Here is a 56615-nt window from a genome sequence, read left to right on the forward strand (position 1 = left end):
GAGGCGGAGCCGACGAAGCAATCCAGGGCCGCATCGCCGCCCTGGATTGCTTCGCGTCGCTCGCAATGACGGGCGCTGAGCAAAACCAGCGTATTTGTGGCTCTGGATCCCGGTCGGGCTTTCAGCCCGCCGGGAATGACAGGCGCCGATGCGAGCTGTTCAAACGAAACAATATTACTTCTTCATCTTCGAGCAGAAGCGCTGCGCCAGCGCCAGCAGCTTGCGGTCGGTTCCGCGCCTGCCGACGAAAGAAAGCGCCACCGGCGCGTCAGTGGTGGGCAATGGCAGGCTGATCTGCGGCAGGCCGAAATAGCTCGCGATGAGGAAGAGCCGCATCATCTGGTAGCGCTTGGCGTCGAGCTGCTCTTCGCTTTCGGTGAGCAGCGGCGAACGGAAGGGCGTCGTCGGCATGACGAGAAAGCCCTTGTCGCCGAAGAGCGCCTCGATGCGCTTCTTCGCCTCCTCGCGAAAGGCCAACGCCGCATTTTTCTGTTCGAGCGTGACTTTGGATGCGATGGCGAAGCGCTCCTCGACGCCTTTGCTGAATGTCGGATGATGAGCCGTCACCCATGCGCCATGAGAGGCCCAGGCCTCATGCGCCTGCAGATTGCGGAAATGCGCGAGAGCCGTCTTGAAGAAATCCTCCTCCAGCCGGCCTTCGCGCCAGGGTCCGCTTTTCAACATATCGACGGCTGGCGCCGCGGCGGCGGCCAGTTCGGTTTCGACGCCATGAAAAGCGTCGCCGAGAAACACCGCCTCTTCCAAGGCGCCTTGATCCGTATCTTCAGGCAGCAGCACATTGCCGACTTCCACCATTCGAGCGAGGTCGCGCGCAAACCAGCCGATAACGTCGAGCGAGGGCGCCAGCGGCACGACGCCCGCCATGGGAATCGCGCCATGCGAGGGGCGAAAACCGAAGACGCCGCAGAAGGCCGCGGGCGCGCGGCAGGAGCCGGCCGTATCCGTGCCGATGGCGAAATTAACGAGAGCGGCCGCCACCGCGACGGCGGAGCCGGACGAGGAGCCGCCCGGATGCCTGTCCGGCGCCGCGGGGTTTATCGGCGTGCCGAAATGCGGATTGGCGCCGAGCAGGCTATAGGCCATCTCGTCCATATGGGTCTTGCCCACGAGACATGCGCCGGCGGCGAGCAGTCTGTCGACCACCGCGGCGTTGGCCAGCGCGGGCGCATGAGTGGTCGCCCATTGCGGATGGCCATTGGTCGACACCTGGCCTTTGACGTCGATGTTTTCCTTGACGACGAAGGTTGCGCCGGACAGGGGACCAGCCCCCCCTGCGCCTTCGTTGAGGACGACCGATAACGCCCCGACATCGACTTTCATCCGGCGCCCTTTCCCGCTGAACCTTGGTTTCGCGTCATTCCGGTCGAAAGCGGGTCTTTGGACGTGACGCCTAGAAAGGAACGGCGCCGGCGAGAATCTTCTCGTAAAGCGCCAAATCCAAGGCGGCATATATAGATCGCTCGGAAGACGCGAAAAAGACAGGCGCGCCGATCTTGCGCGGATCGAACCCCTCGGCGGCAAGCGCGCGTTTGCGGTGCTTGAACGTCTCCGTGACCTGCAATTCATGCGACAGGCGCAGGAAGAGCGGACGCGCATAAACGGGCAGTTGCGCCGACAGATGCGCATAGAGGCCCGCTATATCGAAGCTCTCGTTCGCCACGATCGCCGCCATGCCGGCGCGCCCGTCGCGGCCGGGGACTTCCACGCCATAAACGGTGACGTCGATGACGCCAGGGTAGGCGGCGAGCGCCTGTGCGACCTCTGCGGTCGCAACATTCTCGCCTTTCCAGCGGAAAGTATCGCCGACGCGGTCGACGAAATAGAAGAAGCCACGCGCGTCGCGGCGCATGAGATCGCCGCTGCGCATCCACGCGTCTCCGGGCGCGAAGACGTCGCGCAGGATTTTCTTTTCGGAAGCGGCGCGATCGAGATAGCCCTCGAAATCATTGGCGATGCGCGCAATGGCTTCGCCGGGCTCGTCAGGTTTGCAGGCGACGCAGAAGCCTTCCGCATTGCGCAGCGGAGCGTCCGTCTCGGCGTCATATCGCACGAGCTGGATCGTCCGGCTCGCGGCGAGAAAGGAGGGGATACGGCCGATGGCGCCCGGTTCCCCTTCGACATTGTAGAGCGAGAAATTACTTTCCGTCGCCGCATAGAATTCGAGAATGCGCGGAATGGCGAAGCGCTTCTGGAACACCGGCCAGACTTCCGGCCGCAGCCCATTGCCGACGGCGAGACGCAGCCGATGTTGCGTCTCCGCTTCACAGGGCGCCGCATGGGCGAGGTAGCGGCAAAGCTCGCCGATATATTGGAAGAGCGTGCAGCCATGTTCGACGACGTCGGTGAAAAAGGCGCTGGCCGAGAAACGCTCGCGCAGCACGACGGAGCCGCCGCCCAGCAGCGTGGCCCAGATGGCGACGACGCCGCCGACCGAGTGATAGAGCGGCAGGCAAACATACATTCTGTCGTCGGGCGTCACATCGAGCAGGCCGCAAAACCACAATGCCCAATTCATGATGCGGCGATGCGAGACGATCGCCGCCTTCGGCAGGCCGGTGGTGCCGGAGGTGTAGATGTAGAGCGCAGGATCGGAAAGCGTGGGCCGCGCGGCCGCGTCGAGATCAAGGGGCGCGTTCGATTGCGCGGCGAGCGCGCTTTCGAGCGAGTCGTCGCAACGGACAAGCTCGGCTTCGTCGCCAACCGCTTCTGCGCATTTCGGGTAATTTGCAACCGAAGCCAGGATCAGGCGCGGCGAAGCGATCCGGATGCAATGCGCCAATGCGGTCCCTGCAAGATGATGATTGATGAGCGCGACCACGACGCCGATGCGCGTCAGTCCGAGCCAGATGGCGACGTAATCGGGCCGGCTCTCCATGACGAGCGCGACGGCGTCGCCCTTGCGCAGCCCGCGCGCCTGCGCCCAGCGGGCGTAGCGGCGCGAGCGCTCGGACAATTCGCGAAAGCTGAACCCGCCGCCGTCGAATAGGATCGCCGGCGCGTCGCCGCGCGTCTGCGCAATTTCTTCGAAAGCGACTGCGAGCGTGCGGCCGGGATCGCGCTCGATCGATGCGGATAGTTTCAGCGCCCGCAGCCAATCCTTGCTCACCGAGCGGGCCCCGCCTTCGGAGCGTTCGCTTCTGGAAGGCCCTCGCTCCGCACTATGCGCCGTCATCTCTCGTCGTCGCCTGGAAGAATGGTTAATGCGCGGCCGTCGCGCCGTCTTTCGTGAACCTATCGGAAATTCCCTGCCAAATCTCTACAAATGCGGATGAACCTTGTTAAGCCTACCAGCCGCTTTTCATCGCTGCGCCCGCAAAAACCGCATAAATCTTTAGGCGTTTTCCCTGCAAAGACGGCTCAGCTTCGCCCTTTCAACGATGCGGGCGGGCGCGCTGCAGGAGGCAGATCCAATGCGGAACGAAACGATAGCGGTGCATGGCGGCTATGACGGCGATCCGACGACACGCGCCGTCGCCGTGCCGATCTATCAGACCGTCGCCTATGAGTTCGACAGCGCCGATCATGCGGCGGCGCTCTTCGATCTCGAAGAGGAAGGTTTCCGCTACAGCCGCATCGCCAATCCAACGGTCGCCGTGCTGGAGAAACGCGTCGCGCAGCTCGAGGGCGGGATCGGCGCCTTGGCGGTGTCGACGGGGCAGGCGGCGCTCTATTACGCCTTCGCGAATGTGGCCGATAGCGGCGGCAATATTGTCGCTGCCCCCACACTTTACGGCACGACGCATACGCTGCTTCAGCATGTGATGGCGCGCCAGGGCGTGAAGGTCCGCTTTGCCGCCAGCGACTCCGCGAGCGACATGGCGGCGGCGATCGACGCCGACACAAAAGCGGTCTTCTGTGAAAGCGTCGGCAATCCTGCCGGCAATATCTGCGACCTGGCGGCGATTGCAGAGGCCGCGCACGCCCATGGCGTTCCACTCATCGTCGATAATACGGTGGCGACGCCGATCCTGTGGCGGCCCATCGAGCATGGCGCCGACATCGTCGTTCACTCCATGACGAAATTCATGGGCGGCCATGGCGCAACAATGGGCGGGATTATCGTCGACAGCGGCCGTTTTCCCTGGCGCAAATACCCCGAGCGGTTCCCGACCTTCAACGAGCCGGACGTCTCCTATCATGGCCTCGTCTATGTCGACCGCTTCGGCGATAGCGCCTTTATCGCGCGCGCGCGCAGCGTCTATCAGCGCACGACAGGGGCGGTTCTGGCGCCGCTGAACGCTTTCCTTCTGCTGCAGGGGGTGGAAACCGTCGCGCTGCGCGTCGAGCGCCATGTCGAGAACGCACAAAAAGTCGCGGCGTTTTTGCGTGACGATCCGCGCGTCGCCTGGGTGAATTACGCGGGGCTCCCGGACAGCCCCTATTATCCGCTCGCGCAGAAGTATTTGGGCGGCCGCGCCCCATCGCTCCTCACTTTCGGCGTGAAGGGCGGGCTCGAGGCCGGCAAGCGCGTCTATGACTCGCTGAGCATCATCAAACGGCTGGTGAATATTGGCGACGCCAAGTCGCTCGCCTGCCATCCGGCCTCGACGACGCATCGTCAGATGACCCCTGCCGAGCAGGAAAAGGCGGGGGTCTTGCCGGAGATGCTGCGCATCAGCGTTGGCATCGAGCACGCCGACGACATCATCGAGGATCTCGACAACGCGCTCGCCGCGGCGAATGGCGCCTTCGCCGAGGCGGCGGAATGACGCTGCATGCTTTACGCGCGCGCGACGTCCTGGAAATCGCGTTCGTGAACAATATGCCCGACCAGGCGCTCGCGGCGACGCGGGCGCAATTCGAGCGCCTCGTGCGCGCGGGCGCCGAGGGACGCGAGATTCGCTGGCGCTGCTATACGCTGCCGGGCCTGGAGCGCAGCGAAACGGCGCGCCGCTATTTGGCGCGCGATCACGAAGGCATTGAGGCGTTGTATCGGCGCGGCGCCGATGCGCTGATCGTCTCGGGCAGCGAGCCCCGCGCCGCCCGCCTCGATCACGAACCTTATTGGCCGCAGCTCCAGACGCTCGCCGATTGGGCGCGCACGCACACTTTTTCGACTCTCTGGTCCTGCCTCGCGGCGCATGCCGCGACGCTTCATCTTGCCGGGATCGAACGCCGACGCATGCCTAAGAAGATCAGCGGCGTCTATACCTTTCGGCGTCTCGGCGAGGATTGGACCGGCGAAAGAGCGGGCAGCTCGATTTTAACGCCGCATTCACGTTACAACGCGCTCGACGCCGAAGCGCTAGCGCGGCGTTGTTTTAAGATTGGCGCATGGTCGCCGGACGTCGGCGTCGATATGTTCTGGCGTGAAGAGCCGAGCCTTTTCGTCTTCCTTCAGGGGCATCCGGAATATGAAGCCGAGACGTTGTTGAAGGAATACCGCCGCGATGTGCTGCGCTATCTTTCAGGCGAACGCGTCGACTATCCGGATCAGCCCGAGAATTATTTCAGCGCCGAGATGTCGCAGAGGCTGAGCCAGTTAGGTAGCCGCGTGCTCGAAAAGACGGAGCGCCATGCGGAACAGGCTCTGGCGGAAACTCTTTCCCCAGAGAAATGCGCTCGGCCCTGGGCCGATGATGCGGCGCGACTTTATCGCGCCTGGATCAGGAATGTTTCGGACAGGATCGACGCCTTGCGCCACAGCGCCTGACGGCGAGGCGGCGCTTTGGAAGAGCGCCGCCCTCGGTTTCAATGCGCGAGATCGCGCACCAAGGCGTCGATATTCTGTATTGTCCGGAAATTTGCTGGAACGAGTTTCGAGCTCGGAATCGTCAAGTCGAACTCCGCCTCGATCGACAGCATCAAATTCACCATCTCCATCGAGGTCATGCCGAGCTCCTCCAAATCCTGCTGGGGGGGAATTTGGTGGGCGTTCTTTATGAATTGGGCGACGACGGCGTTGATGCGATCGATGGATTGAATCGTTGAGACGTCCACGCTGCAACCTCCAGAGCACAGAGCTTTATCGAACTGACAATCAGTGTTCTAGCCGCGATCTATAAAAAGAAGCTGCGGCGGATTGCTAAAATCCAATTCATTAAGGCTGACGTCGACAATTTGCGCGACAAAACTGAATATTCAGAACTGGAATCTAGCCTCGGCTCGATCAGGCGAGGATAGGTTGACGAGGCGAAGATGTTGGCTGCTGAAATTTCAAAGCCGCAAGTGAGAGCGCAAGAGGACTTTTCTGCGCGGATCGCTTCGGCCGTCGCCGTTGCTGCGAAATTCGCCGAGGCGATCGATGAAACGGCCCGCTTCCCGAAAGAGGCGTTCGACGAGCTGAAAGCGCAGCGTCTGCTCGGGATATTGCTGCCGGAAGGGTGTGGCGGAGAGGACCGCAATGTGGCGGACGCCGCGCAGCTTTGTTATGCGCTTGGCCGCGTCTGTTCCTCGACGGCGATGATTTATGCGATGCACGCCGCCAATGTCGCATGCGTTATGAACCATGCCGGGCGCAGCGAAAGGTTCCAGTCCTATCTGCGTCGCATCGGCGAAGAGCAGATGCTGCTTGCGTCGTCGACGACCGAAGGAAAGAACGGCGCCAATGTGCGCTCAAGCGCGTCGGCGATCGTTGCTCTCGATGACGGAATTTCGCTCGATCGAGACGCCTCGGTCGTCTCCTATGGGGCGGCGGCCGACGCCATCGTGACGACCGCACGGCGTTCGCCGGAGTCACTCCCCAGCGATCAGGTGCTCGCGCTCTTTTTCAAGGAAGACTACACGCTCGAGCGCACGTCCAAATGGGACGTCATGGGCATGCGTGGCACGTGCAGCGAAGGTTTTCATCTCATTGCGAAGGGCGAAGCCGAGCAGGTTCTCGCGGAGCCCTACGACAAAATTCATCGCCGCTCGATGGTGCCGGTGACCCATCTGCTTTGGGCGGCCTGCTGGGCGGGCGTCGCGGCTGGCGCGGTGGAGCGCGCGCAGAATTTCACGCGTAAAATCTCCCGCGCTCAGAAGGGCGCTCTTCCGCCTGGCGCGCCATTTGCGACGCAGGCGTCACTGTCGCTGATGCAGCTCGTCAACCTCGTCGACTCGGCCACCGCGGATTACCTCGGCAGGGTGGGAAATCCTGAGTCGCTCGACGAGATGTCCTTCCAGACATCGCTCAACCTGCTGAAGGTCAGCGCCTCGGAAATGGCGATCACGACGGTAATGCATGCATTCAACGCCTGCGGGATTGCTGGCTATCGCAACGACAGCGAATTCAGCGTCTCGCGCCCGCTAAGGGATATTCTCTCTTCCTCCGTCATGATCAACAACAACCGCATTCTTTCGAACGTAGCGACGTCCTGCCTCATCGGCGGCGTGCCGGACACGATCGTGAAGCCGCGATAACAGCATGGGGATGAACGCGCAATGAGCGGGATGGCGTGCACAGATAGGGAGGCTCGCAGCGATGAGACGATCCTCGATCATCTCTTTCGCCCCATGGGCGTTGACGGCGTTTACGCGCGCACGCGGCGTTATGAAGACGTCGTCGATGCGCTTCAATGGCTGATTACAAGACATCGCCCCCAAGAAGCGTCCGTCTTCCGTTTTCCGCCGGTGATGAGCCTGAGGCAGCTCGAGAAGCAGGGATACCTCAACAGTTTCCCTCAACTGCTCGGCTGCGTTTGCGCCCTGCACGGATCGGAGGCGGACGTCGCCGCTGCGGTGGACAGAGCCAAGCAAGGCGAAGACTGGACACGCGGCGCCACCTCGGCCGGTCTCGTGTTGAGCCCGGCGGCCTGTTATCCGGTCTATCCGATTGCCGCGGAAAATGGCCCGGTTCCCGAAGATGGCCTGACGTTCGACGTTGCGGCAGACTGCTTCCGGCACGAGCCCTCGAAAGATTTGGACCGATTGCAATCATTCCGGATGCGCGAGTTCGTTCGTATAGGCGCGCCGGTGCAGATTGCCGTCTTCCGTGAGCAGTGGATGAAAACCGCGCAGACGATCGCCGAGTCGCTGCAACTGCCCTTTGCCTTCGATCGCGCCAGCGATCCGTTCTTTGGCCGCGTCGGCGTGTTGATGGCGGCAAATCAAATCGAGCATGCGTTGAAGTTCGAGCTTCTGATTCCCGTGCGCGCGCAGGGCGCGCCGACCGCTTGCATGAGCTTCAACTATCATCGCGAGCATTTCGGCAAGACATGGGGGCTTGTGGATCAGAAGGGCGAAATGGCGCATTCGGGTTGCGTGGCCTTCGGTATCGACCGGCTGGCGCTCGCGCTCTTTGCGACGCACGGCCTTTACGTCGAGGATTGGCCGCGCGACGTCCGCGACGTTTTGCGTTTGGATTGACTGACGGGGAGGAAATCGCAATGAGCGGCGATGAAAAAATAATTTTCTACGATGGCAAGAATGTCGAGATGCAGCCGTGCCCAATCAATCCGGCTTGGGTGATCGAGGGCGCTCCGGTTGCGCGGAATTTCATCTTGTCACGCAGCCTCGACAATTCGGCCACGACGCTTCTGTGGGATTGCACGAAGGGCGTGTTCAATTGGCATTACGACATCGACGAGACAGTTTATGTCCTGGAGGGATCGGTCGTCGTGCGCGAGGATAATGGCGTGGAACATCATCTCGGGCCGGGCGACCACGTCCTGTTCCGCGCTGGCTCCCATGCGGTTTGGACCGTCGAGAAATACGTTCGCAAAGTGGCCTTCTGTCGCACGCCCCTGCCTACGTCGGTGATGTTCCTGGTGCGAGTGATGCGCAAGCTGGCGCGCATGCTGAAGCTCGCGCCTGCATCGGACGCGCCGGCGATGTTCAGTGGCGCGTAAAGAGAGAGGTTCGGCCATGGCTTCTCCTGTTCCACTGCGTCCGGTCTCGCAGACTTGGACGTTCTTTCAGGGCGAATGGCGCGACGGCAACGCGCCGATTTTGGGCCCGAGAACGCATGGGGCCTGGCTTGGCTCGATGGTGTTCGACGGGGCGCGCGCCTTCGAGGGCGTGACGCCCGATCTCGACCTACATCTCGCGCGCGTCAATAATTCCGCGCGTGAGATGCTACTGGAGCCTTTGCTGAGCGTCGAGGAATGGCGCACGCTTGTCGCAGAGGGCTTGAGAAAATTTGCGCTCGACGCGCAGCTCTATATTCGGCCGATGTATTGGGCCGAGGACGGCTTGGGTGGCGGCGTTCGCTTCGAGCCCTCTTCCACCAATTGGTGCCTCACGATCTATGAGGCGCCCATGCCGGCGCCCAAGGGCGGCGCGGTGACTCTGTCGCCTTTCCGCCGGCCCTCGGCGGAAACTGCGCCGGTTGGGGCGAAGGCGAGTTGCCATTACGCCAATGGCGCGCGCGCGTTGATCGAGGCGGCCAAGCGCGGCTTCGACAATTGCCTCATGCGCGACATGCTCGGCAATATTGCGGAATTCGCCAATTCCAACGCCTTTCTCGCCAAGGATGGCGCTGTTTTCACGCCGTCGGCGAATGGGACGTTTTTGAACGGCGTCACGCGCCAACGCGTCATCGGCTTGCTGCGCGCAGATGGCGTGGAGGTGATCGAGACAACGCTCACCTATGACGACTTTCTTTGCGCTGACGAGATTTTCTCGACAGGCAACTTCCAGAAAGTCGCGCCGATGTCGCGCATCGACGATCGGCAATTGGAGGCAGGCCCAATGTATAAGCGCGCGCGTGCGCTTTATTGGGACTTCGCGCATTCTAAGCCGCAGCTTCGAGTGGCATCGTGAACTGAAGGCGCCAGTTTTCGGCGCCTTCAGTTTGCTGGCAAACCTCCGAGGCGGCCTCGTCCTTCGAGACGAAGGCCCGATCGGGAATTCAGAGCCACAAGAGCGCTGGTTTTGCCCAAAGCCCGTCATTGCGAGCGAAGCGAAGCAATCCAGGGCAGTGATGCGGCCCTGGATTGCTTCGTCGGCTCCGCCTCCTCGCAATGACGGCGGGGATTCCCTGTGTGTCCAAACGGCGCGAGCGTCGGGGATGGCGAGCGGATCTCGTATAAGTCTTTTGGCGAAGTTGAAGAAGCCGCTCATGCTGAGGAGCCTGCGCAGCAGGCGTCTCGAAGCACGAGGGGCGTCAGCCACTTTGTCAGCAGTTCTCTTACGCGCCCGCCAGCGCTTCGGAGCGTATCGCAGAGAGATTTACGCTCGGCGTAACGCGATCCGGGTCCATCATCACATGGATGATAGAGGGAAGTCGTGACGCGCGTGCCGCGTCGAAAGCTTCCGGGAAGTCCTTTGTGCGTTCGACGCGCGCGCCGTAACCGCCGAAGGCGCGGGCATAGGCGGCGAAGTCCGGATTGCGCAGATCCGTGCCGATGACCCGCGCGGGGTAGCTGCGCTCCTGATGCATGCGGATCGTGCCATAGGAGGCGTTGTCGCAAATGACGACGATGATCGGCAGCTCATATTGCACGGCTGTCGCGAATTCCTGGCCATTCATCAGAAAATCGCCGTCCCCATTGATAGAGACGACGAGCCGCTCGGGATAGAGCCGTTTGATGGCGACGGCGGCTGGCACGCCATAGCCCATCGTGGCCGATGTCGGCGCAAAGTGTGAGCCATAGCGGCGGAAACGGAAATAGCGGTGAATCCAGGATGCGTAATTTCCTGCGCCATTGCAGATGACGGCGTCGTCGGGAAGATGGTCCGAAAGCCAGATCATCATTTGAGCCAGATCGACGTCCGCGGAGGGCGTAAAGCTTCGTGAGAAATCGAGATAATCCTGATGGGCGACGCGCGTGTCGTCACGCCAGGGGCGGTGCGCCGGCGGAATTTGTTTTGCCAGCATCTCGACGAAAGGCTTGGGCGACGCGTGAATGGCGAGCGTGGGCGCATAGACGCGGCCGAATTCCTCGGCCTGCGGATAAACATGCACGAAGCGCGTCTGCGGCTGCGGGATGTCGAAGAGCTTATAGCCCTGAGAGGGGATTTCCCCCAACCGCCCGCCGATGAGAACGAAGAGATCGCTCGTTTTGGCGCGCGCGACGAGCTTCGGATTGGCGGCAAGGCCGAGGTCGCCGGCATAACAGTCATGCAGCGGATCGAAGAGCGGCAACCGTCGATAGCTCGTTGCGACAGGCATGTCGAACGCGCGCGCCCAATCCATCATGCGACGCGACGTCGTCTCGTCCCAACGCGTTCCGCCAAGGACGAACAAGGGACGCTTCGCTTCGGCGATCATTGTGGCGAGGGCGTCGATGTCGTCTGGCCCCGGCGATGTCTCCACGACGGCGGCGGCGGGGCAGGGGCGCGGCAGGACGCGCTCGTCGAGCATGTCTTTCGGCAAAGCGAGGGCGACGGGCCCCGGCCGCCCGCCAAGCGCGACATGAAATGCCCGCGAGACATATTCCGCCATGCGGGCGCCATCGTCGATCTCGGCCGTCCATTTTGTCTGTCCGCCGAACATCGCGCGGTAATCGACTTCCTGAAACGCGCCGCGGTCACGATGCGATCGCTCGATCTGGCCGATGAACAAGATCATGGGCGTCGAGTCGTGCTGCGCGATATGAACGCCGGCAAAGGCGTTTGCGGCGCCCGGGCCGCGTGTCACGAAGCAAATGCCGGGGCGCCCGGTGGCCTTGCCATAGGCGTCCGCCATCATCGCCGCGCCGGCCTCGTTGCGGCAGACGGTGAGTTTGACGTTGCGCTCGTAGCAGGCGTCGAGCACGGCGAGATAGCTTTCGCCCGGCACGCAGAAAATATGGTCGACGCCATTGATGATAAGCTGATCGACCAAAGCTTGCGCTGCGGTGATGTCGGCAAGTGTTTTCATGCGAGGCTCATGGTCCGAACAAGACGCTTTCGCTGAAGGCGAGGTCGCCCAGTCGCGGACGCTCGGGGCCCTTGAAATATTTGGGTCCGCGATCGTGGAGATAGATCCCGAAGAGCCCCGGGATTTTCTCTGTGGCGTCGAGAAGCACAGTGGGATGGCCGCGGCGCAGCAGCTCGCGGCCCAAGGGGCCCGCAAAGCGTTGGAAATCGGCAAGGCTGCGACAATAGATCATCTGCTGCGTGGGCACGAGCCCCTTCAGCACGCGGCGCGGCAGAAACACGAAGGGATGGGCCTCGCGCTTTTCATGCACAATCAGCGACAGGCAGCCGCGCTCCGCGTGGGCCGCGAGGAGCGCGCATTCCTGCGTTGAGAGAGAGCCGCCATAGTCGCGATCCGCGTCGAAGATTTTCACGCGGGCGTTGGCGGTCCAAGGGGCGAGGGCGGGGATGGCGAGCATTTGGCCGTTACAATAACGGCGAAATCCCTGAGCTTCGATCACGCGCCACGTATGCGGCGCCGGCGAAGTGTTGATATAGGTGACGTCCTTGAGCCGCACCGCCGCGGCGATGAGCAGCGAGGCGTAGCCTCGATAGGATTCTTCGACATACCAGCTCGAGATGTTGCAACGAATCTTCTCCGCGCCCACGCGCGTGAAGATCATCAGGATCACGCCGACCGGCGCGCCGTCGTGCTCCAGCAGATAACCCATACGGGGATAGCCTTCGGGCGCGTCGCGGTGCGCGAGCGTTTCGAGCGCGTGACTCCAATAGTCGGCGGTGCGCTCGGGAAATCCCTTGGCCAGCAATCGAACGAGCGCTGGCGCGTCGGCCTCTGCGATCATTCTGCATCGAATGCGCGGCGTCGCCGGCTCGGTCATCTGCGCTTAACCTTCGTCATGGATCTTGGCCACGTGTGCAGGGAATTGCTTAGGGAAGCACGATAGGAAGTTCTTCTTAGCCGGAGATGAAAAGGGCGCGTTTCGATGAGCATAAGGTTAACAGTGCTTTCCGTCGTGGAAAATGTGGCTGCGGAGCAGGAAAAAACACTCACGCCGCTCGCGAATGATACGGTCCTCGCCAACTCCGGTTTGGATTCTCTGTGCTTCGCTATCATCGTCGCGCGTCTCGAAGACACGCTCGGGGTCGATCCCTTCACGGCCTCGGAAGAGGTCTATTTTCCCGTAACCTTCGGCGATTTTGTCGCGCTCTATGAAAATGCCGCCGCCGCTTGATCTGCGCGGGCTCGCGGGCGACGCTGTTTCGGGCGGCGCCGCCGGCCTGCATGCGCCGAAGAGGCAGGCGCTTTGGCGCGACGCGGTTCAAGGGACGATCTTGGGCGGTCGTCGCGCTTCGCTTGCCGGCAAGTCGGTCTTGATCGGCGTATCGTCGCAGTTCGACGCGGCGCTCGCCATGCTGGAGCTCGATGGGCTTGTCGCGCGCATGGTGATTACGCCGCCGGATTTTACGAGCGAGCGTCTCGCCTCGGCGATCGCGCAGGCGCAAGTCGAGGCGGTCATTTGCGACGACGACGTTAAGGATTTCGGCGTCGACGTTACGCGCGTTCGCGTTTCGGCGCTCGCGCCCGAGACGGAGCCGCGCCCCGCTGCGATCGAAACGGAATGGGTTCTTCCCACCTCCGGCACGACCGGGGCGCCGAAGCTTGTCGCGCATCGTCTCGCGGGGTTGCTTGGCGCGGTTCGCCCGCGCGCGGCAGGTGAGGCGGCGCCGGTTTGGGCGACTTTCTACGACATCCGGCGCTATGGTGGGATGCAGATCTTCCTGCGCGCGGCGGCGAGCGGCGCGACGCTGCTGCTGACCGAGGCGAATGAGCCGCTCGTCGATCATGTAACGCGCATGGCCGAAGCCGGCGTCACGCACCTCTCCGGCACGCCGTCGCATTGGCGCCGTCTGCTGATGAGTCCCGAAGCTGCACGGATCGCGCCCCAATATGTGCGCCTTTCCGGCGAGATCGCAGACCGCGCCGTTCTCGCCAATTTGGCTGCCTTCTATCCGAAAGCGAAGATCGTTCACGCCTATGCATCCACGGAAGCGGGAGTCGGCTTCGAGGTGACCGACGGGAGGGAAGGGTTTCCCGCCGCTTATCTCAATGGCGTAGGCGACGTCGAGATGCGCGTCGTCGATGGGTCGTTGCGCTTGCGCTCGCGCCGCACGGCGGATCGCTATGTCGGTCGCGATGATCTTAAGCTGGCGGACGCGGATGGATTTATCGATACGGATGATCTTGTCGAAAGAGCCGGCGACCGCTTCTTCTTCAAGGGCAGGCGCGCCGGGACCATCAATGTCGGCGGCTTGAAAGTTCACCCGGAGGAGGTCGAGCAGATCATCAATCTGCATGACGCCGTGCGCATGTCGTTGGTGAAGGCGCGGCGCAATCCGATCACGGGGGATCTCATCGTGGCGGAAGTGATGCTCAAGGAACACGACGTCTCTGCGGAGCAAAAGCGCGCGGTGAAGGATGAAATTCTTGCCGCATGCCGCGGGCGGCTCGAAAGGCACAAGGTTCCGGTTTCGATCGACTTCGTGTCGTCGCTCGCCATGTCGGCCGGGGGCAAGCTGCTGCGGGGAAAAGCATGAGGCGCAATGTCATCGTCACAGGCGGCAGTCGCGGTCTGGGCCTCGCGATCTCGCGACGCCTCGTCGCCGACGGCTTTCGCGTCATCGCTGTCGCGCGCAAGCCGAGCGACGCGCTCGATGAGGAGATCGCCCGCGCCTCGGGCGCGCTTGCCTTCGCTGCGCTCGATCTTTCGCAGATCGACGCGATCGCTGATTTCGTGCTGCGGCTCAAAAAGGAATTCGGCGCGCCTTATGGGCTCGTCAACAATGCCGGGCTCGGCACGGAGGGGCTGCTCGCCACCATGCACAATTCGCAGATCGATCAGCTCACGCGCGTGAATGTGACTGCGCCGATCGTCCTGACCAAATATGTCGTGCGCAATATGATGTCGGCGGGCCAGGGCGGCCGCATCGTGAATATGTCGTCGATTATCGCCTCGACCGGATATAATGCGCTTTCCGTCTATGGCGCGACGAAAGCGGCGCTCATCGGTTTCACCAAGTCTCTGTCGCGCGAAGTCGGCCGGATGGGCGTCACCGTCAATGCGGTGGCGCCGGGTTTTATCGAGACAGAGATGACGGCTTCGCTCGGCGACGAGGATCGCGCCAAAATCGCTGCGCGCGCGGCGTTGCGGAGGTTGGCGGCGCCGGAGGATGTCGCGAACGCGGTTTCTTATCTCCTCGACGACAAGGCGTGCAATATTACCGGGACGGTGATGACAGTGGACGCCGGGGCGACGGCGTGACGTAATGCGTGCTTGCCGTCATTGCGAGGAGCTGCGCGACGATGCAATCCAGCGCAGCTATAGCGGCTCTGGATTGCTTCGCTTCGCTCGCAATGACGGTAGGCTCTGAATTCCCGGTCGCGCTGTCAGACGCCGGGAATGGCATGCCCCAATGCGAGCTGTTTCAATGGAAGTGTTAACGATCTGTTAACCATCCCGTTGCAACCTGGTTCAGTCAGCCGCTTCGATTGCTTTGAGCAGTTCCGGATACGCTGTCTTTCTTGGCGACGGCCCGCGACCTCGGATGTAAAGGCGCGGGCCGTTCCTTTTCATCATTCTGTCGGCGTCGAGGGCTCTGCGCACAGACGCAGAACCTCGAGCCTGATCCGATCTCCGTGGCACGGGCGCTGCGGTCGCGTGGGCGGCTCCGCACACCAGCAGCGCAGGGCAATTTTTTCGCCTCTGCGTAGCCGATCGGCGATCTTTTCGATTTCGCGCGTCTTCGGGCCGCGCTCGGCGAGATCGCGATCGAGATCGCGCTCATAGGCGGCAATGACGCGCAGCCGCTCCTGCATGTCCCGATGGTCGCGCAGAATGTGCGGATTGCCGAGAACCGGATTGCTGCGATCCACGTCGACGATTGCTTCGTCCGGCGCCGCCTGGAGCCCGCCCTTGCGTTTCGAGACAATGCGGATACGGGCCGCATAGTCTGTCGGAAGCGCGTTGGATTTGAAGAGATCGTCCAAAGATGCATTCTCCTGCGCCGCAAAAGGCTGATCGGCTCCTGCGAATTTGAGGCTACGTATTTTACGCAACTTGATAGGCCGGGGCGCGCAGGTCACCTTGATCGATCATCTCTCGCCGAAGAGCGCGCCATGATCGACTTGCTCTATATCGCCAGGCTGGACTTTCTCATCAAGATACGCGGCGCGCAGGACATTGGCGGCGCGAGGCCGCGTGCGCGTTTCGTGCCCTTGGACAATAGAGACTCGGCGAAAACCCAGGCCGCACAACGGCGCTCACGGCAACAAAAGAAGGCGGCGTCGTTCCAAGACACATTCTGAGCGGCGGCAAATTGCTCCGCTAACGGCCGTGCCCAAAACGGCTCAACTTTGGTGTGGCCCCAGCATTTGATACAGGGCGGCTTCGATTCGTCGCCAGTTTTTCGCCTGCTCAGCCTCGCCGCTTTGCTCCAAAGCGGCCGCCTTTTGCGCGGCCTCGGCGACGGCTTTGTCGCCATGCGCATCGAACAGCCGCCGGGCATAGTCCTGGATGTCGAGTTCTTCCATTTCGACGGCTCCGCTTGGGTGGATCGACGCCAAAGTCGCGTCGACGCCCTATTGCAACGAACTTGAGCGGAATCTGTTCCGTCTGCCGGAAAAGCAGACGCGCGGCGTAGACGGCGGGCTGACAGCTCGACCGGGAATCCGCAAGAGCGCTGGTTCAGAGCCCGTCATTGCGAGCGAAGCGAAGCAATCCAGGCAGGCGATGCGGCCCTGGATTTCTTCGTCGGCTCCGCCTCCTCGCAATGACGGCGGTGGTTTCCTGCGTGTCCAAACGGCGCGAGCGTCGGGGATGGCGCCGAACCTCTCGTATCATGAGAAGGATCGGCCAGGCGGTGTGGCTGCGCCATGTCGGGAACCGCCCCGGATTATCTTCCAACGTGAAAAAGGCCCCAAAGGGGCCATTTCTGATGCTTCTATTTTGCGGGATTTAAACTGGTCGGAGTGAGAGGATTCGAACCTCCGACCCCCTCGTCCCGAACGAGGTGCGCTACCAGGCTGCGCTACACTCCGATCCAACGGCCGCGTCGGCCGCTTTCGAGGGGCCTTATAGCCATAGTAGGCCGGCCCCGCAACTGGTTTCGCCGTTTAATTTGTCGCTTATCCACCGTGGCGGCGGCGCAGCGTCACGAAGGAGAAATCCGCCTCGTCCTTTTCGCCGCGCGGCGGCGTCTCGCGGGCGATTTCCTCCCATTCCAGCGGCGAAAGCTCCGGGAAATGGGCGTCTCCCGGAATGTCGAGCGCGACTTCAGTGAGCTCGATCATTTGCGTCTCGCCGAGCAGCGCCCGATAGATTTCCGCGCCGCCGGCGACAATAATTTCCGGCGCCGCCATTTCGGCGGCGAGGCGCCGGGCGATGGCGCGCGATTCGGTCAGGCTCGTCGCGACATGGGCGCCGGGCGCGGCATAGCCGGGGCTTCGCGTGACGACGACGCTCTCGCGGCCGGGCAAAGGGCGGCCGATCGATTCCCAGGTGCGCCGACCCATGATCATGGGCCGGCCCCAGGTACGCGCCTTATAGCGCTTGAGATCGCTGGAGAGACGCCAGGGCAGGCCATTGCCGACCCCGATGACGCCGTTCTGGGCCCGGGCGACGACGGCGACGAGTTTGGGGGTCATGCTGCGGCGGCGCCTACTCTCTCGATGTCTGCGACGAGGGCGTATTCGATGAGCATCCGATCGAGGATCACCGTCTCGATCTCGACAGGCAGCTCAGCAAAGCGCCGGGCATAGGCGATGATCCGCGAGGCCTCCGGATGCGTCGCCGGAACGGGGTCAACTCGCACTTTGCCTCCGAAATCGGGAATCCTGCCAGCTCGGCGAAGATCGAAGACCTTGAGCACGACTTCTCGGCTTTTTCGGCTTGTCACGATCCGAATGACCCAATCGACATCGTCCTCATCGGAAACGACCTTGATCAGGTAGACGCCCTCAACTCCGATGCCTTCCGCCCTAAGCGCTTCCGCGATCCTGCGGAGCCCCTCGGCGCCCCCTATGGTTGTGACCGGATCCATGCGAAAATCCCTTCCGTCGGGTCGCTTATGGCCTCGAGTAGCGCTCGAGCCTCTGTCTCTTCAATTCTCCTATAACGCGCCGACTCATTCCAGCCCATTACAGTGTTCCAGTTGGCCACGAACTGAGAAGAACGTCTGGACCGCTCCTGCAAAGCTGGCTTGAGCTGCGCCAAGCTCAAAAGGTCCTCGAGGTCGTGGGTGTAGATATTCTTTACCAAGTTCTTGTCCGGGATTTCGTTCGCCCTGAACTGACCGGCGATAACGGCTTTGAGCGCGAGCTCGATTGCATATCCGGAAAGGTAGAAAGCGCCGGACCACCTCTGAACGCCCAATAGCGCCAGCGCTTCTCGCAACCGTTCCTCGGCGAGCGCTTCCAGCTCCTCGAGCCGCATGTTCACCTCAAATAGCCAGAGTGAAAAACAATCAAACCGCAATGGGCGCGGCGATGGCCGGCCAAGGGTCGTAGCCTTCGACCGCAATGTCTTCATAGCGGAAATCGAGCAGCGAGGCTGCTTCAGGGTTCAGCTCGAGGCGAGGCAGGGGCCGCGGCGCGCGCGAGAGCTGGAGGCGGGCCTGCTCGATATGGTTCAGATAGAGATGCGCATCGCCGAGGCTATGGATGAAATCGCCGGCGACGCAGCCCGTGGCCTGCGCCACCATGTGGGTCAGCAGCGCATAGCTCGCAATATTGAAGGGCACGCCGAGGAACACGTCCCCCGAGCGCTGATAGAGCTGGCAGGACAGGCGCTTTCGTCCGTCCACCTCCGCCACATGGAATTGGAAAAGGCAGTGGCAGGGCGCGAGCGCCATTTTGTCGATCTCGGCCGGGTTCCAGGCCGTGACGACGAGGCGGCGCGAGAAGGGGTTTCGCTTTATTTCCTCTATCAGCCAGCCGATCTGGTCGATCGTTTCCCCGCCGGGCGCGGGCCAGGCGCGCCACTGCGCGCCATAGACGGGCCCGAGATCGCCGTTCTCGTTGGCCCATTCGTCCCAGATGGTGACGCCGTTTTCCTTGAGGTAGCCGATGTTGGTCTCGCCCTTGAGGAACCAGAGCAGCTCGTGGATCACGGATTTCAGATGCACCCGCTTGGTGGTGACGAGCGGGAAGCCCTCCGAGAGATCGAAGCGCATTTGATGGCCGAAGATGGAGAGCGTGCCTGTCCCCGTGCGGTCCTCCTTACGGACGCCCTCGCGCAGGATTTTGTCGAGAAGGTCGAGATATTGGCGCATGGGGTTCTCGTTGGGGGCGGATTTCCGCGGGAAAAAGGCGCCGCCGCCCTCATCCGACCCTCGCTTACGCGAGGGCCACCTTCTCCCGCAAGTGCGGGAGAAGGAGAGAGCCCCTTGGTTGCCGATTAGCGAGAAATTTTGCCGCAGCGACTCCTTCTCCCGCTTGCGGGAGAAGGAGTCGCCGAAGGCGGTCGGATGAGGGCGGTCTCCCAATTCCCGCAACCCTGCCTTTGCAGCCCCGTCATCCTCTCCCTATATTCTCTCCCCGAGGGGAGCGACGCTCCCCAATAAGAGGGAAAACTCATATGCTGCGGTTTCTTGCGCAAAAGCGCGGATCGCTGATTTCATTGGCTCTCGCGGCGCTGTTGGCGCTCGCGCCGGCAATCGCCGAGGCGCGCATGGGCGGCGGCGGGAGCTTCGGCTCGCGCGGCTCCAGGACCTGGTCGGCGCCGCCGTCGACCCGCACGGCCCCCGGAACGGCTTCGCCATTCGAGCGCAGCGAGACGGCGCGTCCAAGCTTTAATCCGAGCCAGCCGGGCTTCAATCGGCCTGCCTTCGGCGGCTCTTCCTTTGGCCGCGGCCTGCTCGGCGGTCTCGCCGGCGGCTTGCTCGGCGCGGGGCTTTTCGGGCTGCTGACCGGCAACGGCTTCTTCGGCGGCATCGGCGGCTTCATGTCGATCATCGGCTTCCTGCTGCAGATCGCGCTGGTCGTTTTCCTGGCCCGCATGGCCTTTGTCTGGTGGCAGAGGCGCAATGCGCCGGCCGGCGTCGGTCCCCAGGGCTCGACCTTCGGCTTTACAGGCGGCGCGCCCTTCGGCGGGCGTCCGACGGGCGGCTTCGGGGCCGGGCCCATGGGCTTCGGCGGCGAGGCACCGCAGCGTCCGCGCGCGACGCCGATCCAGATCGCGGCCGGTGACTTCAACGCCTTCGAGCGCCTGCTCGGCCAGTCGCAGGCCGCCTATAGCCGCGAGGACGTCAGCGCGCTGGGTCAGGTGGCCACGCCGGAAATGGTCCGCCATTTCGACGAGGAGCTGGAGACGAACCGCCGCAAGGGCGTCGTCAACCGGGTAACCGACATCAAGCTTCTGCAGGGCGACCTTTCGGAAGCCTGGCGCGAGGGCTCGGATGAATATGCGAGCGTCGCCATGCGGTTCTCGCTGAACGACGTCCTGGAGGACCGCGCCACCGGCAAGCCGGCGCCCGGCTCCGCTGGCCCGACTGAGGCGACAGAGGTTTGGACCTTCCGCCGCCCGGCGGGCGCGGGCCCGGACGCTTGGAAGCTTTCGGCGATCCAGCAGGCGGCGTAACGCGAAGCCTGCTATTGAGAGGCGCTCCCTCCGTGAGGAGGGGGCGCCTTTTTTGTGATCTGAGATCGGGCGAGTAGCGAACAAGCGGCTTGAGCCACTGAAATACCTCCCCTTTACGGGGAGGTCGGCGGCCGGAAGGCCGCCGGGTGGGGCTCTCGCCGCTACGACTCGGGTTGGGGCGGACCCCACCCGACCCCGCTTGCGCGGGGCCACCCTCCCCGTAAAGGGGAGGGATGCGCTCGCGCCCAGCATTCGCCAGATTGCCTTGGTTCGAGCCAAAGTTGACACGCCCACAGGACGCTCTCCCCATCGACGCCGTGCTGCCCGACATTCGGGCGGCGCTCTCGGCCTCTCCCAATCTCGTGATCGTCGCGCCGCCCGGCGCCGGCAAGACGACGCGCGTACCGCTCGCGTTGCTCGACGCGCCATGGGCGAAAGGCGGCAAGCTCATCTTGCTGGAGCCGCGCCGACTCGCCGCCCGCGCCGCCGCTAGCCGCATGGCCGCGACGCTTGGCGAGCAGATCGGCGAGACGGTGGGTCTGCGCATGCGGCTCGAGTCCAGGGTCTCGGCCAGGACCCGGATCGAGGTCGTCACCGAGGGCGTCTTCGCGCGCATGATCCTCGACGATCCGGCGCTCGATGGCGTCGCGGGCGTGCTCTTCGACGAATATCACGAGCGTTCGCTCGACGCCGATCTTGGCCTCGCTCTTGCGCTCGACGCCCAATCGGGGCTGCGCGACGATCTGAGACTCATCGCCATGTCGGCGACGCTCGACGGCGCGCGCGTCTCGGCCTTGATGGGCGACGCGCCGACGCTCGTCTCCGAGGGCCGCGCCTTCGACGTCGAGACCCGCTATCTTGGCCGCGACCCGAATGAGCGCATCGAGGGCGCCGTCGCCCGCGCCGTGCTGCGCGCCCTGCGGGAGGAGAAGGGCTCGGTCCTGGCCTTTTTGCCGGGGCAGGGCGAGATCATGCGGACCGCCTCCCGCCTTGCAGAGGCGCGGTTGGAGGGCGTCGATATTGCGCCGCTCTATGGCGCGCTCGATCGCGGCGAGCAGGACCGCGCTATTTCGCCCGCGCCACAGGGGCGCCGCAAGGTGGTGCTCGCGACTTCCATCGCCGAGACGTCGCTGACCATCGAAGGCGTGCGCGTCGTCGTCGATAGCGGCCTGTCGCGCGTGCAGCTTTATGAGCCGGATTTGGGCCTCTCGCGCCTCGAGACGGTGCGCGCCGCGCGCGCCAGCGTCGACCAGCGGCGCGGTCGCGCCGGGCGCACGGAGCCGGGCGTTTGTTACCGGCTTTGGGACGAGCCGCAGACGGCGTCGCTCCCCGCTTTCGCGGCGCCGGAGATATTGGCGGCTGATCTGTCGAGCCTCGCGCTCGATCTCGCCGCCTGGGGCGTCGCCGATCCCGGCCAGCTCGCCTGGCTCGATCCGCCGCCGGCGCCGGCCTGGAAGGAGGCCGTGGCGCTGGACCAGGAACTCGGGGCGCTTGATGGCGACGGGCGGCTTACCGAAGAGGGCAGGGCGTTGCGCGCCCTTCCCCTGCCACCTCGTCTCGCCCGCATGGTGCTGGAGGCCGCGCGCTGTGGGGAAGCGGCGCGAGCGGCGGAGCTCGCGATGTTGGTGTCCGAGCGCGGATTGGGGGGGAATGACGCGGATCTGTCGCATCGGCTGGACCGGCTGCAGTCGGATGGGTCGAAGCGGGCGAAGGATGCGAGGAGGCTGGCGGCGAATTGGGCGAGGATGGCGAAGGCTGCGTTGCCCCCTCCCCAACCCTCCCCCGCTAAAGCGGGAGAGGGGGCGCTCGCGATCAGCGCTCCGGATGAAGGCCGCGCTCTGCTCCCTCTCCCGCGCAGCGGGGGAGGGCTGGGGAGGGGGCTCTCCGACGGCGCCCTCATCGCGCTCGCTTATCCCGACCGCATCGCCAAATCGCGCGGGGCCAATGGCGACTTCCTCATGGCCAATGGCCGCGCCGCGAGCCTGCCCGTGGAGGACCCGCTGTCGCGCGCCCCCTTTCTCGCCGTCGCGGAGCTGACCGGCCGCGCGGCGCAGGCGCGTATTCTGGCGGCTTGCGCCCTCGATGCGGAGGAAGTGGAGAGCATCGCCGGCATGCGCATCGAGGCGCGCGACGAAACGGTTTTCGATCCCGCGACCGCCAGCCTGCGGCGCCGTCGCTTCCGCCGCCTCGGCGCGATCCGCCTGAGCGAGCAGAACCTCTCCGTCGAAGCCGATGAGGAGGGCGCGCGGGCGCTGGCGCGGGGGATCGCCGCGCTCGGCGTCTCGCTTCTGCCCTGGACTAAGGGCCAGACGCAGCTTCGCGACCGCGTGGCTTTTCTGCGCCGGGCGGAGGGCGAGGAGTGGCCCGATCTCTCCGACGCAGCGCTGGCCGAAAGCGTCGATGCGTGGCTTGCGCCTTACATCGTCGGCCGCACCAAGCTCGGCGACATCGCGCCGGGCGATCTCGACGCGGCGCTCGCGCATCTCTTGCCCTATGATCTCATGCGCCGCCTCGACGCGGAGGCGCCCACGCATTTCGAAACGCCGGCCGGTTCCCGCCATGCGCTCGATTACGCCGCGCCCAACGGGCCGCTGCTCTCCGTGCGGGTGCAGGAGCTTTATGGCCTTTCGCAGCATCCGGCGCTGGCGCGCGGCCGGGTTCCGCTGACGTTGGAGCTGCTCTCGCCGGCGCATCGGCCGATCCAGACCACCCGCGACCTGCCGAGCTTCTGGTCGGGCTCCTGGAACGACGTCAAAAAAGAGATGAAGGGCCGTTATCCGCGCCACCTCTGGCCGGACGAGCCGGCCAAAGCCTTGCCGACCACGCGAGCGAAGCCGCGAGGGTGAGTTAACCGCTTTTCCGAGTAGGGCTTAAGACCCCCGCAAACTTTTCCCGCGAGGATCACGCAGGGCTCGCATGCCAGGAAGCGTCATGCTCGGAAAGCAAATCTCATTTGCGGTGATGGCCGTGGTCGTCAGCGTGATCGCCGCGAAAGCGCTTATGCGCCTTGCGCCGCATCCCGACGCCGCGCCGCAGAGCGCGCAGCTTCGCCCCGTCGCGCAGCCGGCAGCGCCCGTGCGCGCGGCGCTTCCTGCGCGCATGGGGGAGATGCGCATTCCCGCCGATCAGAGGGGACAATTCTCGACCGACGCCGAAATCAACGGCGCCCGTATCTCGGGCATGCTGGTCGATACGGGCGCGACGCTCGTGGCGCTCTCCTATGAGGACGCCTCGGCCGCCGGTCTCTTTCCGGCGCCGGCGGATTACAAGTATCAGGTCAACACCGCGAATGGCGTCGCCCATGTCGCGCGCGCGACCCTCAACGACGTGCGGATCGGCAATATCGTCGTTCACAATGTGGAGGCGGTGGTCGGCGAGCGCGGCGCGCTGTCGGGGAGCCTGTTGGGCATGGCTTTCCTCTCGAAGCTGTCGCGCTTCTCGGTGGAATCGGGAGCCCTCGTGCTGAAACAATAGGATAGCTTGCGTGGTTTAGCGGATGAGGCAAATTTGGCCGGCGCGCCGGGACGGTGTAAAGGGAGCCCGTCGTTTAGCTCGCAAGGACCGCCCATGCTGCCCAAGCCCGTTTCAATATTGACTCCCAATACTTTCGAATATGAACAAAAGCCGCTCGTGAAGCCGACCGGCTTTCGCGAATATGACGCGCGTTGGCTCTTTGGGCCGGAACTCAATCTGATGGGCGTGCAGGCGCTCGGCATGGGTCTGGGCACGCTGGTCCACGAAATGGGCGTCGCGCCGGACATTGTCACCGGCCATGATTATCGCGCCTATTCTTCCTCCATCAAGCTCGCTCTGGTCGCCGGCCTCATGGCCTCGGGCGTGCGCGTGCGCGACATCGGCCTCGCCTTGTCGCCCATGGCCTATTTCGCGCAATTCGAGCTCGACGCCCCCGCCGTCGCCATGGTTACGGCGTCGCATAACGACAATGGCTGGACCGGCGTGAAGATGGGCGCGCAGCGGCCCGTGACTTTCGGGCCCGATGAGATGAGCCGCCTGAAAGAGATCGTGCTGTCTGGCAAATACCGCCAGGCCGGCGGCGGCGCGTATCACTTCATCGAGAATTTCGGCGCGCGCTATCTCGACGATCTGACCCGCCGCCCGGCCTTTGGGCGCAAGATGAAGGTCGTCGCGGCTTGCGGAAACGGCACGGCCGGCGCCTTCGCGCCGCAGATGCTCGAGCGTCTCGGCTGCGAGGTGATCCCGCTCGACGTCGAGCCCGACTATAATTTCCCGCGTTACAATCCCAATCCCGAAGATCTGGAGATGCTGCACGCCATCGCGCATAAGGTGCGCGAGACGGGCGCCGACGTCGGGCTGGGCTTCGACGGCGACGGCGACCGCTGCGGCGTCGTCGACAACAATGGCGAGGAGATTTTCGCCGATAAGATCGGCGTGATGCTCGCGCGCGATCTCTCCAAGGTCTATCCGGGCGCGAAATTCGTTGTGGACGTGAAGTCGACGGGTCTCTTCGCAACCGACCCCGAGCTGGTCTCCCGCGGCGTTCATACGGATTATTGGAAGACCGGCCACTCTTATATCAAGCGCCGCGTGAACGATCTCAACGCGCTCGCCGGTTTCGAGAAGTCGGGTCACTTCTTCTTCAACGCGCCGATCGGGCGCGGCTATGACGACGGCCTGCTGACGGCGGTGCATGTTCTGGAAATGCTCGATCGCAATCCCCAGAAGAGCATGGCCGATCTCTACAATGATCTGCCGAAGACCTGGGGCTCGCCGACCATGTCGCCGCATTGCGACGACGAAAAGAAATATGAGGTCGTGAAGAAGGTGATCGCGCGCATCGAGGGCATGAAAACGCGCGGCGAAACACTCATCGGTCAGCCGATCCGCGACGTCGTGACGGTCAATGGCGTGCGCGTGACCGTCGCTGACGGCACTTGGGGGCTGGTGCGCGCCTCGTCGAACAAGCCCGAGCTGGTCGTCGTCGTCGAGAGCCCGGTGTCAGAAGCGCGCCTGCGCGAGATGTTCGGCGCGGTGGACGCGATCCTGCGCGAAAATCCTGAAGTCGGCGCCTATAATCAGACGATCTGATGAACGCATAGGAAATCACCGCCGTTATTGCGAGGAGGCGGAGCCGACGAAGCAATCCAGGGGCGCATCGCCGCCCTGGATTGCTTCGCTTGCTCGCAATGACGGGCGCTGAGTAAACCGGCGCTTTTGTGGCTCTGAATTCCCGATCGCTAGCGCAGTTTGGACACGTAGGAAATCACCGCCGTCATTGCGAGGAGGCGGAGCCGAACGAAGCAATCCAGAGCCGCATCGCCGCCCTGGATTGCTTCGCTTCGCTCGCAATGACGGGCGGGGCTCTGAATTCCCGGTCGGGCTTTCAGCCCGCCGGGGAATGACACGCGCCGCGAGGATGGTCAGAACACGATAGTCGCAAAGGCGCGCAGATTGGCGCCGGGCAGCAGCACCTCATCCTTTCGGAAAGAGACGCTGTTACGGATGTCGTCGTTCAGAAGATTGTTGCCGACGAGGCCAAGGGTCATCTCCCTTCCCCAGGGATTGCTCGGCGCAAATTTCATGCGGTAGCTCAGCTCGGCGCGCAGCAGATTGTAGCCCTTGGTCGGCGTTTCGCCGGTCTGCGCAACATCATTCTGGGCGAAGGCATGGAGCAGATTGGCGCGCGCGAGCCAGTTGGCGTCGCGCCAGTAGAGACCGCCGCCGAGCCGGACCGGTGGGATGCGGGGCACATTGCCGCCGCTCGTAAAGCTCGCGCGCACGACGTCGAACTGGTTTTCGACGCCGATCGTTCCGCCCATCAGCGGCGCGACGTCGAGCTGGCTCTGGAACTCCGCGCCACGGAAGACGGCGTTGCGTTGCGAATAAAGCGCAAGCGCCAGATCGCCCGCGCCACCGATGGCGCAACTTGCGAAATCCCTCTGACAGACCGGGCCGGTGAGATTGCGGAAGATGAAGCCGTCGAAGCGCGTGATGTAAAGCGCAGCCTCGAAGCGCAGCGGACCCTCCGCACGACGTAGGCCCAGCTCGAGCGTCTTTGCTTTCTCGATCCGCAAATTCGGGTTGCCGACATCGAAGGTGCCGGTGGCTTCGTGGATGCCGCGCGAGAGCAGCTCCGGCGCGCGCGGCGCGCGCTCGACATATTGCGCGGAGAGGCTGGCGACGAGTCCATATGGCAGATCGTGGAGCAGGCCGAACGCGCCGCTGATCGGCGTGAAGTTCCTGTAGCGGCCGATTGGCGTTGTCGGATCGAGGAAGAGATCGGGCAAGGAGCCTGTCACCTGCACATTCTCGATCCGCCCGGCAAGCTGCGCCTTGAGAGCGTCCGTCAGTTTGAGTTCGTTGAAGAGATAGCCCGCAACGGCTTGGGTCCGGTTCGGATCGTAGAGCCCGCCTTCCAGCCCCGGGGCGGTGAGGAATTGATGATTGCCCTGCACGCCGGCGGCGCTCGTCAGCACGCCGAACGGAAGCGCGATCGGCATGAACTGCATCTCGACCCGCACCTCGAGATCCTTGTTGGTGAAGGACTGCTGCACGCCGTTGAAACCACCCTCGTCGGCGCGTTCGTGGTGCTTGTAGTCGGTGAGCCCCGCCCAGAAGCGTATGGCGTCGACATAGGCCGAGCCGATGTGGAGCTCGCCCTTACCGGTGACCCGGGTCTGACGCATCTCGATGCGGGTGTCGGTCGCCGTCGGCTCGACGCCCGGAACGCGGTAGCGACTGTTGTATTGCGTCACCGCGAAGCCGACGAAGCCGCCGGTGGGGATCAGATAGCTCGCGCCGAGCGAGGCGCCGCCGGAGCGGTTCGACGAATTGGGCTGGCGGCCGACAAAATAGGGCGGCGGCTCCGCGGCGAAGGGATCGACGTCGAGATAGGGGTAGCCGGGAATACGATAGTCGCTCGCGCGACGGCCATGCGCGTCGGCATGCACGACAACATTGCCGCGCCCCGCGTCGAGCAGCGTCGCGTTTTCGAGCAGATTGTCGACAGTCGCGACAGCGCCGCGCGTCTCGACCCGCGCGCAGCCGGTTTCGCGGAATGCGGCGTCGAGCGCGCAGGGCGGCGCTTCGGGAATGCGGTTGTTGGCGACGTTCACCACGCCGCCGATCGCCTGCGAGCCCCAGCGGAGCGTGGCGGGTCCACGCACGACCTCCATCTGGCTCGCGCCGATCGGGTCGAGCGGCACGGCGTGATCCTCGCCCATTTCCGAGACGCCGCTCGCGCCGACGCCGTTCTCTTGTATGCGCACGCGGTAGTTGTCGAGGCCGCGCACGATCGGCCGGCTGGCCGCGCCGGGCGCAAAGCTCGAGCTCGTGAGGCCTGGACGGGAAAAGACGACGTCGCCCAGAGTTGTCCCGGTGGTGGACCGCAGTTCCTCATTCGTGACGACCGTGACGGCGGCGAATTGATCCGGCGCGATTGCCAATACGCCGCGCGGACTCGTCTGCGCGGCCGCAGCCGAGGCGGATTCGTCCGGCGTGGGCGCGTTCCGCCGGATAGGCGGGGCGCTTGGAGCGCGGGCTTGCGCCACCGGCGCGCTCGGACGGCGCTTGATGGGGCTTGTGGCGCCGACCTCGATCGTCGGGAGTGTCTGTTGCGCGGCGGCTGGCGCCGACATTGCGCAAATGCCGACAACCAGCGCGGAAGCGCCCATCAATTCGCCCAAGCCCTTTGATCTCACCGAAGCCTCCCGCCGGATTTGCGCATATGTTATAACATTACAGTCTTCGGTTGGATCAATGAGGGATGTCGCGGCCGAACGAACTTTCCGACCGCTGTTGCGCTACAGCCACACATGGGCCGCAGCAGAGGCGTTGGAGGAGAATGATACGAGATCCGCTGGATTGGTTCCCCGACGCTCGCGCAGCGAGTGATCGGGAATCCAGAGCAAAACCTGCGCTTTTGTGGCTCAGGATCCCTGATCGGGCCTTTGACCCGTCGGGAATGACAAGCGCCAATGCGAGCTATTCAAACGGAAACGGTCCCGAACGATCAGACAGGCGCTGCGGCGTCTGCCCCCAGTTTATGCGGGAGCCCGGTAAGGTGAGGCATATTTTAGAAGTCGTCGCCGCCGGGTTAACGCCTGTCGCAGCAACGATTTGCTTGAGTTACTCGAACGCTCGATGATTACGGCGTAGAGCCGTTACAATTCGTTCCAGAGGTCATGTAATATTGAATATGGGGAGGCGAATATGTGTTGCGGACCGGGGCATAGCTCGTCCGCTGCATGCTCCAGGTCGGCGACGAACTCCATTTGAACATTTCGAAATGGAAGCCCGGCGTGTAGTTGTAGACGACGTCGGCGATGATCATCGGGCCCGTGGGCGGATTGACGCCATTCGTGATGTTGACATAGCTCGTGGGGATCGTCGTGACCGACACCGGCGTCGCATCCGAGGGCGTGAGAACTTGGCAGGGGCGCGCCGATGCGCCGTTGCGGGTGACCGACCAGCTTGTTTTCGCCTGCCACGAAGTTGCCGTCACAGAAGTGATATTCACCTCCGAAATCGTCATTTTCATCGACGTGTCTGCGGTTGGAAGCCCCATCAGCACATTCGCCGCTGAAAAGATCGACGTGATCTCCGCTTCGCTCAAACCCGCTTGCCCGGTTGCGCATTTGGTAGAGGAGGCGCCCGCCGGAGGATTGGGGCAGTCGATCTTTTGCGCCGTCAGATCGGCGAGCGTGTGCGCGACGAGGTCGAGCCTTTGCGACGTCCGCATGCCGCGCGACAATTCGACGAGCCCCATATAAATCACGAGCATCAGAGGCAAGATCAACGCAAATTCGACGGCCGCCATGCCTCTGTCGTCGAGATACGGCCGGCCGCTGTGTCCGACAAAGCGCATCGTCGTTCTCATGGCTCCACACGAAAGGCGGCAATGCCCATGATCATATAGCCCCAGGCGCCGTTATTCTGGGTCTGCCCACTGCGGACTTGCGAGAAGCCGCTGCCGCCCGCGAGCGTGCTGCCGCCCAGGAAGCCCATGATCACGGAAGTCGGATAGGCGACACGGACGATCGCAATTTTACCAGCCGCCGGCATGGCGATCTTGGTCGCGCGAGGGGCCGCCGTAAAGGAGTTGCCAGTGCTCGCCGACGTCCAATCCGAGGGGCTGCTGATGTCGACCAAAAGTTGCGAGCAGTCGAACATGGTCGATAAAGTGCCCGCCTTGACCACACCGCTGGCCTGCCAGGTGCACAGATATTGATCGACGAATTGCTGATAGGTCAGATTGGCCTCGGTGCTGTGGGTCAGCACAGCGCGGCTTGCCATTTCCGTCGCCATCTGCAGTTGAGCCGAGCGAAAATATACCGTGCCGGTTTCGAAGATGGCGCCGATGAGCCCGATGAAGGGCACGCTGATCATCGCAAATTCGACGGCGGTCACGCCGTTGCGATCCGCGAGGAAGCGTTTTGGCGTCAGTTGCTTTACGAATCGTCGCAGTCTGTTCGTCACGCGAGCCGCCATGTTCGATTCGAGCTGTATTCTTACTGTCGCGAAACAAGCTGGCCGGAGACCCCGGGAGCTAGCGTCGCGCCGATGAGGCGGCCGTGTCGTAGGCCTTGGCAGCGTCGATGGTCGTGTTCATATATTGCACGTCGTCCGCGAGATCGACGGCCTTCGCGCATTTGGGATTGCAGGAAAGCGATTCGCGATGAAGGCCGCGCTGAACGACGACCTTGCTTTCTGAAGGGACGACGGTGACGATCGACTCGCCAACCTGCGCGCCGCTTCGATCCAGAACGATCAAATTCGTCGACCCGAAGCTCTTCCCCGTGATGACCATGAGCTGGCTGTTCTTGAGCATCGTCACGTCGGCGACGAGCGGATTGCCGATCACGAGCGTCTGCGCGCCCTGCGGAATCTTCACGATACGCGCATAGTCGATATCCACGCGGATTGCGCGGTCGTCGGCGGGCGCGGCCGAAGCCGCCGCCGCGTGAAATCCAGCGACGCTGGCAATTACAAGCAAGGCCTCGCGGAAAAGAGGCAGAGACAGCTTCATTCGGTTCACCATGCAGCGCGCCTGATGCGGCGAGTTCCCGCGGGCTGGAGGCTTGCCGAGCGTTTCGGGTGGACGAAAAAAGCGTGGCTGCTCCGCTGACCGACTAAAGCAGCCAATGGTGAAGGGATCGCTAAAAATGTCTCGAATCTCTGGCGTATGATTCGGGGTTCAGAGAGGATGGGCCAGAGGAGCGGCAACGGGAAAAGGTAGAATTTTCTCGAACATACGAGCGAATGGATCGGCCGCCTTCGCGGCGGATGACGCGAATAAAAACATCAAGCTACGCTGCGAAAACGGTCAACGAACTTGAAAGGTTTGGGCGTTAGTTTGCGGACATTCGCTTGAGCCAAGACAACGGAGCGGCTCGACGGATCGTGAACTCAATTCGGAGCAGGAACATGAACCAGATCTTCGCGCGTTTCGTGAGAGACGAATCCGGCGCCACCGCGATCGAATACGGCCTGATTGCGGCGCTCATCGGCGTCGTCATTATTGGGGCCGTAACAACTCTTGGCACCAAGCTCTCGTCAACTTTTTCAAAGGTCGCCGGCAACCTGGGCTGACCGACCTCCTTCTTATGGAAGCCTGGAGACGGCCCCTCGATGGGGCCGTCCTCGTTTCCAAGCGGATATTTCAGCGCGCCTGCTTAACGGCGGGTTAATCGTTTCAATTTAATTAGCCAACAAGCGCCTTTATGCGCCCTCCCATGCTTTTCCAGGCAGCATCTTAAATGATCGAGTCAGCCGCGCTCATCGTCTTCCCGGCCGCCATGGTTTTTGCGGCCTTCTCCGATCTTTTCACCATGACGATACCCAACCGCGTCTCGCTCATTCTCATCGTCGTCTATTTCGCGCTCGCGGCCTATATCCCGCTTTCCTGGAACGTCATTGTAACGCATGTCTCCTGCGGGCTCGCCGTTCTTGCGCTGACTTTCGTGCTTTTCCAACGCGGCTGGGTCGGCGGCGGCGACGCCAAGCTCGCCTCTGCGACAGCGCTTTGGCTCGGTTGGGAGAATCTGCTCGATTACGGCCTGGTCGCGTCCATCGCTGGCGGCGCGCTCACCCTCGTGATCATGATGATGCGTTGGAACGAGTTGCCCAGCCGCTTGCTCTCCGTAAAATTCATCGCGCGTCTCGCCGAGAAGACGAACGGCGTGCCTTATGGAATTGCGTTGGCGATCGCCGGTCTGCTCATCTATCCGCAGACGGGCCTCTGGAGCCGCCTCGGCGGGCTCTGACCGACCGCTACCCGCGCGGGAACGATAATGAAAAGCAACTTCACAATCTGCCGAAGGTAGGGCAGATCGTTGGCGGGCGCGGCTGCACCTTATGAAAATACATTACTTGTAAGAACTAATTAACCCTAATTTGACTTTTCTGCGCTTGAATTTCGATCGACCGCCGTGTGGCGGGCCTTGGATTCGGGCACGATGAATAAAGCACAAATGGCAGTTCTGGGCGTTGCGGTCGCCGCTGGCGGCGCTGCGTTCTTGATGATGAACACATCCAGTCCGCCGCCCTCGCCCGTGGAGGTCGCAGCGCCTCAGCCGCCGGTCAATGTCGATCAGGTGCTCGTCGCCGCCCGTGATCTTCCTTACGGCACGGAGATCGCCGACGCCGACACGAATTGGGTCGATTGGCCGTCCGCAGCCCTTCCGCCGGGGGCGCTGACGAAGAGCACGGCGCCGAACGCCAAAGAGGACGTGAAGTCCTCTTACGTGCGCATCCCGATTTCCGCGAATGAGCCAGTGCGTAAGGAACGCTTGGTCAAGGGCGTTACCGCCGGCCTGATGTCGACCATGGTGTCGCCGGGCAAACGCGCTGTCGCCATCGATGTGACGCTCAACAACACGGCGGGCGGATTCATCCTTCCCAACGATCGCGTCGACGTCATTCGCACGTACCGCGATGCGGAGGCCACGAAAGATCTCGGGCACGAGGTCTATGGCTCCGAGGTCGTTCTTTCGAATGTGCGCGTCCTCGCGATGGGGCAGACGATCGAGAAAAAAGGCGCGGAGCCCGTTGTGACCGGTTCGACCGCCACTCTCGAGCTCGATCCCCGTCAAGCCGAGCTCATCGTTCTCGCCCAGCGCACCGGACAGCTCGTCCTTTCCCTGCGACCCATCACCGACGCGATCGCAAAGGACGCCTCCGCCGAGGCGCCCAATGACGGTTCCGGCGAAGACACGCTGACCGTCGTCAAACATGGCGTACCCGCAAATCTTCGAACGAAGTGAGCGCCTCGATGCGATCCGCGACCCTGTTTCCCCCGTTTTTTCGAAGGCCGCCCATGAGCCGTTTGACCCATAATCTGATCGGCGCGGCCGTGGCGGCGCTTGCGATCGCCGCCGCGGTGACCGCGCCGGCCAAGGCGCAGGGGCCGATCCCCGGCGGAATCGAAGCGGACGCCAGCGCGACGCTTGCTCGACGCATCATGATGGGCGTCGGCAAATCCATGATCGTCGATTTGCCGCGCGACGTCTCCGAAGTGATCATCGGCAATCCGAAGGTCGCCGACGCTGTCGTTCGCACGCCGCGCAAGCTTTATTTGATCGGCGGCGAGAACGGTCAGACAACTGTTATCGGACTCGACGCGAATGGGCGGCAGGTCGCCAATCTCGAAATCAGCGTCGGCCGCGACGTCGGCGAATTGATGCCGCTTCTGAGAGCTGCGCTGCCGAAATCGAACATCATCGCCCGCACGGTCAATGACGTCATTATCCTCACCGGCAATGTCAGCTCCGCTGGCGAGGCTCAGCGCGCCGTGGACATCGCCAAGGGCTTCGCCTCGCGAGTCATGAATTCTGCGGGCGCGGGGGGCGCAGCTTCGACCAGCGCGCCGGGCGGCGCCGCGGGCGCCGACGGATATGTCGTCAACGCGATGACGATTCGCGGCGAAGAACAGGTGATGCTGAAGGTCACGGTCGCGGAAGTCGACCGAAACATCATCAAGCAGCTCGGTTTCTCTCCGCAGTCTGGCGGCGATCTGTTGTTGAACGGCGGCTGGGGCAAATTCGTCCAGGAAAATCCCTTCGCCGTGAACGGGGGATTGAGCGCCACTGCGCTCACGATCAACGGTCCCAACAACACGGCCGCGACGCTGAAGGCGTTCGAGCGGTACGGCGTTTCGCGCGTGCTCGCCGAACCAACGGTCACGGCCATTTCGGGCGAGCAGGCAAAGATGCTTGTCGGCGGCGAAATCCCCGTGCCAGGTTCCTGCGGCACGACGTCGAGCGGCTTCTGCGTGAACCCAGGCATCGTGTTCAAGCCATATGGCGTCTCGTTGAACTTCATTCCGGTCGTTCTATCCGAGGGCCGCATCTCCTTGCGCCTGTCGACCGAAGTCACCGAGGTCGACAAGCAGAATTCCTACACTTACGCCAATGTGACCGTTCCTGGCTTCAAGAGCCGCAAGAACGAAACGACGGTCGAACTTCCCTCGGGGGGCTCGATCGCCACGGCGGGATTGCTCACGCATACGACCCAGCAAGCGATCAACGGCGTTCCGGGTCTGCTCAATCTGCCGATTCTCGGCTCCTTGTTCAGATCGCGGGACTATCAGCGCAACGAGTCGGAGCTGCTCATCATCGTCACGCCCTATGCGGCGCGAGCGCTCACGCAACAGGAGATTTCGCGGCCTGATGACGGCTTCGCGGACGCTTCGGACCCGCAGGCCTGGTTGCTGGGGCGCGTGAACCGCATTTATTCGACCCGCAGCAATCCGCAAATGATGCAGAACTTCAAAGGTCGTATCGGATTCATTCACGACTGACGCGCGCGACGGCCGCGAAGGATGAGAAATATGCCCACGCAAATGCAGATAGCGGAGCCGCTCGGCGTCTTCGCGAAGAAAACCAGGCCCCGAACGCGACGTCTCGCCGGAGTTTTGGCCGCAGCTCTCCTGGCGCCGCTCGGAGCCTGCGGCGTCCAGAGAACTCTGCCGCCGCCCGCGACGCCTCACGACTATCATGATCGCCACCCGGTCGTGCTGAGCGACGCGCCGCAGGTGCTCGATGTGTTCCCGTCGTCTTTTCGCGGCCACATCGACAACGACACGCAGGGACGCATCAACGAGTTTGTGGCGCGTTACAGGGAATTTGGCCACGGCCAGATCACCATGTTGACCCCGGTTGGAAGCCCGGCTGCTGCGGCGAGCGCCGCGGAGGCGAATGCCGTGCGCCGTGCGCTTGCCTATGCGGGAATTGGCGGAAACATCATCGGCGGCACGTATCCGGTGACCGATCCCAAGCTCGCCGCGCCCATTCGTCTGTCTTTCCAATCCTTGAAGGCGAAAGTGGCCGGTCGCTGCGGCGAATGGCCGAGGGACCTTGCCTCCGGCTCGTCCGTCGACGGCTGGGAGAATCAGACCTATTGGAATTTTGGCTGCGCCTCGCAGGCGACGCTGTCCGCGCAAGTCGCCGATCCGCGTGATCTTGCAAATCCGCGCGGCGAAACGCCGTCCGACATCGAGCTGCGCATGCGCAATATCAACAAAATGCGTCGCGGCGAAGAACCGAGCACGATGTGGCGGCTCAAGGCGAGCGACATCAGCCAGGTCGGGGGAAGCTAATCATGTCCGACAAACACGGCGAACGCGACGCTGCGGTTCAGATCGCGCCGGTTCCACGGATTTCGGTGCAGGGATTCTGCGAGTCTCAGGACGTCGCGCAGGTGATCGAAAACGCGGCCACAGACCGGCGCATGAGCAAGGCGCATGTGAAGGTTCACATGGGCGGGATTGCCGCGGCCGTGGAAGCCTACCGTACCGCGCCGACGCCTAATCTCATCGTCCTCGAGACCTATGCGGATCGGACGGTGCTGATGGAGCAGCTCGATAGTCTGGCCGAGTTTTGCGACTCGGGGACCAAGGTCATGGTCATCGGCCATGAAAACGACATCGCGCTCTATCGCGAGCTGACGGCGCGCGGCGTCAGCGATTATGTCGTCGCGCCGCTCGACGTTCTCACATTCATCGGGCAGGTGTCTCACCTCTATAATGGTCCGCACGCCGAGGTGATCGGCAAATTGATCGCGGTGGTCGGCGCCAAGGGCGGCGTCGGCGCTTCGACGATCTGCCACAACCTTGCCTGGTCGATCTCGCGCCAGCTCGAGTGCCAGACGGTGATCGTCGATCTCGATCTGCCATTCGGCACAGCGGGTCTTGATTTCAACCAGGACCCGCCGCAGGGCGTCGCGGACGCAGTCTTCTCGCCCGAGCGATTGGACACGGCTTTCGTCGATCGCCTTCTGTCGAAATGCAGCGACACCCTCAGCATTCTTGCCGCGCCGGCGACGGTGGAGCGGCTTTACGATCTTCAGGAGCAGGCTTTCGACGCAACGCTCGACATTCTACGCTCCACGACGCCGTGCTCCATTTTGGATGTCCCCCATCAATGGTCTGCCTGGACAAAGCGCGTCCTGGTCGCGGCCGACGAGGTGGTTCTGGTCGCTTCCCCCGATCTTGCCAATTTGCGAAACGCGAAGACGCTGATGGATGCGCTTCGCGCCCAGCGCGTCAATGATCCGGCGCCTCGGCTCGTGCTCAACATGGTCGGCGTGCCGCGCCGCCCGGAAATTGCCATTCCGGAGTTTGCAAAAGCAATCGAGGTCGAGCCCGTCGGAGTCGTGCCATTCGAGCCGAAGCTGTTCGGGACCGCGGCGAATAACGGCCAGATGCTCGCGGAGGTGGAGGCGGGCTCCAAGATCGTCGAAGCGCTCGACGACATCGCGCGGCAATTGATGGGGCGCGTCGTGGTGCGGCGCGCCAAGAAGACTCTGCTTTCGCCGCTCCTCGATCATTTCGTGCGTAAGAAGGCGAGCTGAAGACCGTCGCAGCATCTACCGCATCGGCCAGGGATAATCGGCAATGTTCGGAAAGCGTACGAGTGTCGGCGATATGGCGCATCGGCCCCGGGGACCGGCTGCAGCGACCATGGTCAAGCCGCAACTGCCTTTGCCTGTGGCGCCGAGTTACGAGCCAGCGGTCCCGGCGCCGGCGCCAGCGCCCGAGCAAAAGAAGTCCGAAGAATATTATCTGACGAAGAGCGTCATCTTCGGCGCGCTGATCGAGGCGATCGACCTCGCGCAGCTCTCGAAGCTCGACCCCGAGAACGCCCGCGAAGAAATTCGCGACATCGTCAACGAAATCGTCGCCATCAAAAATGTCGTGATGTCGATCGCCGAGCAGGAGGAGCTGCTCGACGATATCTGTAACGACGTTCTCGGATATGGCCCGCTCGAGCCTTTGCTCGCGCGCGACGACATTGCGGACATCATGGTCAATGGCGCGTTCAAGACCTATATCGAAGTCGGCGGCAAGATTCAGCTTACGAACATTCGCTTCCGGGACAATGCGCAACTGATGAACATCTGTCAGCGCATCGTGTCCCAGGTCGGCCGTCGCGTCGACGAGGCGTCGCCGATCTGTGACGCGCGTCTGCTCGACGGCTCGCGCGTCAATGTGATTGCGCCGCCGCTAGCGATCGACGGTCCAGCGCTCACCATTCGTAAGTTCAAGAAGGACAAGCTGACCCTCGACCAGCTAATGCGCTTTGGCGCGATTTCGCCAGAGGGCGGCGAGGTGCTCAAGATTATCGGCCGCGTTCGCTGCAACGTGCTCATCTCTGGCGGCACCGGCTCGGGTAAAACGACTCTGCTGAACTGTCTTACAAATTACATCGACGTCGACGAGCGGGTCATTACCTGTGAGGACGCAGCGGAGCTGCAACTCCAACAACCGCATGTCGTGCGTCTTGAAACGCGACCGCCGAACCTCGAAGGGCAGGGCGCGGTGACGATGCGCGATTTGGTCAAGAACTGCCTGCGTATGCGTCCGGAACGCATCATCGTGGGCGAGGTGCGCGGACCGGAGGCTTTCGATCTGTTGCAGGCGATGAACACTGGCCACGACGGCTCGATGGGGACGCTCCACGCCAACTCGCCGCGCGAAGCGCTCGGCCGCCTCGAGTCGATGATCACCATGGGCGGTTTCGCGCTGCCGGGGAAAACCATCCGCGACATGATCGTGTCGTCGATCGACGTAATCATTCAGGCCGCGCGCCTGCGCGACGGCTCTCGCCGGATCACGCACATTAGTGAAGTTCTCGGGCTCGAAGGCGATGTCGTGACCATGCAGGATCTCTTTGTTTACGAGATCCTCGGCGAGGATGCGAATGGGAAGATCGTGGGCCGGCACCGTTCGACCGGCATCGGCCGTCCAAGATTCTGGGAGCGTGCGCGCTACTATGGCGAAGACGAGCGTCTCGCTGCAGCGCTCGACGCCGCGGATGTGGGCGATCTGGAAAAATAAGAGGTCGAGGGCCAGGGTATGGATCGGCAGATTATTGTCGTGGCGTTGATCGTGCTCGCTGTTGCGGCGCTGATGTACGTCTTCGTCTATCCCTATCTCTCCGGCGACATCAAAGCCCAGAAGCGCCAAGCGGCGCTGATGACCGGTCCCGCCGAACGGTCGAGCAATGCGAGAGGCGGCGATCCGGCGAAGCGTCGCAAAGCCATCGCGGACAGCCTGAAGGAAGTCGAGGAAAAGAACAAAAAGCAGCGGGTCACGCTCGAGCAGAGCATCGCTCAAGCGGGTTTGACCTGGTCCAAGGAGGCCTTTCTCGGGGCCTCGGTGGGGTTCGGGCTGTTTATTGGATTTCTCGTCTTCGTCGTCAACGGCGACGTATTGGTGGCGTTAGGCGCCGCTGCTGTCGGCATGTTCGGATTGCCGAATTGGATTCTGTCTTTCTTACGCAAGCGTCGTATCGCAAAGTTCATCGACGAATTTCCGGGCGCCATCGAAGTGATCATCCGCGGCGTCAAGGCTGGCTTGCCGGTCGGCGACTGCTTTCGCGTGATCGCTGCGGAGGGGCAGGAGCCTGTGCGCGGCGAGTTCAAACGTATCGTCGAATCGCAGGCGATCGGCCTTTCGATCGGCGAAGCGTCCGAGCGCTTCGCCGAGCGCGTGCCGGTGCCCGAGGTTTCGTTCTTTTCCATCGTGATCAACATTCAGCAGAAATCCGGCGGCAATCTTTCCGAAGCTTTGTCCAATCTTTCGGCGGTTCTTCGTGACCGCAAAAAGATGAAGGGAAAGGTGCAGGCGATGTCCTCCGAAGCAAAGGCGTCGGCCGGCATCATCGGCAGTCTGCCTTTCCTCGTCGGCGGCGCAGTGTTTTTCACCACCCCCTCCTACATGATGATCCTGTTCACCTCGACGCTCGGCAAGATCATTATCGCCGGATGCCTTTTGTGGATGGCGATCGGCGTGTTCATCATGCGTAAGATGATCAACTTCGACATATAGAAATACTGAGCGGTAAAGGCGGGGTTGGCGAGGCCGACGAAATGGACGAGCTAGTAGAGAAGATCACAAACACGCATTTCGTCGTCAGCGCACTGACCGCGATTGCCGTGATCGCGACGATCATAACGCTGGCTATGCCGTTGTTGAGCGACGACTCCCTCGCCAAGCGAATGAAAAGCGTTTCCAGCGAGCGCGAGAGAATTCGTCAGCGTGAACGCGCGCTCGCAAAAAGCCAGCAGCAGGTCAAGGGGCTTCGCCACGAGTCGAAGACCTATATGAAGAATATCGTCGAGAAATTTTCGCTGTCGACATGGCTGAACACGGAGGACGCGAAAATGAAGCTCGCATCGGCGGGCTTCCGTGGGCCGCAAGCGGAAATCGCTTTTCTGTTCTTCCGATTGGTGACGCCGATCGGATTTTTCCTTGCTGCGCTTCTCTGGGTCGTTGTTTTCAGCGACCCTGAGACGGGCATGCTGTTCAAGGCCGGCGCCGTGATCGCCGCGACCTATCTCGGCATCAAGGCGCCCGAAGTGTTCATCAGCAATACGATCGCCAACCGTCAGCAGTCGATGCAAAGGGCCTTTCCGGACGCTCTCGATTTGATGCTGATCTGCGTCGAATCGGGCATGTCGATCGAGCATGCATTTCGCAAGGTCGGCCAGGAGATCGGCGTTCAGTCGCTTCCGCTCGCCGAGGAGTTCGCGCTGGCGACGGCCGAGCTTTCCTATCTTCCCGACCGGCGCACCGCCTATATCAATCTTGCGGCGCGCACGGGCCTCGACGGCGTGAAGCAGATCTCGACCGTTCTGATCCAAGCCGAGAAATATGGCACGCCGCTCGGTCAGGCGCTGCGCATCACGGCGCAGGAAAGCCGCGACAATCGCCTGATGGAGGCCGAGAAGAAAGCCGCAGCCTTGCCGCCCAAGCTGACCGTGCCGATGATCATCTTCTTTCTGCCGGTGCTGATGGTTGTCGTGCTGGCGCCCGCCGCCATTCAGGTGATGCAGACCACCGGTTGACGTTCGACAACATGAGGCGCTCGACAAAGCGCGGCGCCTCGTCCATGAAGCCCTCATGGTCTCGACCTTTGCCCGCGATATTCGCGCTTGTCTGCGGTTCTATTCCCGTCTTCCGGTTCCGCCGGGAGACGACGGCCATGCGATGCCTGATTTCGCGCGTGTGAGCTGGGCGGCGCCTCTGGCGGGCGGCGTCATCGGCGCGATCGGCGCCGGCGTCGTCTTGATCGGGGGCTTTTTGCATCTGCCGAGCTTCGTCGTTGCGGCCTGTGCAGTGGGCGCGCTGACTCTGGCGACGGGCGGGTTGCATGAGGACGGTCTCGCGGATCTCGCCGATGGTTTCGGCGGCGGCGCAACGCGTGAACAGAAACTCGCCATCATGCGCGACAGTCGCCTCGGCGCCTATGGCGCGCTCGCGCTCTGCCTCACGGCGCTGCTGCGCGTCGCGGCGGTGGCGGCGACGTTCGAGAGAAGCGTTCTGCTGGCGGCTCTCGCCATCGTCTCGGCGTCGGCGCTCTCGCGGGCCGTGGGGCTCGTTCCGATGATGATGCTTCTGCCCGCACGCGGCGACGGCGCCGGCGCGTCGGCTCCGACGCCGTCGCCCTCGGCCATGCGTCTGGCGCTCATCATCGGCGGCGCGATCGCGCTTGCGCCATGGCTTTGCGGCGCCTCTTTGGCGCAGACCATCGTCGCGCAAACGGCCGCGATGGCGGGGGCGCTCGGCGTGTCGAATCTGGCCCGGCGGCAGATTGGCGGCTATACGGGCGACGTGCTGGGCGCATCGCAACAGGTTGCAGAAATCGCGCTGCTCATCGCTATTTCGGCGGCTTGAAAATCAGGCCGCGGCGTCGCGCAGTCGCGCCATGGCGCTTCGGACTTCAGAAATCGCGCCGGCCAGAACTTCGACGCCGGCTCCCGGCCGCACGGCTTCCAACGCCAGGCGTCGGCGGAAGGCGCGGGCGCCGGGAAGACCGGTGAAAAGACCGAGCATGTGGCGGGTCATATTCGACAGCTTTTCTCCTTTGCCGAGCTCGCGCTCGATGTAGGGGATATAGGCGTCGACGGCCGCGAACATATCCGGATAGGGCGCGTCCACCTGGAAGAGCTCGGGATCGACTCGCAGGAGGAGGCCAGGGTCGTGATAAGCGGCGCGGCCAATCATCACGCCATCCATTCTCTCGAGCTGCGCGTGCATCTGGGGAAGCGTGGTCAATCCGCCATTGATCGCCATGGGCGTCTGGGGGAATGCGCGCTTGAGCTTGTGCACGAGGGCGTAATCGAGCGGCGGAACGTCGCGGTTCTCTTTGGGTGAGAGCCCCTTGAGCCAGGCTTTGCGCGCATGGACGACGAGCGCGTCGACGCCTGCCTCGATGCAGTGTTGCGCCATCGCGAAGAGCGCGGGCTCTGGTTCCTGGTCGTCGACGCCAATGCGGCATTTCACGGTCACTGGCGCGGCGATGACGTCTTTCATCGCCTTCACGCAATCGGCGACGAGGGCAGGGCGCAGCATGAGGCAGGCGCCGAAGGCTCCGTTCTGCACGCGATCGGATGGGCACCCGACGTTGAGATTGACCTCGCAATAGCCGAAGTCTTCGACAATCTTCGCCGCGCGCGCCAGCTCCGCCGGATCGGAGCCGCCGAGCTGAAAGGCGACCGGCTGCTCGAAGGGGGCGAAACTCATGAGGCGCGCGCGATCGCCATGGATGACGGCGCCGGTCGTCAGCATTTCGGTGTAAAGGCGCGCGCGGCGCGTCAGCAGCCGATGGAAGAAACGGCAATGGCGATCCGTCCAATCCATCATAGGCGCGACAGAGAAGCGGATGTCGCTGTTCTTAATTGTTTTTTGTTTTGCTTCAGTCACTTGTCTCTCTCGGAAATTATCCGATTTGTTCCGGTTTTATTCCGATTCTGCATCATTTTGAGCCCCAGGCTACAGCATTGCTGTAACTTTGGGGCTCGTGCTGTAAATGGGAACCATCATTCCGCGAACGCGCAAGGACGGCTCGACTGGCTATATGGCCCAAATCTCGATGCGACGCGACGGCCATGTGCATCCTGAGACAAAGACCTTCGATCGCAATCAGGCCGCATCAGCGTGGCTCGAAAAGCGCGAGCGCGAGCTTGAAAGGCCGGGCGCCATAGATTTTGACCGCAAAATTCACATTTTGCCCGAGGTCATCCGTGGCGGAGCGGCCACGAGCTGCCCATCTGAGAAGCCGAAAATGGATCTTTAATGGTGGTGTCCCCCGCCACCGCTCAGACCGGGGCCGTTAGTCGCGTCTTCGTCGGTAGGCAATTGCCCGACGCGCTTGAGGAACGCCGCATGTTGTTCCGGCGTGTGCTGAGCGTGAACGCCGCCGAGCTTGGTGTAGACGGCGGGATCCAGCGAATTGGCGGGGTTGGCCGAGCTGGTGGAATTGCAGCCCGACATAGCAGGCAGACTAGCGAGCGAGAAGATGAGCGTTCGTATTTTCACTGCGTTTTCTCCTCAAAAGATGGCGCGTCGGAGCCGCGGCAGGTCCGGCTTAAAACGTAATCGACGAGGTGACGCCGAAAGTTCGCGGTCCCTGAGTCGAGATGCCCACTGTTGTCGGGGCCGTAGAGCTTCCTTGAGCCCACGTCGTCCAGGGACGATTGTTGAAAAGGTTCTTGCCCCATAGGGTCAAACTGTATTTGCGATCATCCGTGCGCACGCCAAGGCCGGCGTCGAACATCACATAGGCGCTCTGCCAATATTGGATCAAGGAAAGGGGGTTCGTATATTGCGCCTTGCTGAACCAGGCCGCGTTTGCATAAATAAATCCGTTCAGCGGCTTGCCTTTCCAATCGGTCGAACTCGCGAAAGCGCCGCCAAGCGGGCGCTCGTAGTTGAATCCGCCATTGATTTGCCACCAGGGCAAGCCGGTGATGCGCGTATTGCTGAGGGACATCGTCGAAGGCCCCCCTTTGTAGCTCCAATCCGGCGGCGCGGGCGCGTCCTTGTAGTTGACGTAGCGCGCTTCCGTATATGCCCCCGAGAGGTTTAGAGCGAGGCCCTCAAAGGGGATCCAACGTTGCACGAACTCGACGCCTCGAAGGCGCACATGAGGCGCATTGCCAAGATAGGTCACATTCGATGTGACGCCGTTGCTATCAGCATAGGTTTTCTGCTGGCTGATCTGGAAGTCATAAAGGTCGTTCCAATACAAGTTGACATTCGATATCAGCGAACCATCGAACCAGTTCGTCTTTGCCCCGATCTCATAATCCCATGAGGTTTCGGGCTTATTGAACGGGGGTTTGAAGCCCTGCGCAACGCCGCCGATGTAAATTGGCGTGTTCTGCGTGTTTACAGCCGGCTGCTTGTCCCCGCGTCCAAGCAGGCCGTAAAGCAAAATGTTCTCGTTCACCTGATACTGCGGATTGATAATTCCGATGACGCCATTGTGATGGTTCGTCGCGCCGCCTGTGTCGGACCAACCATATCCACCCGACGCCGAGACGAGAGCGGCGTCCTGCTGGAGAACGCTATAGGGCACGCCATAGAAATAATTCGGGCGAAATTTATTCGAGCTATAGCGGATATCGTAGCTGTCGCGCAGGCCGAACGTGATCGACGCCTGCTCGTCGATGTGCCATGTTCCCTGCCCATAAGCCGCGATTTGGAAATCCCCCGCATTGTTGAGCCACCAAGTGGTGAGACCGGGCAACGCCGCCGGCCTCCCGAGCCAAGCCGCCGAGTCGACGCCGAAGGTTTCGTGGTGCATGCGATCCTGCGCGATCTCATAATAACCGTAAAGGCCAGTCGTCCATTCGAAATCCTGTTCCTTGGGCGACGACAGCCGCAGCTCTTGCGAACTCTGCAACACATAAGTGTCCATGCCGCCGGAGCCGAACCCGAGCTGCAGCAATTGGTTATCGGAGAACCCGTTGTTGCGGAACGAACCGTAGCCGATCGCAGAGATCGAGGTCAGCATATTGTCGCCGAACTGGTAGTTCAGCTCGTTCGAGAGCATCAGCACATGCGTGGGGTCGCGACCGTTTCGCGCGATGTAAGGCGTATTCGGGTCGATGGTCCAGATGGGCTTTTTGAGCTTCGACCATACCTGCTGAAAGAATGTCGGCGTGAGTCGTGCGCCATTGGCATATATCAGGCTCGTATCGCCGATTGTTCCGGTGAGATAATCATTGTGCTCATTCGACGCATTGTAGATGAAACTGACGCGGTCGCTCCATCCGTCGCCGACGCCGAGTAGCTGAAAGTGCAGTCCGAGACGATTCGTGTCGAGATAGGTCGATCCGGTTTTCGCGTCCTTGATCCAGCCGTCACCACGATCGAGATAAACAGAGGCGCGATAGGCGAGCTGATCTTCAATGAGCGTGCCCGTAGAGTTGAATGTCTGCTTGAAGTGATTGTAGTTCCCGTAAGTCGTCCGCACCGTGGTCTTCGGCTCGAATGAGGGCGGCTGAGTATGAAATATTATAGAACCGACGTTCGTGTTTTTGCCGCCGGCAGTGCCGGTCGGACCGAGAAGAAGTTCGACCGAGCTCAGATCCACGAGGTCGCCCCATTGGAAGCCAGCGAAGCTCCAATAGACGTTATCGACAATATACCCGGTGTCGGACGGCGAGCCGGTTCCTGCTGACCCCGCAGCGACGCCGACGCCTCTGATCGCCATACGCGACTGGCGAGGCTGCGCGATGTTCGGACGATAATTTGGCACCCGCCTCGAGAGGTCGGTCACATTGTCGACCTGCTGCTCTTCGATCGTCGTCCCCGTGACGACGCTGCCGGAGCGCGGGGTCCGCGTCAGCACTTTCTCCTGTAGTTTTTCACCGGCGCCATTGGGGCCGCTCACCTGGATATCATTCACATGCAATGTTTCATTCGGCGCCTCGCTCGGATTTTGAGCGCCTGAGTGTTGGGATGGCGTCGATTTTGGGGATTGAGCAAGCGCTTCATTACGCGGGATGCTTATCGACAAGCTGACCAGGATTGACGCCAGAGATGCTCCAGAGAACAGGCGCGATCTAATAGAAACTTGCCCCACCATGTCGGACCCTCTCGTTAACACCCGGATGCGCATCGAGCGCGGGTTCAGCATCGTCCATATAAATATATAAAATAGGTAGAGTTTATAGGTCAATCGAATTTGAAGAGGTTGGCGTTCAGCCACGGTTGGTGGGGATGAGTCGAGTGGCGGCTGACGGTGTCGGTGCAATTCATCTATATGATTGTAAAACGATTTGGTACGTTGTGTTGTTAGTCATGGCGGCCTTCGGGTAGATTCGCGCCGAACAGCCTGACCAGCTCAAGCGGCTGTCTGATTCTGTTATTAAGCTATTTGTATGGTATGGTTATGCCCTACCAGGCGCCATCGGTTCTTCGCGCCAGCCAGCCAGGCGGCCGCCATTCTCGGATGCCGACGCGCACTCAATGAGCTCAAAGAAAGCGCGGCGCGTGCGACATCTTTTGGAAGGGGATAACGCGACCGCTTTCAATCAACGTGGCATGACGGTTTCGAACCCCGAGCGCCAGATTCTGAAATGCGCCAAGGGCCATCGCTTATCCTCACGGGCGGAATGCTCTGTGCTGCAGCAACGCCTCCGGATCGATCCGGCTAATAAGCCACTTGTTCGGTAGGATATATGGAGTAGTATGCCTGTGCGGGCTCTTCCTAAACCCGCCCGACGAATAGGAAAGACACATGGCGAAGATCACAAAGCTTCTGGTCGGCGAGTCGCTGGTGGGCGAAGGCAATGAAGTCGCGCATATCGATCTGATCATCGGGCCGCGCGGCTCGGCGGCGGAACTGGCTTTCGCCAATGCGCTTGTCAACAATAAGGATGGCTTCACGACCCTGCTCGCGGTTATCGCGCCGAATCTTCTGGCGAAACCGAATACCATCCTCTTCAACAAGGTGACGATCAAGGGCGCAAAGCAAGCCGTCCAGCTCTTTGGTCCCGCCCAGCATGGCGTCGCAAAAGCTGTCGCGGACTCTGTCGCCGAGGGCGTCATTCCGATCGAGGAGGCCGACGATCTCTTCATTTCGGTCGGCGTTTTTATCCATTGGGAAGCCAACGACGACAAGAAGATTCAAGACTACAACTATCAGGCTACGAAAGAAGCCATCGCGCGCGCCGTGGCAGGCGAACCCAAAGCGTCCGACGTCGTCGCCAGCCGCAACGAGGTGAAGCATCCTTTCGCCGCGAACTGACCACCCCGCGGCGGCGGGCGACTGCCGGTGTTCTCCAAGCTGGCAGTCGCCCGACATCCAAGACAATAATGCCACGACGCGCGCGGCGCTGCTCGCCCGGCGGGGGGCGCGCGCTTTATCATTTCAACCATCACGAATTGGAAAGTCGGCGATAGAGGCGAGGTGACGCATGTCTACGCCTAGGCGTCTCTTCTTCGCCGCATCATCATTCTCAGCCGCTGCCCCGGTCGCCGCCGAGAGCCCTGGGCTGGCTGTCGCCTATGTTCGAAGTGATCGCGCCCTATCAGCGTCATGCTAGACCGCTCAGGCCTTCCGCTAGGTAGCGCAACGGCATTGCTTGGGCAAATCCATCTATAAAGCCAAATGCCTTGCTGCTATGGCGAGAAGGGCGCCGGAAAGCCAAATGACCAAGCTCGTCGGCGGCTTCGGCACGCTCAAAAGAGACCAGCCTGCGGTCGAACCACTCGGCAGCTATTGGCCGTACCTCGACGACGCTTTTCGACTACGTGCGCCGCGCCATGCCGTCGAGCGCGCTCGCTACCGAAGATCGAAATACCAAACAGAAACGGTTTCGTCCCCTTCGACGCGAAACGCTGTCGTCTGGGTCTGGCGCAGCTTCGCAGGGCCGAGCCCGCCTATCGCGGTTGCGGAGATCAAAGCGACACGAGAAAGGCCAAAGCGATGCCACGATCATTGCCCACCCAAGCGACAATGGCTTCGGTAAGCATATAGACAAGAAGGACTGCTGAAGCCGCAAATCCCGCCGTCGCCATTATTTGCAGAGTTAACGACGGCGGCTCGGGGCAGTGTCGGTGGGCGGCCGCCATCCAGATCACAGTGCCTCGGGAATGGCTTGAACGATCGTTTGGTCTCATGCCCGGCATCCCCGTCAGCGGCCTCATCAGCATAACTATACCAAAACAGTAGGAAATAAAAAGCCTTTTCTATTCGGCAGGAACTGAAGCTTCGGACCGTTCCGGAGCCCCATCCAGATCGAGAGCCGGCTCAGGATCATCGACGAGTTCTTCGGGGATGGAAAACAATCCAGTTCGGACAAAGAAAGCGCCAAGGCTTGTGGAGGCCGTGACCATCGCAAAAGGCACAGCCGCCACATAGCCAAGCGTGACTGGCAAAGACCAAAGCAGGAGCGTCGGCGCTAGATGCGCTCCAACGGCAAATAATACGACGCCGAACAGCGTATGCGGCCAAAATGCCCGCGTTGCATCGCTGAATGATAGACCGTAGGCGTCTCGCCGTTGTCCGCTCCAGTCGTATGAATGCCCGAAAGGCAAAGCAATCAGGAGCAAGCTAACATTCAATGACGTTACAGCACCGATGACGAAGGAGCTGAAAGTCTCGACGACGGCCGCCAGAAGGAAGCGAAACGCCCCGCCATAGCGCCTCAGACCTCCGCTTCCGCGCGTCATGGCGACATCCAGGAAACCGGCAAGTTTCGGGGCAAAATGCAACGTCAGAAACAAGGCGTAAAACGCTTTCAAAGACCCGCTCGGGAATCCATCGGCTGCTCCGGCCGCTGCGACTGGCGCAAGCGATATAATTGCTGTCCAGGCGGGAGCTCCGATGAACATGCTGACCGCCCAAAAGAGCTGGAAACGACTCACCGGCAGAAGGCCGCGCAGTCCCCAGAGACGGACATATTGCATATTGCCTCTGCACCATCGCAATTCGCGCGTGACGAAATCAAGAAGGGTCGGCGGGTTTTCCTCGAAGCTGCCGCTTTCGATCGGCAGCACGCGCACTTCAAATCCTGCGCGGCGCATGAAGGCGGCCTCGATCTGATCGTGGGACAGAATATTGCCGCCGTTATTCAGCTTCGGCAGCTCGCAGTAACGGGTAAAGGGCGCGACCCGCACTACAGCGTTGTGCCCCCAATAGGGCCCGCAATCGGCGCCCCACCAGCTCGCGCCCATCGTGTAGCTTCGCATGCCGTGACGCATGCCGAACTGGAAAATTCGCGCGAAAGCCGAGCGTGACGGCGCGCCGACGACGAGGCTTTGAAGAATGCCGATAGCAGGATAGGCCTCGCAGATTCGCAACATCAGCAGGATTGTCTCGCCATCCATGAGGCTGTCAGCATCGAGGGGGATCATGAATTCGAAGGCGGCGCCAAAGCGCTCGCAGAAATCACGGATGTTTCCCGCCTTGTAACCGAGGTTTTGAAGGCGACGTCGATAATGCAACCGATCGGCGTCGACGCCGGAATCGGCGCGCCAAGCCGCAAACGCTTCCTCTTCCCGCAAGATAATTGACGGCTCACAGCTATCGCTGAGTATGAACCAATCGAACAGATCTCCGCTTCCCGTGCGGTCGACGCTCGCCTTCACAGCGCGCAAACGCATGATCGCTCTGTTGGCGTCCTCATTGCGGATCGTCATCAATACGGCGACGCGCTTCTTCAAAGGCCGTCCATTCCGTGAAGCTGTCAGAAATGGCGCAGCCTCTAACAACCCGTCGCGACGCAGGTGGAGCAGCCAATAACCGAGCGCGGCGTTGCAAGCGCCAAGAACGGTCCACGGCGCCGCCACTGCGAATGCTGTCAGAATGGCCAGTTTGGGGGCGTCCCATCCGCCGTGGGACAGGATCCATCCAAGCCAGAGCAGAAGCCCCACATAGACGATCAAATTGAGCACAGCGACAAATCGACGGCGCCGAAAGAGTTTTACGGGGCTTTGGAGCTTGGCGGGAGTGTCCTGTACAACCATGCGATTTCCTACTGGATGAAGCGGATACGTGCTGGCAAGACTGGCGGGGTTCGGCTAGATTTAGCTGTACAGTAACGATTGAGTGCGCGATGGTCGAGGGCATTCCCTACTCACAAAGTCGGAAAAGTGCGAGAGCCTTGTGGGCTGAAGAAGCGCGGGTCGCGCGGATTCGCGCCGCGCCGATACGCGCCCCCGGCCCAGACGAGGCCCTCGTCGCGACCCTATGGAGCGGCATCAGCCGAGGCACGGAGCGTCTGGTTTTCGAAGGCCGCGTCCCGCCTTCCGAATATGACCGCATGCGTGCGCCGATGCAGGAAGGCGATTTCCCTTTTCCGGTGAAATACGGCTATTGCGCCGTCGGCCAGGTCGAAGAGGGCCCGGCGGATTGGCTCGGCAAGATCGTGTTCTGCCTGCATCCGCACCAAGACCGCTTCGTCGCGCCGACTGCAATGCTGCGACCCGTGCCGGCTTCAACGCCGGCGCGACGCGCAACGCTTGCGGCGAACATGGAAACGGCGCTGAACGCCATCTGGGACTCGGGCGCAGGGCCGGGCGATCGCATCATTGTCATTGGCGCCGGCGTTCTGGGCCTGTTGATTTCGGCCGTCGCCGCGCGGCTTCCGGGCGCGGAGGTTAGCGTTGTGGATGTCGAGCCGTCGCGCGAAGGCATTGCGAGCCGCCTTGGCGCCACGTTTATCTCGCCGAACCACCTACGCGACTCGAAAATACAGGCGGATGTCGTCTTTCACACGAGTGCGAGCGCGCAAGGCTTGGCGCTCGCGCTCGAAAGCGCGGGGCTCGAGGCGGCGGTTGTGGAGGTGAGTTGGTTTGGCGCCGCCGCGCCTGCGATTCCGCTTGGCGCGGCCTTTCACGCGAACCGGCTGCGCCTCCTTTCTTCACAAGTCGGTCAGGTCTCGCCCTCACGTCGCCCGCGCTGGTCTTACGCGCGCCGGCTCGATAAGGCGCTGGAGCTGCTCGCCGACCCCCGCTTCGACGATCTCCTCAGCAGGGAAATCGCATTCGAGGATCTGCCCCAAGAGCTGCCGTCAATCCTGGCGCCCGACGCGAAGGGGCTTGGCGCCGTCGTGCGCTACTGAAAATTCAACCCACCTTTGGAGATGCATATGTACGCCGTCGAAGTTCGCGACCACATCATGATTGCTCACAGTTTCCGTGGCGAACTGTTCGGCCCCGCACAGCGGCTACATGGCGCGACTTTCGTCGTCGACGTCGCCTTTTTCCGGGAAACGCTGACTACTGACGCCGTCGTCGTCGATATCGGCCGCGCGCACGATGCGCTGAAGGCGACGCTCGCCCCGCTCAACTATCAGAATCTGGACGCGCTGGAGATCTTCAATGGGCGGCAGACAACAACGGAGTTTCTGTCACGGCATATTTTCGACGCCATGGCGGCGGCGGCGCGCTCGGGCGAGCTGGGCCCCGGAGGAGAGGGGATAACGAAGATTCGAGTGACCCTGCATGAGTCGCATGTCGCCCGCGCCTGGTTCGAAGGACCCGTGGCCTCGTGAGGCGTATCCTGTTCGCCATTCCCGGCGATCTTGGCGCACGCACGGGCGGCTATGAATATGACCGGCGCATTCTGCAAGCGGTTCCCGCTTTGGGCGTCGATATCGTTCATCTGGCGATGCCGGGTTCCTTCCCAGAGCCATCCGCGCAGGACGTCGCCGACGCGGTCGAAAGCCTCGATCGGGCGGTCGAGCCCGGCGACGTCGTTCTCATGGATGGGCTGGCGTGTGGCGCATTGCCGGAAAGCGCCCTGCGGCGCATTCGCATGCCGTTGATCGAGCTTTGCCATCACCCACTGTGTCTCGAAGCCGGATTGGCGCCCGCGCGCGCTGCGACCTTGCGCGAAAACGAAACGCGCAATCTCGCCCTCGTCGCGCATATCCTCGTGGCAAGCCCGCACACGGCGGAAACGCTCGTGGAGGATTTCAGCACACCGCCAGCGAAAATTTCAGTCGCGCTCCCAGGGACCGATCCTGCCGCCCGGGCGCAGGGATTAGGAACGCCTTTGACGCTTCTCGCGGTCGGGTCGATCATTCCGCGTAAAGGCTTCGACATTCTCGTCGAAGCGCTTGCGGGCCTCGATGATCTCGATTGGCGCCTGAACATCGTGGGGAGTCACGAGCATGCCCCGGCGACGGCGCTCGCGCTCCGGGAGAGAGTTGCGTCGCGCGGTCTGGCGCCGCGCGTCGAGTTCGCTGGAGAGCGCTCGAGTAACGCGCTTTCCGATTTATATGGCGGCGCCGACATTTTCGTTTCGTCTTCACATTATGAGGGCTATGGAATGGCGCTCGCCGAGGCGCTGGCCCGCGGCTTACCGATCGTGATGACCAAAGGGGGCGCCGCCGGTGAGACCGTTCCGGATGGTGCGGCGCTGAAGGTCCCACCCGGCGACATCCCGGCGCTGCGGTCAGCCCTGCGGCTTGCGATGACGGATCGCGGTTTGCGCCTACGCCTGTCGGACGAGGCCTGGCGCGCCGGCCAGCAATTACCACGTTGGGAGGACGCCGCGCGGATCGTCGTCGAAGCCGCGAGACGCGTCGGAGCGCCTGCGATATGAGCGGTTTTTCCAAAGAATGGCTGTCCCTCCGTGAATCTGCCGACCATCGCGCTCGCGATCCGGTTTTGCGCGACGCTGTCGTGGCCCATCTCGCGGGTCGCGAACATGTGCGGATCGTCGACCTTGCCAGCGGCTCCGGCTCGAACTTACGAGGCTTGTCGCCTTTCATCGCTGCGCGCCAAAGCTGGCGGCTCGTCGATAATGATCCTTTTTTGCTGGCCGTGGTGCAGGAGACGCTCGCCCAATTCCGCCAGCGCGAAGCCGAAATCGACGTCGCCTTACAGCTTCTCGATCTTGCGGCGGCGCCCCGCGCCGCGCTGGAAGGGGAGATCGATCTTGTCACGGCATCGGCATTTTTTGACTTGGTTTCGGAAGACTGGATTGAGCGTTTCTGCACAGAACTGGCGCGGCGTCGGCTGCCGCTCTATGCCGTGCTTACCTATTCAGGCGAGGAAATTTGGAAGCCCGAACATCCGACCGACGCAGCGGCGCACGCCGCATTTCATGCCCATCAAGCGCGGGACAAAGGCTTTGGCCCCGCCGCGGGCCCAAGAGCGGCGGCATTGCTGGAAGAACAACTGAAATCGCTTGGCTATCGCGTTTCGACCGCCTATTCGCCCTGGCGACTGGGAGATAACGACGCCGATCTCATTGCAGCGCTCGCTGACGGAGCAGCGCGAGCAATCGAAGAGACGGGCTGTGTGGCGGCCGAAATCGTCGAGGATTGGCGCCGCGCGCGCCGGCATGCGATTTCCTGCGAAATAGGCCACATCGACCTATTCGCACGAATGCCTGCTTAGTTCGAGCGCTTCCGGCATGCGGTGAGATCGCAATCGAAAAGTACGTCGCCGCCGCCGAGGACATGAACTTCAGCGCGTGGCCGTAGCGCCATATCAAGCCGTTCGATGGGCGAGAGGTCGAGCCCGGTCCGTCCCGAGCCGATGATGACAGGCGCGACCAGCACATGCAGACGATCGACGCAGCCGCTATCGATGAAATTCGAAATCGTCCGCGCGCCGCCTTCGACGAGGATGCGACGCAGGCCTCTCGCAAAGAGCGCCTCTATGATTGCGGCGGGGGGAATAAGGCCCTGATGCGCGTCGATCCGGACGATTTCGGCGCCTTCTCCCCTCGCAACCGCGGAGGCGGTAATAAGAATGCGTTGCGATCCATCGCGGGCCAGCCATTTGCCCCGCGCGCCAATTCTCCCACATGGATCGATCACGACACGCGCGGGGTTTTTTCCAGCAATGCGTCGCACGGTGAGCTGCGGATCGTCGGCGAGGATCGTGCCCGCGCCCACGACAACGGCGTCGACATGCGAGCGAATCCGATGCAGGTGGTCCAGCGCCGCCCCGCCGCTGATGTCTCGGGATTCCCCGCTCACGGTCGCAATACGGCCGTCGAGCGATTGCCCGAGTTGGGCCACGACGAAGGAACGCTCCGGCGATGCCGCGCGGAAGGGCGCGAAAATGGCTCTGGCCTGGGGCCCCGACTCGAACGGGACAGGGAAGCGAATGACAGATCCCGTCTGCTCCAAGCGTCCCTCCGAGACTTGAGCTTGACCCTATTTATCCGACCATTTTTATAGTATATGACCCCGATAAAATCGCAACGGCTGGCGGCAACAAATGATCGAAAAATTCTCAGGCGAAGCAACTGCGGACGTCGAGGTCGAGCGCGCGATCGCCGAGGTTCGGGCCGGAAGGCCTGTCCTCTTGAGCGAGGACTCGCGTTGCGCGCTTGTCCTTTCCGTCGAAGCGCTCGACGCTGGAGAGATAGAGCCCTTTAAACAAGTTTCGAGCGGCGCCGCGCACCTCGCGCTTACGCCGACGCGCCTGCGACGCCTCGGGGCGGACCGTCAAAGCGCCGGGTTCATTACGCTGCCGTCGATCGACGTCAAACGGATCATGACCCTGGCCGCCGACGCCCAGGCCCGTCTCGATGCGCCGGTCGCGGTCGCGCCGTCTCTTTATGAAAGCGCCTTGCAGCTTCTCCGTCTGGCCCATGTCCTGCCGGCGGCGCTCATCGTTCCAATCGAGGACCAGACGCCACCGGGGTTGCTGACAGCGCGCGCTGCAAATGTGAATGCTTTCCGAGGCGAACGGAATGGGCGTTTACGTATCGTCAACCGGGCGCCCGTTCCGTTGGAAGGCGCGCCGGACTCGGAGTTTGTGGTTTTTCGTGGCGGCGAGGGCCTGCGGGATCAAGTGGCGATCGTCATCGGCCAGCCAAATATCAGAGAACCGGTCACTGTCAGGCTGCATTCGGCATGCCTTACGGGCGACCTTTTCGGCAGCTTGAAATGCGACTGCGGCGACCAGTTGCGCCGCGCCGCACGCCATATGGCGGAAAATGGGGGCGGCGTGCTGCTTTACCTCGACCAGGAGGGACGCGGAAACGGGCTGGCAAACAAGATCCACGCCTATAGCCTTCAATCGCGTGGGTTCGACACATTCGACGCCGACGAAATCCTGGGTTTCGAGGAGGACGGACGCACTTTCGGCTTCGCAGGAGAAATGCTGAAGCTTCTCGGCGTGACGCAGATCCGCGTGATGACCAACAATCCCACGAAGCTGAGCGCTCTGGAGGCGGCGGGGCTGGTTCTCGTTTCGGACCATCGGATCGTCGGCCGCAAAAACAATCACAACATTCGCTACCTCGCAACAAAACGAGACCGGGCGGGGCATCTGCTCGATTAAGCCCCGGGCGGCTTCGGCTTTTCAACTCGGCGCGCGTCGGTACTCCATTGCTATTTATCTACCCTCTTTGTAGATTGAATTTCAATCCCGGCCAATGCGGCAGACGAGGTCTTTAAGAGTCATGAGTTCGGACATCACCGCGCCTCGGCCGCGCCAGGACTTGCTTCGCCCGCCCTTGCGCCGATATCTCGCTGGCGCCGCGCTCGCCATTTTTCTGGGGGTCGGGTTTATCTATGGCTACTCCGCTGTTTTTCGGAACGGAGCAGCGCCCTCTGCTGCCGGGAAAGGACCGGGGCGAGGCCAAGCGACACGGGTCGCCGCAGCGGAGATATCGCAGGGTAGCTTCCCGGTGGTTCTGAGTGGCCTCGGCACGGTGACGCCATCGGCGACAGCCATCGTGAAGACGCGCATTTCCGGCCATCTTGTCGAGGTCAATTTTAAAGAATCGCAATATGTGAAGGCGGGCGACGAGCTCGCGAGCGTCGATCCCAGGCCGTACCAACTCGCCCTGGCCCAGGCGGAAGGCCAGTTGCAAAAGGACCAGGCGCTGCTTCAGAACGCCGAGCGCGACCTTGCCCGCTACGAGGCGCTCATCCGCAAGATGAAGGACGTCATTTCTGGGCAACAGGTTGATACGCAGCGCGCCCTTATCAACCAGTACAAGGGAACGGTCGCAATCGACCGCGCGCTCGTAGATCAGGCGAGACTCAATCTTGCCTACTGCAAGATCGTGTCCCCTATCGATGGCCGCGTGGGGTTGCGCCAAGTCGATCAGGGCAATTATGTCCAGCCGGGCGACGCCAGCGGCGTCGCTGTCGTCACGCGGCTCTCGCCCATCACGGTCGTCTTCACGCTTCCGGAAAGCCGGCTTCCCGCAGTATTGAAAAAGGCGCGCGCTGGCGAAAAGCTGACCGTCGTCGCCTACGACCACGAGCGCGTGACGGAACTCGCGCGCGGCCACCTTATTGCAGTCGATAATCAGATTGACGCCTCCTCGGGAACGGTGAAGCTCCGGGCCGAATTCCCCAATGAAGACGAACGATTGTTTCCCAACCAGTTCGTCAACGCCGATCTCCTTGTCGAGACCTTGCATGATGTGGCCCTCGCGCCTTCTGCAGCGGTGCAGCAGGGCGCAAAGGGCCCCTTCGTCTACGCAATCAAGGACGACGCCACCGTCCAGACGCGCGCCGTGAAGCTCGGGCCCTCTGGTGGAGAGCAGGTCGTCGTGCTGGAAGGCTTGAACCCGGGCGAGAAAGTTGTCGTCGAGGGCGCTGACCGACTTCGGGAAGGCGCGGCAATTAGCCTTCCGGGCGCGGAACGGGCGCCAGTTGGGTCTGGGCGCGGGCCAGTGGCGAAGAACGACGCGTCGTGAGCGCGATCGACCTTTCCCGCCCTTTCATCCTTCGGCCGGTGGCGACCTCGCTGCTGATGGCGGCGATACTCCTCGCGGGGGCTATCGCCTATCGCCTCCTGCCAATTTCGGCATTGCCGCAAATCGACTTCCCAACGATCGAAGTCCGAACCTTCTACCCCGGCGCCAGTCCGGAGGTGATGGCGTCCGCCATCACCGCGCCGCTCGAACGCCAACTCGGCCAGATGCCCGGCCTTGCGCAGATCGCTTCGACGAGCTCCGGCGGGGCGTCGGTCATAACGCTGCAGTTCAGCCTGAAGCTGACGCTCGACGTCGCCGAACAGGAGGTGCAGGCGGCGATCAACGCCGCGGCGAGCTTCCTTCCCACCGACCTTCCCGCGCCGCCTGTTTACGCAAAAATAAATCCCGCCGACGCCCCAGTTCTGACACTCGCCCTGGTTTCCAAAACGCTTCCGCTCACCGAGGTTCAGCAATTCGCCGACACGCGAATAGCGCAGAAAATTTCCCAGCTCTCGGGCGTCGGCCTTGTCAGCGTCAGCGGCGGCAACCGCCCGGCGGTGGTTGTGCGCGCCAATGTGGCGGCGCTTGCCTCCTATGGGATGTCGCTTGAAGACCTGCGGACGGCGATCTCGAGCGCCAATGTCAATTTGCCCAAGGGCAACATCGACAGCCGATCGCAAGAATTCGCGATCGACTCCAACGATCAGCTTAAAAGCCCTAAGGATTACGACCAGCTTATCGTGGCGAATCGAAACGGCGGGCCGGTGCGTCTGCGCGATGTCGCCAAGGTACTCAACGGCGCGGAGAACAGCGAGCTGGGAGCGTGGAGCAATCTAACTCCCGCGATCATCGTCAATATCCAACGGCAACCCGGCGCCAATGTCATCGCCGTCGTCGATCGGATCAAGGCCATGTTGCCGACCTTGCAGGCGTCGCTGCCGGGTTCCATCGAAGTGGCGATTTTATCCGACCGCACGACGACCATTCGCGCATCGATCGAAGATGTGCAATTCGAGCTTTTCTTCGCCGTGCTCCTCGTCGTCGGCGTGATTTATCTTTTTCTCGGCAATCTGCGCGCGACGCTCGTGCCCAGCGTCGCCGTGCCACTCTCGCTCGTCGGCGGCTTCGCCGTCATGTATCTCTTGGGCTACAGCCTCAACAATCTGACGCTGATGGCGTTGACCATTGCGACGGGCTTCGTCGTCGACGACGCCATTGTCATGGTCGAAAATATTGCACGCTATTTGGAAAAGGGCCGCACGCCCATCGACGCCGCCCTGGAAGGCGCGCGAGAGATCGGCTTCACGATCGTCTCGCTGACGATTTCGCTCATCGCCGT

52 protein-coding genes and 1 tRNA gene (1 of these 53 running past the window's edge) are annotated in these 56615 nt (G+C 62.2%); 32 read left to right on the forward strand and 21 right to left on the reverse strand.

Annotation, left to right across the window (positions count from 1 at the left end; genetic code table 11):
- Window positions 1-174 precede the first annotated feature (174 nt).
- Both JJT62_RS09450 and JJT62_RS09455 read right to left on the reverse strand, forming a co-directional pair.
- Window positions 175-1341 (reverse strand): amidase, encoded by a 1167-nt coding sequence (locus JJT62_RS09450; protein WP_202072482.1) that lies wholly within the window; start codon window positions 1339-1341, stop codon window positions 175-177.
- A 70-nt stretch (window positions 1342-1411) separates the two neighbouring features.
- The gene (locus JJT62_RS09455; protein ID WP_370568513.1) at window positions 1412-3127 is read right to left on the reverse strand and encodes a long-chain-acyl-CoA synthetase; all 1716 of its coding nucleotides are present in this window, start codon (window positions 3125-3127) and stop codon (window positions 1412-1414) included.
- A 304-nt stretch (window positions 3128-3431) separates the two neighbouring features.
- On the opposite strand from JJT62_RS09455, the gene JJT62_RS09460 reads away from it, so the two are divergent.
- Together JJT62_RS09460 and JJT62_RS09465 are read left to right on the forward strand one after the other, a co-directional pair.
- On the forward strand, window positions 3432-4730 hold the full coding sequence (locus JJT62_RS09460) for an O-acetylhomoserine aminocarboxypropyltransferase/cysteine synthase family protein (protein ID WP_202072484.1): 1299 nt from the start codon (window positions 3432-3434) through the stop codon (window positions 4728-4730).
- Window positions 4727-5674 carry a homoserine O-succinyltransferase gene (locus JJT62_RS09465; RefSeq protein ID WP_202072485.1) on the forward strand — a complete coding sequence of 316 codons (948 nt, stop codon included), beginning with the start codon at window positions 4727-4729 and terminating at the stop codon, window positions 5672-5674. Before JJT62_RS09460 ends, JJT62_RS09465 begins: the two co-directional genes overlap by 4 nt.
- A gap of 38 nt (window positions 5675-5712) precedes the next feature.
- On the opposite strand, the gene JJT62_RS09470 is transcribed toward JJT62_RS09465, so the two are convergent.
- On the reverse strand, window positions 5713-5961 hold the full coding sequence (locus tag JJT62_RS09470; RefSeq protein ID WP_202072486.1) for a phosphopantetheine-binding protein: 249 nt from the start codon (window positions 5959-5961) through the stop codon (window positions 5713-5715).
- 198 nt (window positions 5962-6159) lie between these two features.
- On the opposite strand from JJT62_RS09470, the gene JJT62_RS09475 reads away from it, so the two are divergent.
- Genes JJT62_RS09475 through JJT62_RS09490 form a run of 4 tightly spaced genes read left to right on the forward strand, consistent with a single transcriptional unit; the run spans window position 6160 to window position 9702 of the window.
- Complete coding sequence (locus tag JJT62_RS09475) at window positions 6160-7362, forward strand: acyl-CoA dehydrogenase family protein (RefSeq protein ID WP_202072487.1); 1203 nt, start codon at window positions 6160-6162, stop codon at window positions 7360-7362.
- Window positions 7363-7383: 21 nt separating this feature from the next.
- Window positions 7384-8307, forward strand: coding sequence for an amino acid--[acyl-carrier-protein] ligase (locus JJT62_RS09480; RefSeq protein WP_202072488.1), 924 nt, complete (start codon window positions 7384-7386; stop codon window positions 8305-8307).
- A 20-nt stretch (window positions 8308-8327) separates the two neighbouring features.
- Window positions 8328-8789 (forward strand): cupin domain-containing protein, encoded by a 462-nt coding sequence (locus JJT62_RS09485; RefSeq protein WP_202072489.1) that lies wholly within the window; start codon window positions 8328-8330, stop codon window positions 8787-8789.
- A gap of 16 nt (window positions 8790-8805) precedes the next feature.
- Entirely contained in the window at window positions 8806-9702 is an 897-nt protein-coding gene (locus JJT62_RS09490) for a branched-chain amino acid aminotransferase (protein ID WP_202072490.1), read from the forward strand.
- A gap of 367 nt (window positions 9703-10069) precedes the next feature.
- On the opposite strand, the gene JJT62_RS09495 is transcribed toward JJT62_RS09490, so the two are convergent.
- Together JJT62_RS09495 and JJT62_RS09500 are read right to left on the reverse strand one after the other, a co-directional pair.
- A complete protein-coding gene (locus tag JJT62_RS09495; protein ID WP_202072491.1) occupies window positions 10070-11743 on the reverse strand; it encodes a thiamine pyrophosphate-binding protein in 1674 nt (557 codons plus the stop codon).
- Window positions 11744-11750: 7 nt separating this feature from the next.
- Window positions 11751-12584, reverse strand: coding sequence for a GNAT family N-acetyltransferase (locus tag JJT62_RS09500; RefSeq protein WP_210340618.1), 834 nt, complete (start codon window positions 12582-12584; stop codon window positions 11751-11753).
- Window positions 12585-12725: 141 nt separating this feature from the next.
- Between JJT62_RS09500 and JJT62_RS09505 the strand changes: the two genes are divergently transcribed.
- Genes JJT62_RS09505 through JJT62_RS09515 form a run of 3 tightly spaced genes read left to right on the forward strand, consistent with a single transcriptional unit; the run spans window position 12726 to window position 15062 of the window.
- Entirely contained in the window at window positions 12726-12974 is a 249-nt protein-coding gene (locus tag JJT62_RS09505; RefSeq protein ID WP_202072492.1) for a phosphopantetheine-binding protein, read from the forward strand.
- Window positions 12958-14337 carry a class I adenylate-forming enzyme family protein gene (locus JJT62_RS09510; RefSeq protein WP_202072493.1) on the forward strand — a complete coding sequence of 460 codons (1380 nt, stop codon included), beginning with the start codon at window positions 12958-12960 and terminating at the stop codon, window positions 14335-14337. The genes JJT62_RS09505 and JJT62_RS09510 overlap by 17 nt, the downstream gene beginning before the upstream one ends.
- Window positions 14334-15062, forward strand: coding sequence for an SDR family NAD(P)-dependent oxidoreductase (locus JJT62_RS09515; protein ID WP_202072494.1), 729 nt, complete (start codon window positions 14334-14336; stop codon window positions 15060-15062). Before JJT62_RS09510 ends, JJT62_RS09515 begins: the two co-directional genes overlap by 4 nt.
- 311 nt (window positions 15063-15373) lie before the next feature.
- Here the strand turns inward: JJT62_RS09515 and JJT62_RS09520 are convergent, their stop codons facing one another.
- A complete protein-coding gene (locus tag JJT62_RS09520; RefSeq protein ID WP_202072495.1) occupies window positions 15374-15787 on the reverse strand; it encodes a DUF4326 domain-containing protein in 414 nt (137 codons plus the stop codon).
- A 129-nt stretch (window positions 15788-15916) separates the two neighbouring features.
- Here JJT62_RS09520 and JJT62_RS09525 point away from each other — a divergent pair, with 129 nt between their 5' ends.
- Window positions 15917-16105, forward strand: a complete 189-nt coding sequence (locus tag JJT62_RS09525) for a hypothetical protein (RefSeq protein ID WP_202072496.1) — start codon at window positions 15917-15919, stop codon at window positions 16103-16105.
- A gap of 42 nt (window positions 16106-16147) precedes the next feature.
- Here JJT62_RS09525 and JJT62_RS09530 read toward each other — a convergent pair whose 3' ends face one another.
- The 6 genes from JJT62_RS09530 to JJT62_RS09555 form a co-directional block, all read right to left on the reverse strand.
- Entirely contained in the window at window positions 16148-16330 is a 183-nt protein-coding gene (locus JJT62_RS09530) for a hypothetical protein (RefSeq protein WP_202072497.1), read from the reverse strand.
- A gap of 430 nt (window positions 16331-16760) precedes the next feature.
- Window positions 16761-16837, reverse strand: a tRNA-Pro gene (locus JJT62_RS09535).
- A gap of 87 nt (window positions 16838-16924) precedes the next feature.
- A complete protein-coding gene (locus tag JJT62_RS09540; protein WP_202072498.1) occupies window positions 16925-17443 on the reverse strand; it encodes a dihydrofolate reductase in 519 nt (172 codons plus the stop codon).
- Complete coding sequence (locus JJT62_RS09545; RefSeq protein ID WP_202072499.1) at window positions 17440-17838, reverse strand: hypothetical protein; 399 nt, start codon at window positions 17836-17838, stop codon at window positions 17440-17442. Before JJT62_RS09545 ends, JJT62_RS09540 begins: the two co-directional genes overlap by 4 nt.
- Window positions 17817-18230: a HEPN domain-containing protein gene (locus JJT62_RS09550; RefSeq protein ID WP_202072500.1), complete on the reverse strand. Its 414-nt coding sequence runs from the start codon at window positions 18228-18230 to the stop codon at window positions 17817-17819. Before JJT62_RS09550 ends, JJT62_RS09545 begins: the two co-directional genes overlap by 22 nt.
- Window positions 18231-18261: 31 nt before the next feature.
- Window positions 18262-19068 carry a thymidylate synthase gene (locus JJT62_RS09555; RefSeq protein WP_202072501.1) on the reverse strand — a complete coding sequence of 269 codons (807 nt, stop codon included), beginning with the start codon at window positions 19066-19068 and terminating at the stop codon, window positions 18262-18264.
- Between the two features lie 305 nt (window positions 19069-19373).
- On the opposite strand from JJT62_RS09555, the gene JJT62_RS09560 reads away from it, so the two are divergent.
- From JJT62_RS09560 to JJT62_RS09575, 4 genes are all read left to right on the forward strand, one after another.
- Window positions 19374-20375, forward strand: a complete 1002-nt coding sequence (locus JJT62_RS09560) for a TIM44-like domain-containing protein (RefSeq protein WP_202072502.1) — start codon at window positions 19374-19376, stop codon at window positions 20373-20375.
- A gap of 233 nt (window positions 20376-20608) precedes the next feature.
- Window positions 20609-23221 carry an ATP-dependent helicase HrpB gene (gene hrpB, locus JJT62_RS09565; protein WP_202072503.1) on the forward strand — a complete coding sequence of 871 codons (2613 nt, stop codon included), beginning with the start codon at window positions 20609-20611 and terminating at the stop codon, window positions 23219-23221.
- 85 nt (window positions 23222-23306) lie between these two features.
- Complete coding sequence (locus JJT62_RS09570) at window positions 23307-23849, forward strand: TIGR02281 family clan AA aspartic protease (RefSeq protein ID WP_202072504.1); 543 nt, start codon at window positions 23307-23309, stop codon at window positions 23847-23849.
- Between the two features lie 93 nt (window positions 23850-23942).
- Window positions 23943-25442: a phosphomannomutase/phosphoglucomutase gene (locus tag JJT62_RS09575; RefSeq protein ID WP_202072505.1), complete on the forward strand. Its 1500-nt coding sequence runs from the start codon at window positions 23943-23945 to the stop codon at window positions 25440-25442.
- Window positions 25443-25774: 332 nt separating this feature from the next.
- Here JJT62_RS09575 and JJT62_RS09580 read toward each other — a convergent pair whose 3' ends face one another.
- The 4 genes from JJT62_RS09580 to JJT62_RS09595 all read right to left on the reverse strand — a co-directional run bounded on the left by JJT62_RS09580 (window position 25775) and on the right by JJT62_RS09595 (window position 30381).
- Complete coding sequence (locus JJT62_RS09580) at window positions 25775-28027, reverse strand: TonB-dependent receptor (protein ID WP_202072831.1); 2253 nt, start codon at window positions 28025-28027, stop codon at window positions 25775-25777.
- Window positions 28028-28500: 473 nt separating this feature from the next.
- Window positions 28501-29232, reverse strand: coding sequence for a TadE family protein (locus JJT62_RS09585; protein ID WP_246744807.1), 732 nt, complete (start codon window positions 29230-29232; stop codon window positions 28501-28503).
- On the reverse strand, window positions 29229-29831 hold the full coding sequence (locus JJT62_RS09590; RefSeq protein WP_370568514.1) for a TadE/TadG family type IV pilus assembly protein: 603 nt from the start codon (window positions 29829-29831) through the stop codon (window positions 29229-29231). Before JJT62_RS09590 ends, JJT62_RS09585 begins: the two co-directional genes overlap by 4 nt.
- A gap of 70 nt (window positions 29832-29901) precedes the next feature.
- The gene (locus JJT62_RS09595; protein ID WP_246744808.1) at window positions 29902-30381 is read right to left on the reverse strand and encodes a pilus assembly protein N-terminal domain-containing protein; all 480 of its coding nucleotides are present in this window, start codon (window positions 30379-30381) and stop codon (window positions 29902-29904) included.
- A gap of 398 nt (window positions 30382-30779) precedes the next feature.
- Here JJT62_RS09595 and JJT62_RS09600 point away from each other — a divergent pair, with 398 nt between their 5' ends.
- The 10 genes from JJT62_RS09600 to cobS all read left to right on the forward strand — a co-directional run bounded on the left by JJT62_RS09600 (window position 30780) and on the right by cobS (window position 40530).
- Window positions 30780-30944: a Flp family type IVb pilin gene (locus JJT62_RS09600; RefSeq protein WP_202072508.1), complete on the forward strand. Its 165-nt coding sequence runs from the start codon at window positions 30780-30782 to the stop codon at window positions 30942-30944.
- A gap of 167 nt (window positions 30945-31111) precedes the next feature.
- Window positions 31112-31618, forward strand: coding sequence for a prepilin peptidase (locus JJT62_RS09605; RefSeq protein ID WP_202072509.1), 507 nt, complete (start codon window positions 31112-31114; stop codon window positions 31616-31618).
- A 192-nt stretch (window positions 31619-31810) separates the two neighbouring features.
- On the forward strand, window positions 31811-32617 hold the full coding sequence (gene cpaB / locus JJT62_RS09610) for a Flp pilus assembly protein CpaB (protein ID WP_202072510.1): 807 nt from the start codon (window positions 31811-31813) through the stop codon (window positions 32615-32617).
- 53 nt (window positions 32618-32670) lie between these two features.
- Window positions 32671-34152, forward strand: coding sequence for a type II and III secretion system protein family protein (locus tag JJT62_RS09615; RefSeq protein WP_202072511.1), 1482 nt, complete (start codon window positions 32671-32673; stop codon window positions 34150-34152).
- Window positions 34153-34266: 114 nt separating this feature from the next.
- On the forward strand, window positions 34267-34950 hold the full coding sequence (locus JJT62_RS09620; protein WP_246744809.1) for a CpaD family pilus assembly protein: 684 nt from the start codon (window positions 34267-34269) through the stop codon (window positions 34948-34950).
- A 2-nt stretch (window positions 34951-34952) separates the two neighbouring features.
- Window positions 34953-36203 (forward strand): P-loop NTPase, encoded by a 1251-nt coding sequence (locus tag JJT62_RS09625; RefSeq protein WP_202072513.1) that lies wholly within the window; start codon window positions 34953-34955, stop codon window positions 36201-36203.
- 43 nt (window positions 36204-36246) lie between these two features.
- Window positions 36247-37689 carry a CpaF family protein gene (locus JJT62_RS09630; RefSeq protein ID WP_202072514.1) on the forward strand — a complete coding sequence of 481 codons (1443 nt, stop codon included), beginning with the start codon at window positions 36247-36249 and terminating at the stop codon, window positions 37687-37689.
- Window positions 37690-37707: 18 nt separating this feature from the next.
- Window positions 37708-38682, forward strand: coding sequence for a type II secretion system F family protein (locus JJT62_RS09635; protein WP_202072515.1), 975 nt, complete (start codon window positions 37708-37710; stop codon window positions 38680-38682).
- A gap of 41 nt (window positions 38683-38723) precedes the next feature.
- The gene (locus JJT62_RS09640) at window positions 38724-39701 is read left to right on the forward strand and encodes a type II secretion system F family protein (protein ID WP_202072516.1); all 978 of its coding nucleotides are present in this window, start codon (window positions 38724-38726) and stop codon (window positions 39699-39701) included.
- 55 nt (window positions 39702-39756) lie between these two features.
- Entirely contained in the window at window positions 39757-40530 is a 774-nt protein-coding gene (gene cobS, locus JJT62_RS09645; protein ID WP_202072517.1) for an adenosylcobinamide-GDP ribazoletransferase, read from the forward strand.
- A gap of 3 nt (window positions 40531-40533) precedes the next feature.
- On the opposite strand, the gene dusA is transcribed toward cobS, so the two are convergent.
- The 3 genes from dusA to JJT62_RS09660 all read right to left on the reverse strand — a co-directional run bounded on the left by dusA (window position 40534) and on the right by JJT62_RS09660 (window position 44551).
- Window positions 40534-41559: a tRNA dihydrouridine(20/20a) synthase DusA gene (gene dusA, locus JJT62_RS09650; protein WP_370568515.1), complete on the reverse strand. Its 1026-nt coding sequence runs from the start codon at window positions 41557-41559 to the stop codon at window positions 40534-40536.
- A gap of 369 nt (window positions 41560-41928) precedes the next feature.
- A complete protein-coding gene (locus JJT62_RS09655; protein ID WP_202072518.1) occupies window positions 41929-42174 on the reverse strand; it encodes a hypothetical protein in 246 nt (81 codons plus the stop codon).
- 49 nt (window positions 42175-42223) lie between these two features.
- Window positions 42224-44551: a TonB-dependent receptor gene (locus JJT62_RS09660; protein WP_370568517.1), complete on the reverse strand. Its 2328-nt coding sequence runs from the start codon at window positions 44549-44551 to the stop codon at window positions 42224-42226.
- Between the two features lie 834 nt (window positions 44552-45385).
- On the opposite strand from JJT62_RS09660, the gene fae reads away from it, so the two are divergent.
- Window positions 45386-45895 (forward strand): formaldehyde-activating enzyme, encoded by a 510-nt coding sequence (fae, locus tag JJT62_RS09665; RefSeq protein WP_202072520.1) that lies wholly within the window; start codon window positions 45386-45388, stop codon window positions 45893-45895.
- Between the two features lie 944 nt (window positions 45896-46839).
- Here fae and mdoH read toward each other — a convergent pair.
- Window positions 46840-48618 (reverse strand): glucans biosynthesis glucosyltransferase MdoH, encoded by a 1779-nt coding sequence (mdoH, locus tag JJT62_RS09670; RefSeq protein WP_202072521.1) that lies wholly within the window; start codon window positions 48616-48618, stop codon window positions 46840-46842.
- 89 nt (window positions 48619-48707) lie between these two features.
- On the opposite strand from mdoH, the gene JJT62_RS09675 reads away from it, so the two are divergent.
- The 4 genes from JJT62_RS09675 to JJT62_RS09690 are packed head-to-tail and all read left to right on the forward strand — an operon-like array spanning window position 48708 to window position 52002.
- Entirely contained in the window at window positions 48708-49715 is a 1008-nt protein-coding gene (locus tag JJT62_RS09675) for a zinc-binding alcohol dehydrogenase (protein WP_210340619.1), read from the forward strand.
- Window positions 49716-49742: 27 nt separating this feature from the next.
- Window positions 49743-50147: a 6-carboxytetrahydropterin synthase gene (locus JJT62_RS09680; RefSeq protein WP_202072522.1), complete on the forward strand. Its 405-nt coding sequence runs from the start codon at window positions 49743-49745 to the stop codon at window positions 50145-50147.
- Window positions 50144-51202 (forward strand): glycosyltransferase family 4 protein, encoded by a 1059-nt coding sequence (locus tag JJT62_RS09685; RefSeq protein WP_202072523.1) that lies wholly within the window; start codon window positions 50144-50146, stop codon window positions 51200-51202. Before JJT62_RS09680 ends, JJT62_RS09685 begins: the two co-directional genes overlap by 4 nt.
- Window positions 51199-52002, forward strand: coding sequence for an SAM-dependent methyltransferase (locus JJT62_RS09690; RefSeq protein ID WP_202072524.1), 804 nt, complete (start codon window positions 51199-51201; stop codon window positions 52000-52002). Before JJT62_RS09685 ends, JJT62_RS09690 begins: the two co-directional genes overlap by 4 nt.
- Here the strand turns inward: JJT62_RS09690 and JJT62_RS09695 are convergent.
- Window positions 51999-52631, reverse strand: a complete 633-nt coding sequence (locus tag JJT62_RS09695) for a dihydrofolate reductase family protein (protein ID WP_281931367.1) — start codon at window positions 52629-52631, stop codon at window positions 51999-52001. The genes JJT62_RS09690 and JJT62_RS09695 overlap by 4 nt on opposite strands.
- Window positions 52632-52833: 202 nt before the next feature.
- Between JJT62_RS09695 and ribA the strand changes: the two genes are divergently transcribed.
- The 3 genes from ribA to JJT62_RS09710 all read left to right on the forward strand — a co-directional run.
- The gene (gene ribA, locus JJT62_RS09700) at window positions 52834-53904 is read left to right on the forward strand and encodes a GTP cyclohydrolase II RibA (RefSeq protein WP_202072525.1); all 1071 of its coding nucleotides are present in this window, start codon (window positions 52834-52836) and stop codon (window positions 53902-53904) included.
- A gap of 121 nt (window positions 53905-54025) precedes the next feature.
- Entirely contained in the window at window positions 54026-55276 is a 1251-nt protein-coding gene (locus JJT62_RS09705) for an MdtA/MuxA family multidrug efflux RND transporter periplasmic adaptor subunit (RefSeq protein WP_246744811.1), read from the forward strand.
- Window positions 55273-56615: the start of a multidrug efflux RND transporter permease subunit gene (locus JJT62_RS09710; RefSeq protein WP_370568518.1), read on the forward strand. 1786 nt of this gene lie beyond the right edge of the window; the window shows 1343 of its 3129 coding nt (coding positions 1-1343); it begins with the start codon at window positions 55273-55275; its stop codon lies beyond the right edge, outside the window. Before JJT62_RS09705 ends, JJT62_RS09710 begins: the two co-directional genes overlap by 4 nt.

This window comes from Methylocystis sp. Sn-Cys (genome assembly GCF_016745395.1).
In the GTDB taxonomy this organism is placed as follows: Bacteria; Pseudomonadota; Alphaproteobacteria; order Rhizobiales; family Beijerinckiaceae; genus Methylocystis; species Methylocystis iwaonis.

Excerpts from the sequence above, each read along its gene's own strand:
- JJT62_RS09450 (WP_202072482.1), bottom strand. The coding sequence starts at position 1,341 with ATGAAAGTCGATGTCGGGGCGTTATCGGTCGTCCTCAACGAAGGCGCA.
- JJT62_RS09460 (WP_202072484.1), top strand. The coding sequence starts at position 3,432 with ATGCGGAACGAAACGATAGCGGTGCATGGCGGCTATGACGGCGATCCG.
- JJT62_RS09465 (WP_202072485.1), top strand. The coding sequence starts at position 4,727 with ATGACGCTGCATGCTTTACGCGCGCGCGACGTCCTGGAAATCGCGTTC.
- JJT62_RS09475 (WP_202072487.1), top strand. The coding sequence starts at position 6,160 with ATGTTGGCTGCTGAAATTTCAAAGCCGCAAGTGAGAGCGCAAGAGGAC.
- JJT62_RS09480 (WP_202072488.1), top strand. The coding sequence starts at position 7,384 with ATGAGCGGGATGGCGTGCACAGATAGGGAGGCTCGCAGCGATGAGACG.
- JJT62_RS09485 (WP_202072489.1), top strand. The coding sequence starts at position 8,328 with ATGAGCGGCGATGAAAAAATAATTTTCTACGATGGCAAGAATGTCGAG.
- JJT62_RS09490 (WP_202072490.1), top strand. The coding sequence starts at position 8,806 with ATGGCTTCTCCTGTTCCACTGCGTCCGGTCTCGCAGACTTGGACGTTC.
- JJT62_RS09495 (WP_202072491.1), bottom strand. The coding sequence starts at position 11,743 with ATGAAAACACTTGCCGACATCACCGCAGCGCAAGCTTTGGTCGATCAG.
- JJT62_RS09500 (WP_210340618.1), bottom strand. The coding sequence starts at position 12,584 with ATGATCGCAGAGGCCGACGCGCCAGCGCTCGTTCGATTGCTGGCCAAG.
- JJT62_RS09505 (WP_202072492.1), top strand. The coding sequence starts at position 12,726 with ATGAGCATAAGGTTAACAGTGCTTTCCGTCGTGGAAAATGTGGCTGCG.
- JJT62_RS09510 (WP_202072493.1), top strand. The coding sequence starts at position 12,958 with ATGCCGCCGCCGCTTGATCTGCGCGGGCTCGCGGGCGACGCTGTTTCG.
- JJT62_RS09515 (WP_202072494.1), top strand. The coding sequence starts at position 14,334 with ATGAGGCGCAATGTCATCGTCACAGGCGGCAGTCGCGGTCTGGGCCTC.
- JJT62_RS09525 (WP_202072496.1), top strand. The coding sequence starts at position 15,917 with ATGATCGACTTGCTCTATATCGCCAGGCTGGACTTTCTCATCAAGATA.
- JJT62_RS09530 (WP_202072497.1), bottom strand. The coding sequence starts at position 16,330 with ATGGAAGAACTCGACATCCAGGACTATGCCCGGCGGCTGTTCGATGCG.
- JJT62_RS09540 (WP_202072498.1), bottom strand. The coding sequence starts at position 17,443 with ATGACCCCCAAACTCGTCGCCGTCGTCGCCCGGGCCCAGAACGGCGTC.
- JJT62_RS09545 (WP_202072499.1), bottom strand. The coding sequence starts at position 17,838 with ATGGATCCGGTCACAACCATAGGGGGCGCCGAGGGGCTCCGCAGGATC.
- JJT62_RS09550 (WP_202072500.1), bottom strand. The coding sequence starts at position 18,230 with ATGCGGCTCGAGGAGCTGGAAGCGCTCGCCGAGGAACGGTTGCGAGAA.
- JJT62_RS09555 (WP_202072501.1), bottom strand. The coding sequence starts at position 19,068 with ATGCGCCAATATCTCGACCTTCTCGACAAAATCCTGCGCGAGGGCGTC.
- JJT62_RS09560 (WP_202072502.1), top strand. The coding sequence starts at position 19,374 with ATGCTGCGGTTTCTTGCGCAAAAGCGCGGATCGCTGATTTCATTGGCT.
- hrpB (WP_202072503.1), top strand. The coding sequence starts at position 20,609 with ATGCGCTCGCGCCCAGCATTCGCCAGATTGCCTTGGTTCGAGCCAAAG.
- JJT62_RS09570 (WP_202072504.1), top strand. The coding sequence starts at position 23,307 with ATGCTCGGAAAGCAAATCTCATTTGCGGTGATGGCCGTGGTCGTCAGC.
- JJT62_RS09575 (WP_202072505.1), top strand. The coding sequence starts at position 23,943 with ATGCTGCCCAAGCCCGTTTCAATATTGACTCCCAATACTTTCGAATAT.
- JJT62_RS09580 (WP_202072831.1), bottom strand. The coding sequence starts at position 28,027 with ATGGGCGCTTCCGCGCTGGTTGTCGGCATTTGCGCAATGTCGGCGCCA.
- JJT62_RS09585 (WP_246744807.1), bottom strand. The coding sequence starts at position 29,232 with ATGAGAACGACGATGCGCTTTGTCGGACACAGCGGCCGGCCGTATCTC.
- JJT62_RS09595 (WP_246744808.1), bottom strand. The coding sequence starts at position 30,381 with ATGAAGCTGTCTCTGCCTCTTTTCCGCGAGGCCTTGCTTGTAATTGCC.
- JJT62_RS09600 (WP_202072508.1), top strand. The coding sequence starts at position 30,780 with ATGAACCAGATCTTCGCGCGTTTCGTGAGAGACGAATCCGGCGCCACC.
- JJT62_RS09605 (WP_202072509.1), top strand. The coding sequence starts at position 31,112 with ATGATCGAGTCAGCCGCGCTCATCGTCTTCCCGGCCGCCATGGTTTTT.
- cpaB (WP_202072510.1), top strand. The coding sequence starts at position 31,811 with ATGAATAAAGCACAAATGGCAGTTCTGGGCGTTGCGGTCGCCGCTGGC.
- JJT62_RS09615 (WP_202072511.1), top strand. The coding sequence starts at position 32,671 with ATGAGCCGTTTGACCCATAATCTGATCGGCGCGGCCGTGGCGGCGCTT.
- JJT62_RS09625 (WP_202072513.1), top strand. The coding sequence starts at position 34,953 with ATGTCCGACAAACACGGCGAACGCGACGCTGCGGTTCAGATCGCGCCG.
- JJT62_RS09630 (WP_202072514.1), top strand. The coding sequence starts at position 36,247 with ATGTTCGGAAAGCGTACGAGTGTCGGCGATATGGCGCATCGGCCCCGG.
- JJT62_RS09635 (WP_202072515.1), top strand. The coding sequence starts at position 37,708 with ATGGATCGGCAGATTATTGTCGTGGCGTTGATCGTGCTCGCTGTTGCG.
- JJT62_RS09640 (WP_202072516.1), top strand. The coding sequence starts at position 38,724 with ATGGACGAGCTAGTAGAGAAGATCACAAACACGCATTTCGTCGTCAGC.
- cobS (WP_202072517.1), top strand. The coding sequence starts at position 39,757 with ATGGTCTCGACCTTTGCCCGCGATATTCGCGCTTGTCTGCGGTTCTAT.
- fae (WP_202072520.1), top strand. The coding sequence starts at position 45,386 with ATGGCGAAGATCACAAAGCTTCTGGTCGGCGAGTCGCTGGTGGGCGAA.
- mdoH (WP_202072521.1), bottom strand. The coding sequence starts at position 48,618 with ATGGTTGTACAGGACACTCCCGCCAAGCTCCAAAGCCCCGTAAAACTC.
- JJT62_RS09675 (WP_210340619.1), top strand. The coding sequence starts at position 48,708 with ATGGTCGAGGGCATTCCCTACTCACAAAGTCGGAAAAGTGCGAGAGCC.
- JJT62_RS09680 (WP_202072522.1), top strand. The coding sequence starts at position 49,743 with ATGTACGCCGTCGAAGTTCGCGACCACATCATGATTGCTCACAGTTTC.
- JJT62_RS09690 (WP_202072524.1), top strand. The coding sequence starts at position 51,199 with ATGAGCGGTTTTTCCAAAGAATGGCTGTCCCTCCGTGAATCTGCCGAC.
- ribA (WP_202072525.1), top strand. The coding sequence starts at position 52,834 with ATGATCGAAAAATTCTCAGGCGAAGCAACTGCGGACGTCGAGGTCGAG.
- JJT62_RS09705 (WP_246744811.1), top strand. The coding sequence starts at position 54,026 with ATGAGTTCGGACATCACCGCGCCTCGGCCGCGCCAGGACTTGCTTCGC.